We start from the raw sequence: 56,453 nt of genomic DNA, 5'->3' as shown, positions 1-56,453 counted from the left end.
ACCTCTAATAACAGGCGTTATTTGCACGGCTGCAGTTATGGGGTTTAGCTCTCGGTATACCTTGTTGCCGCCAGTTAGTGATTATCCATGTATACCAGGTCGACTATTTATCATGGATAGAGCTGATCAGAATGTTGGTGTAGGTGACCTTGTTACCTTTAAATCCAAAGATACAGTGTTATTCCCTGATGGAACCCTCTTCACCAAAATCACCGTAGGCGCGCCGGGCGATACTGTCATTGTTAATCGCAATGAAGTTTTTAACGGACGTCACAATTACCACTCAGATGTTAGTGTCACAGCTGATTATCTAAAAGTTACCCTCGACTCATTATCCCGAGAAGAACATCTCACAAGTGGAAAACTCTTCGCGCTCGGAACCCTACCTGGATCACTTGATTCAAGATTTTGGGGAACCGTGGATATAGCTAGTCAGGTGGTTGGAAAATCATATGTCATTTTTTAGAAAGAAACTGGGCGCGGGAATACTCTTGGGCCTTACCGCTAGTTCGTCATTCGCTGCGCCGACGCTGACAACAGAAGACATGGCCACATTTGAGCAAAATAAAAAGCTCATTCAACAGTCGAAAAAGATGGACGCACCGAGTTGGCTGCGTCAATACGATGCGAGTGCTCCCGTAGAGAGTGCACCGGAAGGTGTAAAACGATGGATACCTGCAGCGCAACAGATTGGTGATGATAGTCATTCATTTATCGAGAAAACTATCCAAGATACCTATAAGGTAGTGGATAAAAGTAAGATCCGAACTATCGATATGAAGCCTCGCCCAGATAGCCCTTTGAAAGAAGGTGAAGAGCTGTATTACTTCGTATCTTTCTCCCAACCGGTATCTGAAATTAAAGACATCCTGAAAACCGCTTCGGAAGTTGATGCTCGCGTGATTCTTCGCGGCATGCGTCCAGAAGACAAGATGGTTAACCAAACGGCCGCGGCAATGTATGGCATTGCCAAGGAGTTTCGCCCAACGCCTAAAGTATCCATTGACCCTCGACTTCATAAAGTGTTTGGCATTACCCAAGCGCCGGCAATGGTGTACCGCAATAGTAAAGACAATCATATCGTTTCAGTTAACGGCGTTGCTTCGTTGGATTGGTTTTTAGAAAAGGCGCGAGATAGTAAAAAGACTGAAAATCTAGGGGTAGTCTCCACTACTTACGACATCACCGAACGCGATGTAATCGAAGAGATTCAAGAGCGTGTTGCAGCCGTAGACTGGGATGCTAAACGTCGCAAAGCAATGAATCGCTATATTCAAAATCTCCCTGACTTCCTCATACCGACAGCTCAAGAAGATGCCATTTATAAGATTGATCCACGAGTCCAGTTCCATAAAGACGTTAAGGCGAAAGATGGCACGTTGTTGGCGACCAAAGGGCAGGTTGTAAACCCAATTGACCATTTCCCCGGTATGAGCCTGACCCTGTATATCTTTGATGGATTAAGTGAGCAGCAGCGCGCACTCGTCCATGAAGAGATTAAAAACGGTTATGGAAAGATCGGCCTGATGACTTCTCGAATCGATAAAGAAGAAGGTTTTAAGTTCATCAGTGATTTGAGTAAAGAATACAAGCAACAAGTTTACATGCTTCAAGAACGCATGATTAATCGATTCCAGATAAAAAAACTGCCGGTACAAATTTATTTAGGTAACGGTGAAATCGTTGTTAGAGAGTATGGCGTTAAGGCTCAGGAAGACGCCCTTATGAAACAACGAATGAAAGCTGGGATAGAGCCAAATACGGTCACTGTGACGGGTACTGAGGTAGTAGAAACACCCTCAGTAGTAACTAAGTAAAAGAATAAATGAGAGATTAGGGAAACGACATGAGATTTTTATTAACAGTAGGTGTGTCTTTTGTAGGTGGTGTTTACTTTACTTTAGCGAACCCAAGTCTTGGCCGAACGATTACCTCATATGCAGACATTGTGATAGCTCAAGCAAGTGCTTTATTAGGTGGCTAATGATGTCCTTAATAAGAAAAGCAAAGCGGTTTCTGGCCCAGTTGGTTCTCGCTACATCCATTTTTTGCACGGTAGCCTCACCAGCACTAGCCGAAGAGGGGGCATCATTTCTTAGTGATGCCGCTTGCCCGGACACAAAATACTTCAATAACTTGATCAATAAGTTCTGTTGGAGCTGTACATTGCCATTTAACTTGATGGGGTTCTCTTCTGAACCGCCAGATGGTGCGAATACTGATGCGATGTGTTATTGCCAAGATGAACTTGGTGTACCAGAGCTGGGATTTAGTGTGGGCTATTGGGCGCCCGAACAGATTATAGAAATCACAACGACGCCTTGGTGTAGTCCTACCCTTGGTGGAACAATGGTACAGGACGACCTAACCAGCATGGGAACGACCGGGGGAGGGAAAAAAGCCGATAGGACAACGATGGCCACGTTCCATTACAATTACTTCGCCAACCCCGTATTTAAAATGCTGTCGATGTTCATGATTCCTGAGTGTGACAAAGACCCTGGCATAGTCGACCTTGATCTTTTATACATGTCGATGCTCGATATTACGTGGTACGACGATATGTTGGCAATGGTATTTAACGCGGATGCAACGGCATTTGCAAATCCCGTAGCTCAGGCAGTTTGTATGAAAGATTGTGCTGTGTTGACGGCTACGTCAGACCCGTCAGATCAAAACTGGTTCTGTGCTGGTTGTGAAGGAAATATGTATCCATTCACTGGTAACGTTACGACAGATAACAACCCAATCCGTACTAGTAGCTTGATTGTTACGAGGGCACTAGCGTCAATGCACCGTAGGGGGCTCGCTCGGACTACCTATGGCGAAGATGCGATGTGTGAAAACGTGTATAGCCCGATGATTCCAAAACCCATGTATAAGGTCAGTATGGCTTGGCCAGTGGCCGAGGTGGACAGTTTGGGGAACCAGATTACAGACTCTTGCTGTCATCCTCTTGGAGATTTTTGGATGAAGTGGGGCTTAGGGCGTATGGCTGCTGGCGGGGGGAAAGATAATACATTTGTGTACAATATCTTCCGCTACAACGATTGTTGTGTACGGTACTACTAACCCTCTAATGAATGCGATGTTTGACATCGCATTTTTTTTAGAAAAATCCTATATGGAATTGTATTTTGTATGCTGCTTACGCATTCAATAAGTCCATCTAGTTAGGGGCACTTAATTGAAATGCGTGACCCCAAAACCTGACAGACTCCATTGATAAAATTTTATCTGGAGTCACCATCCTCGTGTTCAAAAAATCCTTATCAATGGTGCTGGTGGTAACGTACTTAACGAACCTTATGTCTGCAGCGTATGTTGGCATATTGATCGGAATGTTGACGGCTTCCACTCCAAGTTTTGCAGCACTGTCGCTAGATACGCCTATACAAATGGATTACAGCTGTCCATCTGGTTACACGCTGACTGGCGGTAAATGTATCAAGAAAGAAGTCCGTTCTATAAGAGAATCTTGCGCTTCTGGCTACAGTCGCTCTGGAGACAGTTGTATTAGAAACGAGTCGACATCGGCCACAGTTATTTGTGCAACAGGTTTTACTTTTGATACCGCTCAGTTTCCTAACCAATGTTCAATGCTTGCTGGCCGGGATAGTGTGGAAGAAGGCAGTTGCTCAGATCGATTTGAAGGAACTACTCGAGTTGGGACAGCATGTTATTACGTGGAAGCACCGGAAGAAATTAAATGTCCGGCCGATGCTGCGAACGCTACTCCCACAACAGTGAATATGAGCTGTAGTAGTGGAGCTCAAATCATTGGTGAATGTAATAGCAGTGGTACTGCGTACACTACACCAGATATGCGTTGGAAGTTAAACGCACCAGCATTTATGTGTTCTCGTACATTGTATAAAGGTGTAGAAAAAGCATGTGACAGTGGTTTTTCTATGGAAGGCGATGCGTGTACGCGTACTTTGTCCACGGTTCCTAGTGCTTCTTGCAAAGCGGGATACTATCAGAAAGGTAATCAGTGTTTCCCGGGTGAAGCAGAAGAAACCTGCGGGGCAGGTACAACCATGCGTTATGGTGTGTGCGTTTCACCGAGCGGTGAACTATCGTGTCCTAGCGGTCAGTATTTAGAAGCAGGTTCAAACCTATGTGTTAAAAATCGGACTGACTCAAACCCCGCGACATTCGATGACAATGATTTTAGCTATTTCTTCAATCAAGGCTCTGAATTAGGACGAAACACAGCGAGCACCATATCTATGCCATCTATAAGTGGATCCGGTGGTACAAGTGGTATTAACGTAAGTGCTGAATTCATGGATAACGAAACCAAGCTATCTAATGAAGACTTATTTAAAGCTATTTCTAGTGGCGGTGTCGATACAAACAATGGATTCTCAGCGCCAGATGGCACTTATCAAGACGAAGAAGCACAGAGCCAATTCATCCGCGGCCAAATTAGTAGCAATCAAGAATTTTTGGATTCATCTGGCGAAGTAGAAGGTGATTCGAGTGAGGAAGTAGTCGATAACACTAACCACTCAGCATTAGCGTATGGCGCTTTGATGGATGCCCGTAATCAGAATCCTGCACGTAAACTCAGCCGTGACTCGGCAATGTTCCAAGTTAGCCGAAATACGGTAACTGATGCATTTACAGGGCAGGGGGCATATTTCGGTGACTGTAGCGCGGAGAGTACTACATATCAGGAACTAGACCCGACCAAAATTATTACTAACCGTGCAACTTGCATGAAGCCAAACAAAAACAATCAATCAGGTTGTATCGTTGACCGCAAGTTATTGAAGCCGACCTTAAATATTATTGAAGGTGCAGATAATGCCAGTCTATCAATGTGTGGTGAGGATTGTGTAAGGCTTACTCTAGGTAAAGAAGGGGATGACTACCTTCACCAAACAGGTTCGTGTGGTATCTACAAAGAGAAAATAGCGATTTCTCTTGTAAAAGGTAATGCTGTAAAAAAAGCAACCGTGTTGACGGGTAGTTATGACGACCAATTCCGTCTGAAAGCCGATGGTGAGATGTTCTATAACGGTGTTCACATGGGCTTCCCGACGGAAGATGGTTTCCCAACAACAGCTACTGGATGTGAACAAAACACAAGCCGTACCGTACCGAGATTTGATGCGACTAAAGCATTCCAAGATGCATTCGCAGACGATGACCGCATTGAATTCGACTATCAAGTTGGTGTGGGCGGTGATGGTGAAGCCTATGCAGTTGTTGAACTTATCTTCGAAGATCCGGTTCGTACACACTGGGAAGAGCGATTCGACTATTTTCCAGAAGGCTGTAATGAGCGTTTAGAAGAGCCCGATAGCTACTGCACATCTGGCCCATTCCAATGTGATGATGAAGTTGAATGGACAATTATCGATTTAGGTACCTGGGGAACCGAAGATTCAAATGGTAAATGGGAAACCACAAATGATAAAAATACTGTTAAACAAACGATCAATGGTAACCCGACCAGCTATCTCTCTGAATATTCCTATGAGTTGAACTCGTTTAAAGGCTACATCAAAGTAAATACTGACGAAGACGATGACTATATTGGTTTCGTCTTTGGAGTACCTGAAAAGGGAGCGGATCTCACAGATCCTGACAATAGTTATTTTGTTATTTCATGGAAACAAGGGAATCAAGAAGGCGCGGCAAAAGGACTGGTATTGGCCAAAGTTACAGGGCCAATGGGTGTAATACCGAAAAAACATCAATTATCCAAGGATGATGGAACATATGAAGTATTAGCGACTAATTTGGGTACCGGTTGGGCAGACAATAAAGAATACGAGTTTCAACTCGATATTGAGCCTGAGCATTTTACTCTGTCAATCAATGACAAGGTATGGATTGACACTGATGGAGAGTTTCATAGTGGTCGTGTAGGTTTCTACAACAGTTCACAAAGTGATGTTAGCTACTCCCAAGTTAAGCAACTGTATCCTGCAGGCCTTGGTCGTGATGCGAAATACTTGTTTGCTCCACTATGGGACGGCGCGGCAAAATTCCCGGTATGCATGTCAGCACACCGCGAAGACTACGTTTGTGATCCGCTAAAAGGCAAGTCACTTTCTATGAATGGAGGTAGCTTCTCATTTAGTGACATTATCCATCTTGATGACGGTTGCGCTGTATACGACGAAGACGATTCATGTGACGCGGTATCTCAAGAGTGTGTAGAAGGTTGGCTAGATGAAGAATCGGGTACATGCTATGCATGGAATGTTACCTATGAGTGTCAGGATACGAGCAACGCAGTCATAACTAAAACGCGTTCAAACAATACATGTTTAACAGATCAGAACTGTATTGATGGTTCCTGTACAGTAAGGGCCGATGAAACCAACCAAGACTTTACTAATGCATTAACCACTTACGCGACCATGAATGAGATTGGTTCGACAAAAGAATGTTCGGACCCAAGTGATGTGACATCATGTGAAGTGTTTAGCGGTGAAGCACGTTGGTGTGGATGGGATCAGTTAAAAGTGAATGACTGTTGTGAACAGCCAGCTGGAGTCAATACATTGAACGTTTTCAAGCTTGGTCAGAATATATACACGGTGACCGGATATGCAGCATCTGCAGAAGGTGCGTTCGGTGGAACAGCGATTCAAACTGGTCTTGAAGCTGCCGGCCAAGCAGTTGAAGGCGCATGGGATACTCTATCAAGTAAGGCAGTAGATGTAGGTAAAAGTGTTTGGAATACAGTTTCTAGTAAGTTAACTGGCGCTGTCGGTAATACTGCTGGAAATACTTCTGCTAACCTGGTCTCAAATAGTGGTAGCGTTATTGGTAACTTTTCTAGTTCGGTAACAACCGCGTTATCAAACTTTAAAAATACCCTAATGCAGAAAATCTACGACATGCTTCCAGAGACATTGCAGAACGCTATTAACTCTGCAGCCACGTCTATCGGTGGTAGTGGTGCCGCTGCAACAGGGGCAACAGCAATGAACACAATTGCCACGTCAGTAATGAACGTGATCAGCTTCATTGGTTGGGTATATGCAGTTTATCAATTGGCAAAACTGGCATACACAATGTTGACGGCGTGTACCGAAGAAGAAGAAGACATGGGAGTTCAATTACTCAGTAAGAAATGTTTTAAAACACACCATGAAGACTGCGACAAAGTATTCGGTGTTTGTACTAATCGTGCAAAAGATTTCCATTGTTGTTATGAAAGCGTAATTAGTCGAATCATCATGGAACAAGCGATTGTACAGCTTGGATGGAGCGCTAAATCGTTTAGAAACGAAATGGGTTGTCGAGGGCTAAAGATCTCCGAGCTCAGCAAAGTGAACTTTTCAAAAATTGACTTTACTGAATGGGTAGAAATGATGGCCGAGTCAGATGAGTTGCCGATCGATAAATCAATGGAAGATATAACCGGCGGGAACATTTCTAACGGATTTGGCCGATCAGATGCTCTCGAACGTAACCAAGAACGTTCAGTCGATAATGCCTGGGTTCAACGTCGAGAAGAGATGGAAGAGGCTGATGTAGGAAATAATGTCGATTGTACAACGCGACCAAGACCGAAGAGTTGTGAGCAAGGTGCGTTCACTCCGAATCAGTAAATAGAAAAACAAGGCGGCCCTCGGGTCGCCTTTTTAATACGTAACTGAAAGTAATGTAAGTTAACAACTAAGAGTAATTTGAATGCATAAGTGAAAGTAACCCATGCGCGTAACTGAAAGGAAAATAAATGCGTAAGTGAAAGTAATGCATTTGCGTAACTAAGAGTAATTTAAATGCATAACTGGGAGTGATATACTTTTAGCACTCACTGATAATTTAAAAGATGGACACAGTTATGGCTAAAACCGGTAATGAAAAACTTGCAGAGGCGTTAAGAGAGGCGTCTGCAGTTCGAGCGGGGAACATCGTTAATAGTAGTAATCTTAAGCCTACAACGCGAACCTTATTGGTGTCCGAAGGCTATCTAAAACAAATAGTTCGAGGTTGGTACCTGTTCGATGCAGACATTACAGTAGAGAAAGCTGGTGAGTCAGCTCTCTGGTACCAATCCATTTGGCAGTTCGTTGGCCAATACCTGCAAGAAGCATACGGTGACGATTACTGGCTAAACCCGGAAGCATCCATCGATATTCATACGGCAAACAACTCTTTGCCAAAACAGCTAGTTGTATTTACCAGTGAGGGGGCAACAAAAAATATAGTATTGCCAAACGACATGAGTCTTATGGTGATAAAGAAATCTGGTAAGCCTACTCACATCACTGAATACCAAGGTGTTCAGGTACTTACACTTGAGTTCGCATTGGCCGGGTTAGCTCCCACAATTTACAGGTCTAATCCTTTGGCTGTGCAAATCGCACTTGGACAATCTGACGTTAATGCAGTTGCAGACAGTTTACTCGTTACTAAGAACGTTCAATCGGCCAATAGATTGATTGGTGCGTATCTCGAGATTGGTCGTAAAGCTGACTCTCGAAACCTTACAAACATTATTACTGCTGCTGGGCTATCACCAATTAAGGGTGAGAACCCTTTTGAAGTGCCGGTCATTAAAATTGGTAATAAACGTCAAGAATCTGCGGCGGCTGTGCGCGTTCGTTTGCTATGGCAAAAGCTGCGTGAAGATGTAGAGCAGGTGTTTACCGATAAGGCATCTACTGACTTCTTTAAGAGCACTCTTAATGAACTGCTAGATTCAATGGATAAGGTATACGTATCGGATGCTTATCACTCGCTGTCCATCGAAGGATATGTTGTTACCGAAGAACTGATTAACCGTGTAGCAAATGGCGAGTGGGATTCAGAACACATAGCCGCAGACAAGCAACAAAGAGATGCACTGGCAGCGCGAGGTTATTATGAAGCATTCCAAGCATTACGAGGGTTGATTCAAGAGGCGCACGAGGAAGGATCAGAGGACTTGGATCTGGAGTACCTTATCGATGTTAGCATAACTCAAATCTATACCTCTTTGTTTAAGCCTTGTGTTACGGCTGGCATCATTAATGAGCGTGATCTTGCTGGCTACAGAAAGGGGCCGATCATGATTCGGACATCACGCCATATGCCACCACAAAGTGAACATCTCATGGACTGTATGGACGCGCTAAAAGAGCTTATTGTGGGTGAGCCTAATTTTGCTGTAAAAGCTGTTTTAGGACATTTCTTCTTGGGATACGTACACCCATTTCCAGATGGGAATGGACGTACTAGCCGATTTCTAATGAATTTCATGTTTCTTCTTGGTGGTTATCGTTGGACGGTGGTGCCAGTAACGGAAAGAACTGCATATCTTGACGCATTAGAAAGCGCATCGATCGATTGTGATGTGGTGCCATTTGCTAAATTTCTACACAATGTGATGCCTGACTGATCAAAAAAGGCGACCAATGTCGCCTTTTATCAATGTGTTTAGAGTTCTATTTCTGAACTTTCACAAAGAAGTTAGGAACACCTTTGCGAATTACAAATGGAGTATCTTGGCTTACTAAAGGCTTATCCGATGGAGAAAAACGGTTAAGGTGTTCTGCTTTGTAGCTCATTGCTGGTACGTAAGCTGAAACCATGTTTGTTTCGATAAATGGTAGGAATGTAGCCGTGTTCAGTAGTCCATCTGTCAAACGCACAATAATGTATCGATCAGCTTTTACGTCAGGGTTAAATGGAATACCTGATTCTTTAGTCGCATAGCGAACTACATCAACTGAATATTTAGGGAATAGGTTGCATTCACCATATTTAGCATCGCCGTGCATTACAGGCCAGCATGCACCACCTTTAACACGGTATGAGCCATCTTTGTAGCTAACAAACTCTGTTGGGTGTTCCATTTGCTTATTGAAATCAGAAGCAATGAACGTATCCGCAGCAGGCTTTAAATAGTTAGTCTTTAAGTAATCATCAAGAGCCGCTTTGTTGGTAATATCAATGTTATCGGCAGGGATCCAAGCAATAATTTGAATAAAATCGGCTTGTACGTTACCACCAGCGTTGATGATCGCAGCCATACCAAGACCGCCCAAGGCGCCTATGCCACCACCAGCAAGAAAACCTAATCCAGCACTTGCACCATAGCCTACTTTGTTATCATAAACATCTTTCGCTACTACTGCGTCCTTAATATCAAACGGAACATAATCGTAACCAGATTTCAGAGTTTGCATTGCTACTGAGTCTGACGTGTTTAATTGCAAAGGTGTTGGGTCGATAGCTTTGTTACTCGCACAACCAGAAAGAGCCAAAGTTAGTGCAGCCATTGCAGGTACAAATAGTTTCTTCATTGGTAAATCCTTTAACGTGTGTTTTATGTCGTTGATATTTAAATGCTATAGCCTATTGCAGAACGTGCAATACTGCTCGGTGAAGAAAATTAAGGGCACTGGAAATATTCAACCGACGAATGATACGTAACTACGGTTGCACATCAACAAGTAATTTCAGTTTTTGGGGTAAATTTAAATCAATTCTGTACGTTGTTGCCAAACCAGATAAAAACGCTAACCATTGAACTCGTAAGATAATTCAATCTTGTTTATCATAAGCCAAACATTTAGAAGTACATGTGAGGTAATAGTGTCAGGATTAACAGAAGACCAACAGCTGGTGGCTGATAGTGACGGCCATACTATGTGTTGTGCACTGCCTGGTAGTGGTAAAAGCCATACAATGGTGGCCTTAGCGGATAATCTGGTAAATAAAGACCCGTCATACAAATTGCTACTCATTACATTCACCAAAGCTGCTGCAGAGGAACTCAATGAGCGTCTTGCTCAGAAGATTCAAGGTAGTGGTAAATATCGCGCTAAAGCTGCAACGTTTGACTCTGTATTTGGTCAACAGCTAAGAAATGGTGGCCGAAATACTAAGAGAACCCTAGTGGGTGGTGAGCAATATAACTTCCTTGAAAGGGCAATGCGTCACGCAGGCCTGTCAATGGATATTGAAGAAGCAATGAATGCCATTGATACCTATGGACGGATGCTTAAGCCTGAACCAATAAGTGGGAAGGGGAGCAATCCGGGATGGTTAATTTATTTAGCATATTCGGACCTACTTAAGAAAAACAATTGCCAAGACTTTAACCTGATAGCGCGCTCAGCATACCTGGGTGTGCAAAACGGCACGTTGCCGCCGTGGGATGCAACCCATATCCTCGTTGATGAATTTCAGGATACGAGTGACATGCAGTATGCCTGGATACAGATACATGGAGAAATGGGTGCAAAAATAGTGGTGGTAGGCGATGACGACCAATCTATCTACTCGTGGCGCGGGGCGGCAGGTTACCAGAATATGGTCAACTTTCAGGGTGACTTTAATGCGGTTGGTTACGTTTTGAAGATGTGCTTTCGCTGTCGGCCAGAAATACTCGCAGCCGCGAAAAGAGTTATAGAGTACAACGAGGACCGGGTATACAAAGATATGGTGTCCGGCAGGGAAGAGGGCGGCATAGTTAAACTCAAAGGATACTTAACAGCTGCGGATGAATTTCAGGGCATGGTACAAGCCATTACATCGGACAATCGCCAATGGGCTGTCCTTGGCCGTACTAACCGTATATTGGATGAAGCCGAAGGTTACCTAAAAATGCACGACATTCCATATCGTCGTTTAGGCGGTAAGAAGCTTTGGGATGATAATGTTGCGAATATTGTCCTCAAGTTGCTATGGAGTTTAGTACGTCCGAAAGACACTCGCTTCATTGGTGAGATCCTTGGTTGGTTAGGGGAAGACGAAGAAGCGATTCAAATGGTGACTCAAGGGTTAGCTCAAAAACGTACTTCTTTTGGAGACTTTATGCCACCAGCTTGGTTGGATTGGCGCCACAGCTCTGAACAATTGCACCTCCATTGGAAAGACTGGGGGAGTGATACAACTACCAAGTCTGATTTGAATGTGCGGGTTAAAGCGATAGTTGATTTCCTTAAGACGCATCGCGGTGGGAAAAGTCGAGAAGCTAGGCTTATTGAACTGGTTGGAGACATCCTAATCAACCTGAAAGTTGAAGGTGGTTTTGTCGACCGGGTTGAATTGCTTTCAAAGAACTTAGCACCAAGCCAAAAGGGTGGCGATGAAGACACTGAACGTGGAGTGGTAACACTGTCGAGTCTTCATTCATCGAAAGGGTTGCAGTGGGAGCAGGTTTGGATTTGTGGATCAAATCAAGGCGTATGTCCATCTAACAACTCGCTGGAGGAAGAATCAACGGGCGGTGTCCCGGAAGAGCGTAGGCTGTTCTATGTTGGAATGACTCGAGCAGTTGACGAACTTTATCTATCTTTTAACAGCGATCCTGATTCATCGGGAACGGCGAAGAAGAAAGAGCCATCTCAATTCTTAGCAGAAGGATTCCCCGAAGAATTGGCCTTAGCTGAGGAAAAACTACAGTTATTGGCCAAACAACGAAAAGATGAAGAACAGGAAGAGGCAGCATAAAATCCGTGGCGATTAAGTGGGTCTACAAAGTCGTATTTAATCGCCGCTGGTAAGGGTATTTATAGGTGCTTACGCTTTCAACGTGGGTTACTATTACAAGGTAAATTTCTTCTTTGGCATTAGCCCTTTCCCACAACTTTCCTCTCTTTTGAGAGACTTTGTTGGATTGTTTCAAGAAGAGCTGTGTTTTTTACTCACAACTGAATCCAAAGTAAGCTCGTTTGATAACTTTCAATCGTGATAAATACATAAATCTTATGTTCGCATAAGTAACTAAATATACTGCCGATTAGCTTGCCAGCTTCTCTGTAGTCATTAACAAAATTTGTTCTCATAAGGAGACTATGACTCTCCTTACGGGAAAAACTCATAGTATTCCTTTGTGCAAATTTTATTCATTTAAAATTTTCGGAGGAAATATTATGGCGTTTTTAGGATTGTTCGTTCTTGGTGTTTGTGTAATTGCTTTGCTTTACACCGGTGGTTCTGCTATCGAAAACAAGATTATTGAACACAAAAAGAAACTAGAAGAAGAAGCGATTATTGTACCAGAAATTGGTGGCTTCCTAGTTCATACCCACTCTGATGCTGAACGTGTTCACAACTTAGAAAAACTAACTGTGAGATTTGGTAAGCATGAGGGTAAGACATGGGCACAAGTTCCAACTGAGTATTTAACTTGGATGGTTCATGAAGATCACAAATACGTGCAACTTGCTCGTGTGATTCTTGCCGCTCGTCGTTCTGACTATACGTTCGTCTAACACCTAGTAGGTAACCACATTGCCTTTTAGGTGACGTGGTTTTGATTTATTCAATTAAAGGAAAATACCATGTTACTTTTAGACATTATCGAAGCTATTACTGACGTCATCCTTTTGTTGTCATAGTAAAGCTCGTACTGTAAGGGTCGTACCTTATAGTGTTATGCACATTTTCACTTAGTGATTTTGTCATAACCGTTATGGAGCATATCTAGCTAGATGTAAGTTGAAGTTAACGCCTTTTGGCATTGGCTTTGGCTTACACTTGCTAGGTTTCTCTTTCAGGTCTACCACCTCAAGCGTTTTTACGCGAGAGCGTTTGAGGGTAGATCTGAATACAAAGAGAGGCATTCCATGACGACTGAAACCACACCTGAAACTCTAAACAGCACACTCGATACTGAATCAAACGTTTCATTGCATTACCGCGATAACGTAGTGAGCTTCCGAAAGAAAAGACCATCAACCACTATAAATTCTATGGCTAGAAAAAGTCATTTGCACCGCTGGGCTCGATACACAGAGCAGCCAGTAAAGTGCGCGGTTGTTGCAATTTCTAGATAGGTCGCAGGGTTTCAGTTCGTCCTAGCTCGTTATCTTTATAACAAGCCTGGCAAGCTGCTTGGGGGAGGTTACTCTCCCCAGCAGTTCATTAATAAAACCAATTCAATCAAGCTGTTGGTCACACACCGACAGTTTAGGCGTTAGGCAGCAACTGTAAGACCTGACTAGCCTCCGAATTTATACCTGCACCTTAGTTGATTCATTTGCCTTTTGGCCTTTCCTCCCCATATTTTGGGATCGGGAATGTTGATGATCTAAGTGCTATCGTGACTTGTCTAATTGGATACTTTTCCTAACTGACACTATTACCTGTAATAGCATAAGTCACACCCCAAGTAGCTAATCTCACTACTCTAAAAAGAGATGTTTACTAGTCATTGACCAGCTATATAAATGGTCTTCAACCTGTCTTCAAGCTAACCACTTGTTGATAGATTTTACTTCCCGAACGGGTGGAGCTTTGTCCTTTACCTTTTTGGGTAAGATACTATATGCTCCGCTTACACGTTCAATAACAAGCGTTTTAGCTTGTTTATAAACAAATCTGTGGAGCAACAAAATGATTAAAACGAACGAAAACACTGTTGGATTTGGTGGTACATGTGGTCGTGACTTGAAGATACTTGGTGGTAATAATGGACCTCGCTTTGGCGTTGTGTCTGTTTGTCAAACTACTTCATGGCGCAAAAAAGATGGACCCGGATTCAATGAGCGTAAAGTTTGGATGAATTTAAAATTTAACGATTATCAAATTCAGAAACTTGAACGCAATGGCGGTCTTTTTTCTGGTGATGATATTTGTGTAAAAGGTTTTCTCGTTCAGCGCGCTATAGGTGAAGAAGGTCATATGATTACTGAGATTCAAGTTGAATCTATAGTGTCTCATCTTCCTAAAGCACTTAAAGAGTTAGCTAAAGAGGCTGGTTTGAATTATTCATCTCAACCTCAACAAGCACCTCAACAAGCTGGTGGCCAAGGTCATTATGATCGTCAACCGCAGCAACATGCACCGCAGCAGCAAGCACCTCAACGTGCTCCGCAGCAGCAACAGCATTACAGCGCACCTCAGAGCCCTGCACCGCAACATGCACCGCAGTACACTGATGACCAAATTCCACAACAAGGTGGAGATTGGGACGAAGAAGATTTCTATGGTAGCCGTCAACAGTAATAACTGACTGTTTGGCATTGCCATTGAAATTTAAACCTAAACCTAACCAACTTAAAAACCCATTTGGGAGATTTACTACTCCCTAATGGGGCAGTGATCTCCCTTTTTAAACCGACTGTGGAGGTCACCATGTCTACTAACAACTCTTGTAACTCAACCGATCCTAAACAAACAGCAGCTTACCTGAAACGTCGTTCGACGCGTCTACGTAAGAAAGCTCGTTTTGCTCGTGATGCTTCTACATGTGACCGCCTTATACATATGGCCGATCGTGCAGTAACTCGCGCAAACGAAATTTACTTTGCTGCTTGTTAAGGTGATGTCATGGCTAGTTTGATGTTTCAACTTGCGTCGTCCTGCAAAGGTCGAATCGAGCGGCACCGAACGGTAGGGGATAAGAATGCTCCTAAACGGATGCATATCTACTTTTCTCTTGATAGCCGGCAACGGTTTGTCATGACAGAAGAGAAAACAAAACAAGGCCGAGAATTTACAGAACTCAGAGAAGAGCAATTAGGCAAAAGTCTATGCGCTATCGAAGGGGAATGTATGCAAGAACTTGGCCTCGAGTAAATTTAGTAACTAAACCAATCTTTAATTAAACCAATCTGCCTAAGCAGGAATAACTCCTGCCAAAGCAGAAGTGTATTCCTCGTTTAAGCAGAACCAAAATTCTGTGGAGGAATTACACATGCAATACGACATCTTTGGTTCTATCGAAACTGCTTCTCAACCTAAACCACGTCAAGTTAAACCTAAAGCGAAGAAGAGCACCGCGCCTAAGAAACGCGTCACTGCACCTCGAGCTATGGTTGAAGACAAAGACGGTATCACAATGCGCCATGCCAATGCGTCACAGTCTATGCCTGATCACATGCTCTTGCTTTGCCCTGAGTACGATCCTGCAACTGATGAACTGTTACTTGATTGGGATGAAAACACATTGCTTGAACTATGGGATGGGATGTTACACGAACACCTTAAACAGCTACGTCAAACTAAACCTGGCTCAGCGACTCGTGAGGAAATCGTATCGTGGCAAGAAAGCGAATCCTTTAAGGATTTGTGTGCTGCGATTGGTTACCAACCTGACGATATTCGTGATGGTGTTCTTGAAGCGCTTCAAAACTACGACAGTGCCGCCCAGACTCGCAAAGTAATTAACATGCTTGTGAAGCTGGACCACAAAGTTGTAGATGAAGTAAATGAAATTGGCCTTTCACCGCGTGAATGTAATTCTCGTCGTTTTAAAGACCAATTAGCTGACTGGTTCTTGTCTGAGTTTCGCAAATGCAAAACCAGCAAAGCTAAGTGGGCAAAGGTAGCAACATTGATGCACTGTGACGAACTACGTGAACTAACCAGTAAAATCGGTATGGACATGGCAGGCGTTATCAACCGTATCAAACCAAAAATGTACTTTATTCAGAATCCAGAAGATTCTGAGTTCGACGTTTAATTAAACAACCAAAAACCAAACCAACCATGCCCAAAGGGGACGGCATAACTTCCCCTACGGGATAGTTGTGTTTGTCCTCTGCGGGTTTCTAAATCCTGTGGAGGAATTTTAAAATGACTAATACTGCAACTATTACTGCTCAACCAACTCAAGTTATCAACCGTGAAACAGCTAGCCAAATGTCTAATGAGCAATTGGTTAAGTTATTGGAGCTTAAAAACCCAATGATTGAGGACATTGTTTACAGTGACCCTCGCTGGAGCGAATTGGAACTGGTTGATGCCGGCGAAGTATTTGCACCACACATTCCGAAAGGCATGTTCAAGATCCAACGCCCTAAACACCGTCATCCAAAATGCATCGATTCGAATCCGACTTACATCCCTCAACGTGATGTACTTCGAGCAATCCTTGCTTGGTGGTGTGCTCCAACACGTAAGCTATCGCTTTTCATGTTTGGTGAAACAGGTACTGGTAAAACTGAAATGCTTTTATGGTTTGCTGACCGTATGAACTGGCCAGTGTCTTTAACCGCGGTGAATGAGAGTATGCGACCTGAAAAGGCTCAAGGCTCTTACATCTTGTTTAATGGCAAAACACCTTACCGTTACGGTAGTGTGGCAAGCGCTATGAAATATGGTTGGTGTCAGATTATGGATGAATGTGATAAAGGTTCAGGAGATTTCCTGAGCAAGCTTCACACTCCTGCTGAATACAAACCTTGGCAATTAGACGATACAGGCGAAATCATTACCCCACATAAAAACTTCCGTTTTTGCGCAACCGCGAATACGAATGGTGGTGGTGACATGACAGGTAGATACCATACCTCTCAACGTCTTGATGAAGCTTTCCGTCGTCGTTTTGCTTTCGTTGAATGTGATTATCCATCAGCTGCTGTGGAAGATAGTATCTTGTCTGCAAGTTACCCTGACATCAGCAAAGGCACTCGACACAAGATGATTAAGTTGGCTGGCCAAATGAGACTTGCACTTCGTGCACCTCAGCTGGAAGCCAAAGCGACCACACCGGAAGCACTTAAGAAACTGGCTCTGCCAGATGAACGTCTGTCTTGTGCATTCTCTACTCGTGTTCTAGTGGCATGGGCAGATTACATGACAATCTTTGGTGTTAAAAATGTTCCGTTGAGAGAGTCTTTCGACTTTGTATTCGGTAACAGCCTTGATGAAGCGGATGAACCTGCAGTTTATGCAATCGTTCATCGTATCTTCGGAGAGTCTTTCGACCATCCTGATGGTTGGAACGAGGCTAATGCATCGGGAAAGTAAGTAAGGGAACTGATCAGGAGAAGGACTATTGTTCTTCCCCTGAACAGGATGTTTCTAGCGTCAAATTTGAATGCTATGGAGCAATCCGACCGGATGGCAAGCAAAAGACTTGGGCAATAGGCCAAGATCAACGCGGTGTCCATACCTGGTTCACTGAGCCGGGCGGTTCCCAACTTGTTTATTACTTTAAGCCTTTAGTCACTGACTTTAATGGGTCAAACATTGAAGGTGAATTTTATGTTCGCAAGAAGATCACTGAAAAAGAAGGGAAAGGTTATGTCTCAATTGGGCAAAAAACCTTTAACTCTTTGACTCGAACTTTTGTGTAACAAACCTAAAAATTAATCCTATGGGGATGCTTTTTACAATCTCCCCATAGGGGTTGATCTGTGACTGGTATTCCCTGGGTTGATTTGAATAACCAAACCAAACCAATATTCTGTGGAGGAATAACCATGTCACTATCAACTACTACTAACTCGTCTGTTATCGATCATGCAACGGCTGCTACTCAAGAGCTGTTGGATAACCACAAACAACTCAAAGAGGGGTGTGTGATTATCGGTTACGAAATGCGTAACTGGAGCGGTAAGAAGACATTTAGTGAAGGTAAAGTAACAGCGCTTGATTCAGGCGGTAAATCTGTTGAACTACCTGACGATCTAGTTTCACCGGGTCGTAAGTCACTTCTGGATACAAGAACACACCTTAGTTTCTGTAATAAGTTCGCTTCTCGATTTGGCCGCTTGTTCAATAAGTTTGGCGTTAGATTTATGGGTAACCATTTACTATCTGACTCTGCTCTTATCGAGCTGCTAAAAGAAGCTGAACCATTGGTTGAAGAGTATGAGCAAGAAGTTGATAACTTCTGTAGCAAGTATGAACAGCTGATCACAGATTGGTGTCAGTCACATCCGGGATTGGAATCTGTCATTCGTGATGGGTACATGACTGTTGAGGAAGTTCGCGCTCGTTTCCGTCTGCGCATTTACAAACCTGTTCGTTTCACACCACGCGTTGAAGAAGATCTGGCAGATATTGTCGGTGAAGCTGCAGCACAGTTGTTCGAAGACATCGCTAAGGAAGCACAAGCACTCCTTAAAGACTCTTTAACAATCAAAGATGGTAAAGCGAAAGGTTCACGTAAAGAAGAATGTACTCAAGATATTAAACGTCCACTGCGTCGCCTACGTGACAAAGTGTTCTCTCTGTACATGCTTGACCCGGTATTTGAAGGCGTTGTCGATATGTTTGACGATTTGCTGGATAAGGCTCTACCGAACACAGGCAAAATCAGAGGATCGCATTTCAGTAATCTTATGGCTCACGTCATGATGATGACTGACTCACACAAGCTTAAGCTACATGCATCGGGTATTAACCAGATTGCAGCTAAGGTAGCCGAAGTTGAAAGTGAGGAAGAGGAAGAAGAGCAATCAACAACGGCTGCAGATAACGCGCCTCAAGTTGATACCGGCATCGATGATGTTGAAGCGGAATTACTGCGTCAGCTAGAAATAGTTCGTCGTAATAAAGCTGCTAAAGCTCAAGCTCCAGTTGTTGAAACACCTGTTGTTGAAAAACCACAGGCAGTTCAATCTCAGCCAGTTGTTGAAAAACAACCAGTTGTAGATACACAACCTGTTGTTGCAGAACAGCCAGTTGTCGAACAGCAACCTACTGTTGACCAAGCACCTGTAGAAATGCCGGCGCCAATGGTTGAAGTACCTGTCGCTATGGAAGAACCGCTTCAAGTTGAACAAGCTGATGCTTCGTTTGACGATGTGGTTGTTGCAGAAGATGGTATTACAGTAGACCTTGATGCACTTGATACATTTAAAACTGTTACACCTGAGATTCCAGTAGCTGAGCCACAAAACGTGACTACATCTGGTTTCTTCTTTTAAAAAAACCTAACCCACGAGGGGAGTTATACTTCCCTTTGGGTTGTATTTCTCCCTGTGGGTTGACCAAAAACCAAACCACAGTGGAGGAATATCCTATGTCAATCAATACTGCAGATACTGCAATCGCTAAACCAGAAAACCCTGCGTTAGTAATGCGTCGTAAACAGGCACTTATACGTAAGTTTACTTTGCTTCAAACGATGAATACTGGCCGCAGCGTTGGTGTAAAAATTCAAGGTACTAAAGCTTGTACTTCGGGAAATACGACCACTTTGCCGCTAGGTAATATGGAAGACCCTGAGTACTTAGACATGCTTGAAGGCATGATTGATCATGAAAATGGTCACTGTAAGCACACTGATTTTTCAGAGTGGTACAGCATCAACAATAAGATGGTCAGACGCCTTACGAATATCTTTGAAGATGTTCGAATCGAGAAACTTGTCGGGCATGAGTACCCTGGCTCTAAAACTAACTTGTTAAAGCTGGTTCAGATTGCAATTAAACGCGGTTTATTTAGTGCACCATCTCATGAGGATGACCTTGTACGATTGGTTCAGAAGTACATCTTGTACACTGGCCGCTACAAGCACCTCGACCAATACCCACTCAAAGACTTCTCTCAAGATGCTGCTTTTTACCTAAGTCGCGCATTACCAAATGCGTTTCCTAAGTTAGAAGCCATTCTTACTGATTCTGCCAATGACCATTCAACTGCTGACGCTCGTCGTCGTGCGGAAGATGTACTAAAGGTTTTGCAGGAAGAGTTTGAAGACCAACAGCAACAGGAAGAAGAACAGGATCAAGATGAAAACCAAGATGATAAATCTGGTGACTCTGGTTCTAACTCTGAAAATGATGAAGAACAGTCCGAGTCTGATGACTCTGATAACTCAGAAAGTTCAGATGATAAGGGTGAAGGTGATCAGTCTGGTGACCAAGATTCTGAATCTGATGATAAAGGTGATGATAACCAATCTGGTAAATCTGAAACTGAATCTGATGATGAAGAAGGTGACGATAACCAATCTGGCGATTCAAAGTCTGACTCTGAGGACGAAGGTGATGATGAACAGAATGGTGGTTCTGACGCTGAATCTGACGATGAAGGTGACGATAGCCAATCTGGTGATTCAAAGTCTGATTCTGATGACGAAGGTGATGATGAACAGAATGGTGGTTCAGATGCTGAATCTGACGACGAAGGTGATGATAACCAATCTGGTGATTCAAAATCTGACTCTGATGACCAAGGCAATGATGAACAATCTGGTCAATCAAACACTGATTCAAATGATGATGCAGACGGCGATGATTCTGAAAGTCAGTCAGAAACTGACAGCTTTTCAAATCAGGTAAGCTCTCAAGAAATTGAGAAAGCTATCAATGCCGACGACGACGACCTATTGGAAGACATGCATGATGGTATTCGCCGCATGATGGAAGATAAGGCCGAAGAAAACTTGGAAGAATTCCAAGAGGAATACGGTAACGAGTATTCGGCGCCTACAATGGCCTACCGATGCGATAAGTCACCAGATGCCGCAGGCATTCCATTATGGATGTCACAGGCTAGACAGCAATCACAGCGAGTAAAATTGGTGCTTAACAGCATTCTAAATGATCGCAACCGTGTAAAGCGTAGCTATGAAAACTCAGGTACTGAAATCTGTGCTGGCACTCTTTGGGGTGTTTCTGCAGGTAACAACCGCGTTTTCAAAACAGAAACTATCTCTAAGTCGCCTAATACTGCTTTTTCAATCTTGATTGATAGAAGCGGTTCAATGCAAGGCCCAAACATGGAGATGGCCAATGTAGCAGCTTTCGCAATCGGTCAAGCTATTGAGTTCATCAAAGGCGCTGAGTGTGAAGTGCTTTACTACCCATTTTACGACGCAGTTCGTCAAGATGGATATGTTCACATTGCTAAGTCATTTACTGAGCGAATGAACTCTGTTGCCCAAAGAAGCTTCAACGTCCATGCCGACCACGGCACACCGACTGCCGAAGCTCTTCAAGGTGCAACTGCTCGTTTAGGTTTACGCAAAGAACCTAAAAAGGTGCTTTTCCTAATTACAGACGGACAAACCAGCGGTGCTACGGTACAAGCTGCTTTGCGAGAATGTGATGTTATGGGAATCACCGTTATTGGTATCGGTATCGGAACAGGTCAACTGGCCGGCTTCGAACATCGACCTTACTTTGCGATTAATAGTGCGAATGAATTAGCAAATTCATTATTCGCCTACCTAAGAACATACTACCGCGGATAGGCCTCAACCAAGGTCACCGCAAAAACAACCAAACCCAGAGGGGCGACATACCTGACCCCTTTGGGGATCAGTGTGTGTCAATCCTCTACAACCAACAATTCTGTGGAGGAATTATTATGCAAGTGACTATCATTGAGACATTTAAATACGGCGTGTATATGAAAGCTGCAACTACTGTCATTGACGGTCGTGAACAATTCTTAACTGGAAGAATGATTTCGGGTCCTGGCTTTGCCAAGTTCTTAAGTCAATTCGAAGACGGTATGGATCGTGTAACGATTGTTGAAATGTCTAGTTCGGCATTCAAGATGAAGGGCGTAATGAAGCTTGAGAAATCAGCTGTTGCACCGAGTAATCAACGTGAAGAAGTAGTGGCGTAAGCCACTTACTTTTTTCATATCAACTGTTGCCGTGGGGACTACCAAAACTTCCGGTAACAGGAGTTTTGGAGTCCCTACGGGAATTCAATTGTACGATTATTCGGAGGCAACCAATGTACGCACAACGCCAATCAAAAATAGAAAAAGTTCGCGCAATCGCGGATGGTAAGTGGGACGTAGTATTTGGGGCTTTCCCTCAACTATCCACTGCTATCAAGAAGGCGCCGCAACAAGTTCCATGTCCAGTTTCACCAAATGCTAAAAAATCCTCAACACAGTTCCGATTCTTTAAAGATTGGGTTCAAACTGGGGGCGCATACCACAATAAAGATGGCGCTATGCCTGATGGTATTGAGGTGGTTAGCTGGATTGAAGGATGCAGTAAGTCAGAAGCAATGGATACGATCGTCAGCATTTTAGGTGGCGATATTTCCACAGTGTCTGATGAACAAATCCGATGGAAACAACAACAAATGCAGCAAGCTCGTGAGCAGTACTGTGATGAAGAAGAAAAGCTAAAACGCATGAACAGAGTTCGTGGCGTGGCGCAAACTTCTATTCCCGCAGCACAAGCTCCAGAGCTACATGCATATCTACGTAGCCGTGGTTTAAAAGGTGATTTTTCAAAATTGCCTAACACTATTCGCTATCACAACCGATTACGTTACCCAACTTCGTTCCGCGAAGAAGGTGATAACCGTAATCCTTGGTACTCCGCAATGCTTGGTACATTCAGAGATAAAGATGGAAAGAACTGTTCTTTACATCGTACTTTTCTTTCGAATGGCAAAAAGGCGCCGGAAAAGAAAACCAAGCTTCTTATGTCTCCACCGTGGGATATTCGAGGTGGTTACATTGCTATGGATGATCCAATCGTTTACGAAGCAGAAGACGGCCTTGATTTGGCTATCATCGGCTACTGTGAAGGGATGGAAACTGCTTTGGCAATTCGTGAAGCAACCGGCATTCCAATGCGTCCTCACTACTCGAGCTCATTACTGAAACTTGCCAGTGGCGTAGTTGTTCAGGGAGTTCCTAAGCACCGTACTCTTATTACTCTTTGGGGTGATAACGATCGTTCTGGTGATGGTCAAACGACAGTTCAAGAATTGGCTGAAAGATTGAGAGAAGAGGGCTATTTGGTTGAAGTATTCGTACCTGACTATGAAATCCCAGAAGGTAAAACTTCTGTGGACTGGCTGGACGTATACGTAGAAGAAGGTGCGGTAGGTTTTCCTATCGAACTGAGTCAAAGCGTAGGTATCAACGCGTTTTAAATTAACTGCGATGCTCTGTCATCGCCTTTACCCACAGGGGAACACTTTCCCCTGCGGGATAAGTGTTTCCTTGTTATGAGGAAATACACAATGCAAGCTTCAAAACATGTTTCAGATTACTACTTCAATATCTACTCTGCTGGCCAACAGGCTCATGCAGATAAGAAAGGACGTAATGCTAATCCATACCCGGTTTTAAGTAACCAAAGAGCGGTATGGGAAAGCGGTTATGCAGATTCAATGGCACTGGCTCGGGAGGCTGTTATTTAACAACAAATAACACTCACTGTTGTTCATCAACATAGAAAACCAACTTAAGCAAAGACAAGGAATCAAGATATGACTGTACAACGCGCTCCAATTGAAATGACATTTGAAGAATGGTTCGAAAAATTCAAACCAGTAGCAAACCCAACCGGTGACGGCTTCGTGCAAGTTGACGATGTTTGTTATGTGTTTGGTCTGCATGGCGCGGATTTATCGAAAGTTCAGGCAGCTGACCCAAACTGTGTTTGGACCCTTATAGAAAGCGATGATGTTGACTGCGATGAAGATGATGAAGACTACGATACAGTTCTTCTCATCTCTGACGGTTACCACAGAGTGAATCGAATGGGGCATTTCATCACAGAGGTTCCTGCAGACCCTGAGAGCTTCTATGAAATTAGCTACGATTAACCGTGGCTTCGTCCTGACCCTTTTTCCTTATTGGATTAAGGGTTTGGCACCACCATTTATGTAGGACGCATTAGCGTCCTGCTGGTGGCTTATTCGAGAGTATTGAATTCAGTACTGCCGAATGTGTCATCATATGACTCCACCGCGTGTCATGCGCGCTGAAAGAAAAACCATACCCTATAAACTTTTTCATATCGTAGCTTTGCTGCCTTCCACTTCCTTCTTGGATGCCTGGATGATGATTAGTTCTTAGGTTCGCTAGCCAGTAAGATTCAAAAACTCTTTGAAACTGACCGGGCAGCATCAAGTAGAAGATAAGCACTACTCTAAAATCGCTTTCAAATAGGTCACAACGTAACGTTATGACACCCTCAAACTGTCTGTTTGCCAACCACACTCAGATAGAAACCTAGTAATAAAGCCAACTGGCCACAAACGCCATTGGCGCATGTGGTCTATCCCTTATGTTCTCGGAGGAACACATGTATAAATTAATACGAAAACAACCAATCATTGCATTAGTTCTACTGATCGCCCTTATCTGGTTTTGCTGGTCGAAAATCTTTGACGTCTATTCGGACAACGGTTTTTTACCCGCTTTTGGTCTTTTTATCTGTTTCGTGTGCTTTTTTAGAGCATTGACAGAAATGGTTAAACGTTCAAAAGCAAAAGTAGAGTCAGAAGGAGTCGAACATGAATAATGCACAAATTATCCGTTCAATTATTTTTGCTTGGGCAGATATAGAAACAGGTGGTCTGGATGATAAGTTAAAGAATGGCGAACTCGGTATGCAGGTTTATCCAATACTCGAAATAGCAATTCACCTAACGGATGCTGATCTGAATATCATCGATGGCGATGGTTTCAGAGTTGTTATCCACCACCCAGAAGAAGTTCTACAGTCAATGGATCAGTGGAGCATCGACCAACATACTAAAACCGGTTTGTTGGATGAAGTTCGTCAATCGACAATAACACTGGCCGAAGCGGAACAGATGGCACTTGCTCATCTTAAGAAGCATAACGCTGAACCTTATAACATGAAGGAAAAGCGCGGGACAGTCATGGCAGGCAATTCAATTAAATTGGATCGCAATTACCTGTGCTGTCAAATGCCAGCTCTTCACGAGTACTTTCACTATCGACAAGCTGATGTATCTGCCATCGCACTCTTCGTAAGAGAGTGGCGCCCAGATATTGAAGCATCCGTTCAGAAGAAATATCAACACCTGGCTATGGAAGACCTACGAGAGTCCATCATGGAAGCGAAAGTCTATAAAGACCGACTCTTCAATAAGGACGCTGTAGTTTCTAAGTCAGGTAGCACTGATGTTTTGGGTTCCATTTTGTTTTTGGCCGAGGATATGACTCGCGCATTACAGCGATTTGATTTTGATGCTCCTGAGTATCTGAATGATCCTGCTATCCAAAACTTAAAAAGGGACTTAAAGAATTTGCACGATAGACAAGTTGGCCTTGCCAATGATGTTACTCAAGGTTAAGGAAAGCTTTATGTTCAAGATCGCTGACTATGGAAATGACACTGAATGTGCCAATGGCGAAGAGCTAATGGCCTCTCTCAGAGAAAAGTATGCTGGTAAATCTGTCAGTATTCATTATCGCCGCAAATCCGGGATTACCCGGACTGAGTTTGTTGACGTAAGTACGGAAGGTCATGTGACTGATTCATACAACGGCAACGACTTTAACTTGGCTGATGTACTGGAAAAAGCCGCCGGCTAACAAAACCACCAATAATAAACCACCCATAAGGGACACGATTCTCCCTTAATTGGGCGAGTTGTGTCACTTCAACCATTCTGTGGAGGAATGACACAATGAAAAAATTACCATCAAAACTGTTTAACTTAGTCAAACGTATTACGACTTACCTATACCTAGCGGTTACCTTTTATGTGAAGACCCGCGACGTAAACCTTTCCTTGGAGTTAGTCGGTATTAACCGAGCAATTGCAGGTGTTAAGGTTGTTAGATTGATTCGTGATTATCGTGTAGCTGGAGTATTTATGGATTTCATAAATACGAGCTCCGAACGTGACCGAAAGTTAAAACGTAGATACTTGCTTTCTCTTTTACCTAAAGACGAAAGTGTATTGGATAGTTATGATCTGCATGCTCGATATAGAAAGGAATACGATCGGCTAACAGTTCGACCGTTAAAAAAAGCTTCAACCTTTCTTAAACGTCTAATCCGTGATCTGCCTACTTTACCATTTGCTGTCCTAATAATTGTCCTTGCTGTTCCTGCAAACAAAGCCATACAACGCTACCTTGGTTTGACCAAGAATGAGGGGTATGAGCTTATGGGGACAGTTTTTGACATGTTGCATGGATACCTTACGCAAGGTCACTCATTTGAGTATATTTGGCCGTTCTATTTCGGAGATTCAACGAAACTAAGTAGTTGGACCAAGTTAGTGCGTTACTCGATGGTTGCTGTGCCATTTGCGTGCCGCCAAAAAGTGATATCTGACTTTCGCAATCAGCGCAACGCATACCGCGTAAAGTCAAAAGAGTACACATTGGCACGTAAGGCATTAGCGTAATCCATCCTACCCATTGAGGGCGACCTCATTGGGGGAGCTCTCGCTACTTAAAGGCGTCAACATGAAGTTCTATTACTACCCAACCATTAACTCCGCTAAAAACAGCCTAGAGCTTGCGGAAACCCCTGAAATTCTCACTTATGACCAACATACAAACTCTTGGAAACATGAGGATGGCACCTGTTATCAAACAGCAGGTTCTACATTGGTACCGATCAGCAATGACGAAGAGAAATTCGAATGCCTAACAGGTCACTTCCTTATTGAAGTAACAGACCCTTATGGCAAAAAAGGACGTTTCAAATTGCAAGCTGCTAATGACATCGTTGATTACTGCAGCGCTCCTGGCGTTGTATGCGACGATGAAGTAGAAGGGCAGGCACTCGCTGACTGTGGAATTGCTAAACCAGAAATGGAACATAGCTTCATTCCCCATATCGTTTCTTATGGCTTTAATGAAGTGTCTGAAACCAAAGGCACTATGGAATTAGAATTATATGTAAGTGAAGGCGAGCCAACCGGTGAAGAGGAAATATTTCACTGGGAAGTTCTCTGAGTTAATAAACCAATAAACCAACCCATGCGGGACACACCGCTGGGTGTTGTTCCGCTTTTTTCTGTGGAGGAACAACGATGGACATTGAAACACAAGTTTTAGTCGAACTGATAAAAGCTGGTGGTCATATCCTAACGGCAACAATCCCAAGCCTGACAACTTTTGTTGTTGGTAAAAAGATTATTAAGAATGCCAAACTCAAGGAAAATTACCTTATCGCGCTAAATGACATCCGTTATTTGCTGGGTGTTGAAGCTCTCCATTGCAGAGAACACACTGAGCGCGACGGTAAACCATTAAAGCAAACCATTCGTAACGCGGTCACCGCTGAGCGAAACTTAGAGTGGAGTGGTAAAAACACTCAATCTCAAGTAATTCGACGTATTGAAAAACTTAAATAAACCAACTAACCCAGAGGGTAACTAATGCCCTCTGGGTAATTAGTCCCTCTGAAATTTATGTTCGGAGGAACAACAGATGAAATACCAACTTAAATCAGGCCTATCAATCTTTCTAGTCACTGTAATTTTCGAAGACACTGTTCACGTAAATTGCGGTCAAGGTTTTACTGATACAGTGCATCGTTATGCGATCGCTGATTCAAAATCTGTGGCTGAAAAACTTGCTACTGAGCATTTTGAGCGTCAGGGACTAGCTGTGAGAATAAGTGATGGCTTTGAATCAACGCGAACCACAGTAAACAGTCTTATACGCAAAGACGTTCTTGGTTTTGATGCGGGAGTAACTGAAAGTGCTTAATTTAGTTCCGATCGCCAAATCAAGTCTCGTCACTACCAAAAGTCGCGTTTGCCGTGGAAGTTGGCTTAAGCCAACGTTCATTGCTGCACTCAAATGGCAGTGGGCATCAAGTACCTGTAAAACACATAGTGAGCAATTAAACAAGCAGCTGGATGACTTCGATTGGAGTATCCACTGTGACCTTTACAGCTTATCAAGCATGCTTAAACAGCATGTTGGATTAGAGGGTAGGGATTTCTATTCTCGTGTTGTGTTTACTGAAAAGCCGCATGATGGCCATTATAAATACTGGAAGTTAATTGGTTCGAGTTGTGCAACCGGGGAAGATAAACTCCTTTCGTTTCGCCTTTACGAGTCACCGACTAATCCAGACAAAATGGCAATTGTATTTGACACAGTAAGTGGGTTATTTGGGAAAGCTGCTTGGGACTTCGATAAGCTGGAAATCTTCTCGGAAGAGATGTTTTCAGAATTGACCTGGGCGCCTGACTTTTGACCTGACTTCGTGTTCAAAAACAAGCGTTAATTTATGATCGACCTCGACCAGTTATCGTAGTAAGATACTTTTACTGGCAACACAAACTATGAGTGCATTAGCACTCATGGCTTGTGTCTAACCGGTAAAGCCATTCTAAAGTGAATAGGGTACTGTTCGTTTTACAATTGCTTTATTTAAGAATTACCAAACCCCTAAACTCTTTACATATCGAAGCTTTTGCTTCCTCTCACATCCTGTCTTGGATTGCTGAGTGATGTACTGAATTTTGGGTCAACAACCGACGTTTTGACAGATACTTTTCTGCTTTAACTTAGGTTGTTCATAGTAGCCCAGAACACTACTCAAAAAAGTTCTGTATTACGTTCGATCTCGTATTGAACAACTAAACTGTTTGCTCGTTAACCACGACCAGATAGGCTATAAACCAAAAACCATTACCATTAGGGAATGCATTATTTCATTCCTTGATGGACTGAATAATTGTCTTTCCTTCTCGGTGATTCTGTGGAGGAAACACTATGACTATCAATACTCAACCTAACACCCCGGTTGCCTTTTTCTATTATGGAAATCGTTTTCTGGGAGCTGCTAAGGTCGAAACTTCAATCAAAGCTGCATTTGACGTTAATCGTGAATATTGTATTTCTCTCGATCGTGAAAGCTTGCCTTACCTTCCTTACTGTACTCATGCTGAAATAGTGTGTGTCGAACTGGATAAAGAATTGAAGATTGAACCCAGTAATCCAATTTGGAATGCTGAGAACGGTCATAAGGCGTGTCTTAATGCTTCGGCTTAAGATTCGATTATTCATTAAACCAAACCAACTAAACCATAGGGTTGCATCAACCTTATGGGGTTGTGCTCCCTGTCTTCGGAGGACACAACCATGCAACTATCATCTATCTTACCTAAATTCTTTTCTCCAAAAGCTCAACAACCTGTTAAGCCACAGAGAACCGTTTCTAAAAACGCACCTCAATGGAAAGAACTAGGAAAGTTATCTCGTAGCGGTGTACGCGGTATTTTCTACTCAGTGGACTGTACTGTTTATCTGGATACCGGTGATGTGATTATTCTTGATACCAAGATTCATTCACGCACAAACAACAATCGCCAAAAAATCTCTGCAGAAGTTCACAAATGGGCTTCATACCGTGGTTTTATCAAAGCAGGCGAATGTATCGCTATCCGTTAATTTCATCGCAACAATCCCAATCCGGGCATACTTCCCGGTAGGGAAGCTATGTCCACCAACTCAATAAAGTCTGTGGAGGACATACACATGATCGTAAACAAAACTATTGGTAAATTTGAGACTAACCACTTCTCACTGAATACTCTTGATGATTCTCTTTTTGAGGTTTTCGAGACAGCTGAGCATGAAGATTCTAGCTACACACTGACTAAATCAGTGGCGGTTAAAATCACGGAAGATCAATTACCAAAAAACTTCTTTACCACTCACCGTTATTCTCACAACAAAGTCGAAGGGACTGAGGTGTCTTATGGCGTCAACATCGATTCTCGACGTGGCCTAAGCATCGATATTAACTTCGCGTATTCGCTTCATATAAGCCGCCGTCGAAATGAAAAAGGACAGCAACTTATACGTGATACTGTTACTACTGAGTTTAACAAAGTGAATTTTCTTCAAGCTGCCAAGGACGCTCTTACCGGAATAATGGAAAGAAACATCCAAGAGCTGAACCATGAAGAAGAACAGCAAGTACATCGATTTTTTGAGAATAATGCGGCTAAATCTGCAGAAAATCTTCTCATTGAGTCTGATTGTCAAGAATGGAAGTTTCTTAAAGAGCAAGAAGAGCAGTTAACTGCAACTCTCGCTAAGTTAAAAGACCGCCAAGCTGTTCTGCGTAAAGAAGCCTTAAGGAAAAGTTTGAAAGAAGATGAACGCGAGTTTCCAGAAAATATTCAGAAGTTATTCGATGACTATCTGATGAATGTTCCTGGTATCAAACAGCGTAGAATGTTCTCATACTAATCTTTTTAAATATTTGACCACCCGAGGGTAAACATCACCTTTGGGTGTGGTGTTTTCTCTCATAACCAACCAAACCTGTGGAGAACACACCAATGTCTATTGAATTAATCGTTTTAAATGCTGATAAGTTTGTAAAAGAAATCAATGACTACATTGATGGATCTGGCGTGAAGCTTATATTTCATTCGGATTATACGTTTGAGTTTAAGCACCGAACATGCCTGTTTACAAACGACGCTATGATTCCGTCGAAGATGTTACAGAAGAAAGTGAAAGAGTTATTTAAGCAATTTTTCACTGGCTACTTACCTCATTTCAATAATGTAGGTAACACATTCTGGCCTGAGCTAGAAAGCCGCTTCATAGTCAATGTCTACGACAATAAACGTCACGTACATCGTTATAAAGTTCTATCAACCACTAGCTCATTGGACTCGCCGCTGAGTAAGGAAGTACTTGCCTTATTTGGTTATAAGCATAGTTCAGAGTGTAAGGTCATCCAATTTGAGCGTTGCACTGGTGGTAATGCCACAATGCTCAAGACCATCGAACCATCTATGTTTAATGCTCTTATGGAAGACAGCGAGAATTTCACTGTGGAATATAATCCTCAGATTGATAAATCATTCAAGCTGGTTTCCGAGCGCGACTTAGATGCCGAACTGGATGAAGAACTAAACGCAGCGATCAGCTAATTTAAACTACAAACCAACCTAGAGGGTTACACAATACCCTCATGGGTCAGTGTTTCCCTCTTACTAAATTCCTGTGGAGGAAACACTCATGTCAACAACACGTATTTTTCTAGACCGTAAATCAAAAACTATTGTTCATGCCATTGAAGAAGAACGCCAAAGCTTCCGCGATATGCGAGCTGGCCTTGAACCTGAAAAGCAATTTACTTCCATTAGCCGAGTATTACTCAAGCAAGGAAGTCGCCAACAGGGAAGGGGAAACGACGTTTTTAACGAGCTAATGAATGAGGGCCAGTTTGAAGAGGTAACCGCGGATTCACTCATTGTTAAGAAGCAACTTTCTGACACTGACCTGGATTTCGTTACCGGTAAACTTCTGGCAAAACTTGGTATGACGGGTGCTAAGAAATTTGAATATGCCAGAGCGATTATCGCTGCCTTGGATGTCGGAGAATCACTTATAGAAAATACACAATCATGTACGGCACAGCCACAAAGTGAAGACGAAATGAGCTCAACTATTCGTGAGTTGATTCTTGTTGAAGCTAAAGTGGTAGCAGATGAATTTGATAAAGAAGGCTTAATCGACTGGCGAGTTCGTGACTCACTTATTGCGAGATTTCGCTTAAGTGTACGCCGTCGCCTTAGAAATGTTGAAGGGCATAACTTTGTTACCACTTCGGTCAACAGATGCCTGGATCAATTCTTAACGTCACAACCTGCCTAATCAAACTCTCTGTGGAGCAATAACATGAAAAAATTTAACCATGCATTAAGTACTCACCGCACCGTTCAACTGATGCGCGAGGCTATTGATATTACCAAAGAAGAAAAGGGTTTCTATCGTAAGCTATTTGTGATTTCTGGCTTTAATCAAGGGACAATGTTGATGTTGTTCGTTGTTGCCTACTTTGCGATTAATTTCACAATGATGATCACTGAGAAGCTTATATGGGGAGATTCGTTTTTAAATCCGGTCGACCCTATTATGAACATGATATTTATCGGTACTTACGTTAGGGCAACCAAGCGACTTAGTAACCTGATGATTGAATGTGCCTTACAAGGTAAAGCCCCTGAGCCAGAACCAAGCCAGCCAAAATCGGCCGGATTGGTTTTAGTTCCTTCCGCGAAAATCAAATAATGTAAAACCAACCAACTCCCAAAGGGTAACGCTTCCCTTTGGGAAAGTGTTCCCTTTGGTAACAACCAAATACTGTGGGGAATCACTATGTCTATTAAAACTGTTATTGAAAAGATGAAAGAACACGCTGAATCAGTCAACCTTCCTAAGTTTTACAAGGAAGACTTGGATATTGATTTCAGTAATTTGAAGAAGTATGGCAACCGTGAGTACGTATGGATGCTTCGAGAGTGTGGTTCGTTGCTACTTCCATTACGGATTGGCGCGTCACCGTTCTTACTCGAGTACTACATGCGTCAAGATTCGACTGCACGCTTCTTTCATGTCAAAGGGTATGATGAAGTCACCTTTAAGGAGTTAAAGCACAAAGATGTTGAGTCTTTGATATGTAAGCCACCAATTGAATTTGGCTTGATACTTAACTCTGATGACTTGATCGCTAAGGTGAGGAAAGTACTTAATGATCGCAATGTTGCCTCTAGTGGTCTTGTGACAAAGGAAATCCCTACAACACCCACTCATTGGAGTGAATGGCTGTCATTCTTCAACGGTAATAACGACGTCATGACGCAAGTTATGACTCGCGCTATCAAAATGTTGAATGAATTTTCCAGTCGCCCACGACTTTCACGAGTCGCTTAATCAATAACAACCAATAACCCAGAGGGGCTACCCTCTGTGGGTTAGCTCCCTCGCAATTCTGTGGAGGAATTAACCCATGTCAGATAAGTGCGTATCTATCGCTCGTTTTATCGAAGATCGATTCAAAACCAACTATGCAAATCTTTCAGAACTCGCGTCATTTGTGAAGTTTGAAGCTGATGATATAGGACAAGTCTTTGCTTTTGATTTTGTTCCTAAAAACAAAGTGAAACTTAGCTCTCAAGGTAAGTATTCTTTGATCAGTGAGTTGTTCACCGGTGTAAACCTTTGGACGTTGCTCGATAACATTGATGATTTTGATTTAATCGTTGGTAAGAACTCTGTTGTACCAACAGACGATGAAATTTACTGTCGTCCTGTCGTTACTAACACTCCGATTTCATACTTGATCCCGGAAGTGTCGAGAGTATTGAAAGCGAAAATTGCTAAAGTTCGTAATGAGTTGGAAGCTGCAGCAAAACAGCTGGCCAACAATCTGTATATCCATAATTCAAGACACGGTGAGACACACATGTTACGTACCATCAAGCATGGTCGATGTGAGTTAGAGATCCGTAAAGTTCATTTGGATTATGAGATTGAGGACTACGCGAACTTTGACCGCGAGCTTTTATCACTTCAAAAAATATATCAACGTGATGGTGAGTTATTCACTATGTGCTTTGAGTTGAAGTGGGATGGCGAAACGGTGCAGCACACAGCTCTTGAAGGTTTCATTATGGATTTGGGCAAAAACCCATTAGCTCTCTACAAAAGAGCAGTTCGTATGCAAATCGATAATGTGATGCTTTGTGCCCGCAGCAAACTTATAAGCAGTGGAAAAATTCTAAGCCGAGATGTTAAGCAAGATCGCGCATTCTTTGGCTCTTTGAATATTGGCACCAACGCTTAGTACTTACATTTTAACTACCCCGAAGGGATAACCCCTTTGGGCTATTCCTTCATAAATTCTGTGGAGGAATAACCATGTCTTTATCTACTTTTGTGAAATTGTCTTATGGCCTTAACCCGGCTGAATTAGTACCTGTATCAGTGCAACCAATGAATGAACAACAACGTGAGATTGCTCAGGAAGTTGTTTTACCAAAGCGATGCTTTGATAACAGCATTCAATTGGCCATGCATCTCGATGCGACTTATGTCTTAGGGGTGTATCAAAGCATCATTCCTATTGAACATGCCTGGCTTAAAGTTGGTGACACGTACATTGACCCAACCCTTGAAACGGTAATCGGTGATGTCAGTGGAGAGTATTTGTCTCTTATGGAAGTGAAAGCTTCTGAACTGATGGATCTTGTAGAAGCCATTCAACGGTATTCCGGTGATGATGCCGCGTACCCGCCGATGTTCCATACGATTAGAACTTTCCCGGAGTTTTCTCATTTGTTTATTTCAAACAAAGACAGGCTTCGTTTCTTATCGTGTGAATCGCTCCAAACAGCGTCATAACGACGTTTCTATCTAGTAATTAACCAAACCCATGAGGGATGAATACAACTCCCTCACGGGCTAGTTGTGTTCGCTTTCCCCTCACAAACAATTCTGTGGAGGAATTAAAATGCAAGCAACAAACAACAACACTACTTTTTCAGATACACCTGCATGCGTACTAAACGATGTTTATGACGTACCAATGCCTGGTGATTTTGTTGAAGTAATTGATTCTTTTGATAGCCAAGCTCCTGCCGGTTGCTTTGGTGTCATCTTAGGTTTCAAAAACAATTCTAAAGATGAATACGACATTTGCTTTAACCCGACTCGCGCCCCTTGGGGTGGTAAGTTTACTGATGCTCAGATTACTGCAGCTGGTGGCTCAACTTACCCAATGGTACCGACTGAGTTGCTTAAAGCTACGTCTACGGTAATGGTGAAGGAGTTTCTAACCAAAACACCTTACATTCACCCAGTGAAGAACGTTGTTAAGGTATGGACTATCAACCTGTGCGATTACGATCGTGCCGGCATCCGTAGTTCATACATTCAGCGTTACGCTCACTAAACCGATTCAACTTTAAACCATCAACCTAAAAGGGAGTGTGATTATCCCTTTTGGGGATAGTCCCTCCTGAATAACAATTCTGTGGAGGAATTATGACTACAAAAACACTAACTGCTTATTTCAACTCTCAACTCAAAAGCTTAGGTTACGACGATATTGCTCGAGAAAATAACACCACTTGGTCACTTAATTATTGCCAAGGCGATGGTGTGTTTTTCCCGGAAGCAAAACTTCACTCTGATGATGCGAAAACATTATGTGATCGCCTTATGACGGGTAAACATCGCGCAGCCGTGAAACGAGCTATTGATAAAGACATCGAATTTTCCGCTGGTGGTAAATACGATGCCGAGTATGAAGATTGGAGAATGTCATCAGATCCTACGCCACTCGAAAGAGAGGCATGTGATTTGTTTGTCAAAGCTATTAAGCAAGACCTTACAGATTTGGCCGCTAGGTTCGAGTCTGAGGGTTATGCGTTTCTTGAAGCTACACCAACCGAAGATGAACCTGAAATCGTGTCTACACGTCACCTGGGGCGCCTTCGTGTGGTTGTTAGCAAGTGCAATGAAGATTGGTTTGACCTTTTTGGCTGTGATGCCGAAGAGGACATCCAAAACGATACCGAAGTAATGCAATCCATCATTAAAGGTGAACTCAAGTTTTTCAGTTTGAAGGTAGAAGTTTTTGACCTGACAACTTTAGATGAATTTGAGGACTACGATGCTCTGGATAGCTTAGCTACAAATTACTTAGGCGGTTGCGTATTGGGAATAAATGAAGATTTTAACGCTTCTTTTCGCTGCGAAGTACGTGGGCAAATTCATGAATTGGTAAGTGAATGTCGAGTTTTACTCGATATGGAACGACCAGAGCGTGAGGCCTTCTTTGCAGCAGTTCGTGAGCAAAAGCGATTAGCACTTTTAGCTGAACGAGATCGCCAAGAAAGCGAACGTCGTGCAGCTGAGTTAAAAGCAATTGCAGAAGCCGAAGAAGCTAAAGAGCAACTTGAGATGGCTAAATGGAGCGGAATGGTCTTAGACAATTCAGTATCTGTTCACTCAAGTGCAAGTATCTAAATTTTCAATTAATAGCAGGAAAACAATTATGAAATTCTCTACATACAACGAGTTTAAAAAAGAAGTAGTAAACCTATTGAAATCACGCCTTGGCGTGAACGATGGTGACATCGATGAAGTCTCTTTGCGAGATTCCTTCGAGTCAGGTTGGTTGCCCTCTGATCATGTTGATTTAGTAGCGGCGAATATCTAACACCACATTTCAATCACACTAATGCCCGTTCGGGGAGTTTCCCGGATGGGATACTCCTTTGTTCAGGCTGGGGAGAAAATATGACTATAGCGAACAAGCCTCAAAGTGATTTTTTTCACAAGGTTGAGGAACTGTTACAGCAACAATTTGGGATAGGTATCGATGATGTTGGACCTGAAATGGTTGAGTCGTGCTTCGCGGGGAATGAAACACCTGCAGAGTGCGTTGGCCAACTGGCATCAAAGTACGAGTTAGACGAAATCTAATTCAACTTAACTATCTATTTCAATAACTAGTCAGTTTCAGTTCTACGGACCTGAAATAAAACACACAACCTCTTTCAAAATGGAGCAGTAACTTAAAGAAGTGCGAAGTTTAGGGCAGGGGAAAAGGACAATAAAAATATGAAAAGCAATAACAATACTAATTCAGCTAAAAAACTAATTTTGGTTTCTGCAGTGGCATGTGTCATTTCAGCAGCTGACGGTTCTGAATTTACGAATGTCTTTGAGGCAAACGTAAAAACTCTATCGTTTTTGGTCATTGTAATGGGGTTAAGTGCTCTGGCACTTATTAAACCTCAGTTTGTTAAGGAGTGGTGTTCTAAGGCATCAGTTACGCTTGCTGTGCCACTAGTGGTACTAAGTGTTCTGAAGGTATTTATTGCCTACGCAGTAGAGCCTATGTGGTCTGTTATAGCAGTGTCTATCTTCATTAGTCTGAGTGTTCAGATCATTGCTGATATACGCATCGTAACACCACAGCTTCGAGAAGTATTTGTTGTAAAAAAGAAAGTAAATTAAATCAAAATATCCCCATTTGGGAGCATAGCCTCCCATATGGGTTCGCTGTGTCTCTCACCTGGGTTTCAATAACGTATAGGTGAATATTATGGCGAAACATAAAAACAGAAAAAACAGAAATACACGTCGCCAAAACGCTCTTCAAAAGAACGATAAACGACGTCAACAGAAAAACAAACAGCTGAGAAAGTCGCAGCAAGCAGATTTGGGTAATTTCCTATCTGCTACTGCAGCTAACGCAGCGGCAGCTGGACTTATAGGTATAGCGGTTACGAGTGGAGACAATATCGGCTTAACTGTCGGATTGATTCTTATCGCAATCAGCCTTGGTCTATTTTGGCTATCTCTGATAGTTAAAAGGCTGTAGTAAATAAAAAACCCGTAGGTTGTCCTCTAATGAGGCGCCTACGGGTTTTTTTTTGGTTCAAATATATGGGGAGTTACACGTTTGTTTGCGGCATATGCTTGTCCGGGCTTCCATTATTATCTGGCCATATCTCGATAGCATACTGTGTTCGACCCTTATGACGATTTTTCTGATGCAGGAATAAAACGATGCCTGAGTCATAGAATGCGTCAACGAGCTCTTGAACGTTGTTGCTAACGACTAAAAGCGTGATTGGAGCTGTCAAACGGCCAAGGTTATCAAAGGATTCAAAATGCTCGCGCATAATGAAAGCAGTATTCTCGGCTGTAGCTTCGTATGTGCCTTCTGTTTCCCAATCTCGGTCCAAACCCCATGTAATTTCCCAACCAGCTTCTTTTAGCTTATCGCCGGCATTATTGATACGGCGTTTGTAGCTGCCTGGGAATCGTTTTGCGTGCTCAACTTTCTTCTGATAAGCCTCAATAACTGACTCAAGACTTTTCTCCATGTTACTCAGCATTCCGTTCTTTATGCCGTTTGAAGCCCAGATGTCCAGTTCGTCTTTGAAGGCGTTTCCAAATCGACCAGATTTAGCCGCTTGAATCGCCCATTGGCCAATGAATTTATTCGCTGCTACACGGTTTTTAGGTGGGTTAGGGTACTTACGCGCAATTCCAAGAGCGACAAGGGCGCACCACGCGACGTGCGCAAGCTTTGCTGGATTATCGTGTCTTAAACTTAAACTCATAATACTGTCTTTCTGGTTAGGTTTTTATCCATTATACAACGAATATTGAACATGCAAGACCTTGGTTGTTTAAAAATCTAGTGTTATAGTGAAAGGCAGGTATTGGTAGGAGAGCAGAATGATTGTCATCCTAAGTGTTGTAGTAGTAACCTTGATTATCATTACCCTTTGTATTCGTTATAGAAATATCCGTTTCCTTTCTAACTTTGGTAACGGTTGCTTTATCGGTTCGATAGCAGCATTTTTTTTCGAATGGACAAACAATAATAATCAAGAGGTTCTGGTATACCTCGCCCTTATCTTTGTGGCAGGGATTATATCAAAATTGGTCGCTTTATACCTTGGGCGACGCGAAATGAAAAAAGGCTAGAGAGCAAATGCAATCTAGCCTTTTTCTGATCAGTAACTTAGTAAAATTCTTTCGTCTCACCATCAGTGTCATTAAGCATATCTAGCATTTGTTTAACGACTATATCCGCCTTATAGTAGTCTTGCTTCGGCATCGATAAAGTATGGATGTTGAGACTACTAAGCAAATCGAGCGCTTCAAGCGTCTTTGATTCAGACTCGTTATACCAGTCTCGGCCACCAGCAGTCACAAAGAATGCCAATTGTGGTTTCAATGTTCTTGGGTCCAGAAGCAGTATATCAATTGCCACATCAGGCACATCTTGCTCAATCTTGCTAACTATTGTCTTTAAGCTCGTACCGAACTGGACTAGGTAACAATCACCAAGTTGCTCATTCACATCCAAGTACAGCCGCATTTCGGACTCTGTTTCACCGATCGTTCTAGTGAGATACTTTGCATCCGATTTAGATTTTTTTGGCTTATTCTTTCCCATACTTCTTTTTACTATGTGGTATATCGATATTAAAGCGACCGCCACGAGAAGTAGGACAGCTGGGTAGTTTGATACTATATTCATATTTAAACGCTCAATTTAGAACGTGTAGTTTATATCAGTCTTTACATTGTTCCAATTTATCTAAGAACCCAATCTCTTCGCTTGAATACAATTCACGCACAGTAATGCTTTTTGGGTGAAGATTGAATCCAAGTTTTCGAGCTAAGACTGGATCTAATAACGCGGGTTCATCACCTTCAAGTTTTGAGATAATCTCAATGTTTTTGATTTCTCCTGTCGCCGCAGAACTAAATTTTACCCTTACATTATCTAGTTCTTCGACGTCGAGCTCTAGCGAGTTGTTCGCTTTACCCAACTCAATAGGAATACCATCGACATAAGCGCAGAGTGTTACTGTGTTCGTGACCTTGCAAACTGTCATGACCTGGAGCGTAGTTTCGTTTTTCAAATCCATCTTGTGCTTCACTCTTGTTAGTTGATTTGAGTCTCTTACTGCTTCTTTGTGTACCAGCACAATCTCTTTACCGGTTATCTCACAAGATTTATAAGCAATATGCTTTTCCTCTGTTGAATAAAGAGGGTTTACAACGTAGGTGTATGGTATTGCTCGGTTAAATGTCTCGTTCAACAGCTTAATTCGCTCTTCGAGACTACATGTGGTTCTGTCGCAACCGTCGTAATAAATGTCCTTGATATACACGGAACCATCGGCAGCCAGTTGTACATCTACAATCAGTTTACGACCTCTCAAGTACTGGTTGATTTTGCAAAGTACCGCCATGTTGCGCTGGTTTACGCAAATGGGGATACCTGCTGGGCTCATTACTGAAATTGCATATTGAGCGTCCGAATCAAAACTCACTAAGGCGTCGACACCATATGCGGGAACTACTTGTACCGCGTAATTGTCGCTACTGAACTTGTCCTTTAGTTCATGCTCTTTAACTTCATCCAATCCAGTAACTAGAGGGTAATTCGTTTTGTCCCCGTTGTTTTCAAACTTGAACGGCATTGTCGAGTCAATGATGATCGACCCCTCTTTGATGTAGTTATTCACCACTGACTTAAACATCTCAAAGATGATGTTTGATGGTATTGGTTTTGGTGTGGATGGGTGAAAACTTTTCTTTAGTTGGCCACCGGCAGTAACTTCCGTGAGCTCAATAATATGTCCTTGGCTACCGCGTTTTGTTTCAAGTTCAAACGTTTTTCCGTCTTTAGTGGCCAATGCAACAGTTAATGCTTCGTTGTTTACCATTGGGTGCCTCAGATCATTGAATGCCAGGCGCGCACGCCATAATGTTCAAGTGCCGTGGAGCGCAGACAGCAAGAGCATTACTGGTATGCTTGAATGTACAGTTAACTTTAACTCCATCGAGCATGTCGATTGCAGCTTCATGACCCACAACTGTTTCAACTGCCTGCGAAGCAACGACTACCAGTTTATTCAGCGCTTTTTGAGCATCTGCCGCGGTCGCTGCCCCAGATGATTTAAGGAACAGGGCGATGGCTTTTTCAGCCAGGATTTGTGTTTGAGAGCTAGAATGCATAGTTGATATATCTCATTTTGTTGGCCCCGGCTAACCGGGGCAGATAAATTAGTATTGTGGCTGGTGGTAAGGCATTTCTTCGTAATACGGTAAATGTTCATCATGCCCATTTACTAACGGCTGCGTGTCATGCATTGGAACGTTGTCCGTATTTGCATCTATACCTTTCAAATAATCCTGCATAGCACTTAATCGCATTGCGATTGGGCCAGTGCTGTTTATCGGCCAATCTTTGAAGCCTTGTCGAATGATGCTTTTAGCGACCATCTGTTCAAACCAGTCGTTCCATACTGCACCAAATGACAAATTCCGCACCTTGTTGATCAGGTCCATGCTTACTGGAGTGCAAATAAAACTTCCGTCAGGGCGGCGAGCAAGACAATAGCCACCAACAAGTTCGCCACGAGCTTTAGTATCGAACGGGTTATATTCGTGAATAGGTTTTGTGAATCGGTCTACCCACTTGAAGTCATCATTTTTATACACCAGTTCGGCAACAGCACTATCGATTGCGCCGCTGTCTATACCAAGGCGGCGAAGACCTTTGTACGAAGGTTCTAAGTGACACTCAACGCGCTTAAGGTTTTTGTTCCACCGTGGGACCAAGTATGCAAGACCAAGCTGAGGGTTAAGAGTCAGGCCGCTATTGGCAACGAGAATTAGTGATTTTTTAATAGACTCGTGTGTCGCATAGGCGAGGCTGTAATCTTTGTTGTTTGAATTGTTGAAATTCACTTCGATTAATTGCTTTGCATAAATAGCCTCTTCGTAGAAGCGAATGTCTAACCCTGAACTTTTAGCAATTTTGTCGAAGGATTCCTTGGCGCCATCGAGCACATTAGAAATTTCAGTAAAGTTTGCTGCCGGCAAATTGGATTTTACTTGCTGGGGGCGTTGATCTTGAGCCTGCCACTGCGCAGGAGCTTGACCGGCACCTCTGACTTGTTGACTCCCTTGCACACGAGCCGGTGGCTTATTAGCTGTGCGTGTTTGTTGATGGGGAAATGTTTGAGCAACAGGATGTGCTACTCGAGATTGAGCAGTACGCGCATGTTGACGATTCTCTTCCATAACTGGACGTGTGTTGTTATATCGACCTTGCTCCATTCCTGTATAGCCAGAATGGTGTTGCGATGTATTACTCATTACAAAAATCCTTAATTTATACCTGTAATCAGAATTCTCTGATGCTTTCAAAATCCCGCAAGTGGCCGCTATGTGAAATAGAGCCCTTGAGTAGTGGCGGTTTCTTGGTGGTCGGTCAAAGGTGTCTCAACGATTTCTGGTTTTGGTGTGCGCTTGAAGTAAGCCTCTGCTCGAGTGCGATGGCCATTGTTTGGTTCTGATTGACGTGACGAATTGACGATTGCTCGACGCTCCGTTCTTTCATAAAGGTCTAAGTCATCATCTGACAAATATTTTGCTGCTTTTGATAGTCGGCCGTGCTGAGCGCTAGCCAGAGAATGCAATGAACGCTTTAGGACTTGTTTCTTACGGAATTCATCAGCAAAGACTCCAAACCAAGCTTCATTTCCACTAAGCAAAGCTATTTGGTTGAGCTCGTCAGCTTTCATTAGCGTGGTGAGATAATCACCATTAGGAGTGCATATTGTGCATAAAGAACCAACAACAGGCCCACGGTCACCAAAGAGATTGGGTATCTCAATTTGTGGCTTACTGGTTAAATCATTGCTAAGTCGCACTTTGTCCTTTTCATGAATAACCCAAGTGGTCACATGCGACAAAGCGCCAGCTTCGGCACATAGATGAAGTAGACCTTTGTAAGTCACGTGCAATTTAGCAATAGCTTGCCCGGTTGCACTCATTTCACCCACTACCATTGCATGGTCAAGTGACGGTGATAAAGACAAACCAAGTGCACCTGCATTAAACAGTGCATGCGCGATGCTTTCAGGCCTTGTTTTTGACAATGGAACACGGCCACTTTGAGAGTTGGAAATTAATCGCAAGGCGATTCGGGATTCAACATTAAAATCCAAATGTTTGAAGTCGTTTTCACTTACGATATTGAGATAGTCATGTTTTATCTGATTAATGGCGAACTGGTATTGTTTCATTGCAAATTCCTCTCTTTACGAAAATTAGAACCCAAGTTTCAAATCGCGCTAGTCATTATTTTTTTCTAGCGCACCAAACGTTACTGTTTGCTAAACAAGGCTAAATCGATAGATTTTGTGGCTTTTTGCAATTCTGAAAGAACCGAGCAGGGCGGGGCTATTAAACTCTTGAGTGCTCTTTTAAATACATGTCGTTTTGCGAAGTCAGGCGTCAACGCCTTTAGGTCACCTGTACTCAGTCGAGAAAGCTCTTTTAGTTCATTAATAGTGATCGTCGTAAGCAGTTGATCGCCACACGGTACTTCAATGATACAGATAGCACCTTTTATCATTTCACTCTTTACGGGCGGTCTTACAGCTGTGTTTGTACCGAGTACGTTACCATTCCAACTGATTCCTTCATCACCAGTTACAACATCAAGGGTAGTAATCTTGTACTCATTCACGCGTGACATCGTTGCTTCTATGCCGGCCAGTGAGACATCGATGTAATACTCTTGGGAATTATTTGTCGCGTTATAGGCAGTTAAAGAAGCGAGTCTTTTTTCTGGGCTTAGAGTTAAGCCTAAACGAGCTACATGAGTAATTGCAGTAATAAGGCTCTCAATAGTATCTGAACCCATTACATGGCTACGTTCAAGGTTAGGTACCAATTGATGTATAAACTCAACTTCGACCTTAGTGTTTAATAAGCAATTAATGGAATTTTCGTTGTACACGTTTTTAATGTCTTCTATGAGATTCTGATAGTGGCTTTTCATGTCTACATCCGTATTTGAAATATGTAATAACTAAAATATTATAGATTTCAAAACGCGCCATAATGAAAGCGTGATAATGTAACTATATTAGCGTATTCAAGATTGATACAATGTTTCAAACTTAAACCACGGAAGTCCTCAGTCCTGGGCAGTTGATCTGCGGGATATGCTGGCAATACACGGTATAAATTTTTTTAAAAAAATTGGTTTTTGGGGGGTTGCGGGATCTGACATTGAGTTGATGATTGTCCGGTAATCCAACGAAAAGGAAATGGTTATGACATTCGTAAAAACAAACGTATCGGCTATCTCTCTACTTGCAGCAATCATTATGGCTGGTTGTTCGAGTACTCCTACAGAGCAGTATCAAGAGAAGCTACAACAAGAAAAACAGGTGAAATACAGCAAAGAAGAGCAGAAGTTTAATTCTGTTCCAAGCTGGTTCCTAAATGCACCACAGAACGATGATCAAGGCATTTATGCTGTTGGTACTGCCACCAGCAATAACCTACAGTTCTCAATGAATCATGCAAAATTGAATGCTGAATTCACTCTAGCTAAAAACCTAAGCCAAGAGGTTTCTGGTCGTGAACGTGCATTTATGCGCGCAGGATCTAACGGTAATGTAGAGTCAGATTCAGAGTCAGTAGTGACGAAGTTTGTTGATTCTGCAGATATTGTTGGTGTTTCAACCGTCAAAAATGAAGTTGTACTGATCGACGGCCAATACACCGTTTACACACTTCTGCACTTGTCATACGAGAACCAAGCAAAGATCCTCGCTCGTAAGGCTGGCGATACGACTCAAGCTACAGCAGCCAAAGCCTATGAGGAAGTTGAAGCCGAAGTGCGCCGCCGTGCTGCAGAACGCCACCAATTGGAAGTAGATAAAGCTGCCGCAGCTGCAAAGGCAAAAGCAGAGGTTGAGGCAGAAGTACAGGCCAAGGCTGAGGCAGCAGCTAGTAAGCAAGCGAAAGCAGAGAATGACACTCGAAATAACGAGTTAACAGCATCTGCTACATCGCTAATTCAAACTGTTGAAAGCAAGATTTAACCGTGATCGGACGTAATCATGTCATAAGCGCTGGTGCGGCTTGGTTATTGGCTGAGCCGTACCTATTGAATTACCAACCGCAACCGTTTGAATCAGCTGTAATGTTCGTAGCGGTGCTTTTCGGCTCATTGCTTCCTGACATCGATTGCCCTGAGAGCATTATGGGACGGCGAGTGAAGTTTATCTCTGTACCATTAAGCTGGTTGCAAGGAGATCGTGCTTTGCTTCCTTGGAGTGAAGATACGCACAGTCGCGGTATAACACATTCAATTTGGGCACTTGCCGCTTGCTTCTATTTTCTAGCAGGCCAGTTAGGTATAGCAGCTGCGGTATGTTTTGGATTTGTCGCCCACTTAATAGGAGATGCATTAACACCTGCGGGAGTTCGTCTATTTTGGCCACTGACAATTAAAATTAGAAGCCCAATATGTTTTAGGACTGGAGGGTTCATTGAGTACTTATTTACGACAGTTCTAGCAACGGTTGCAATAGCCGTTTGGCTCGGATACGACGTATTGAACATGTTATACGGGTTAATTGAAACCTATTGATTGAGAAGGTGATAATGCATGATCAATGAAAGCATTACGGGTGTAATAAACATCAAGGGAATCATTCCTCAGTTCGCTTTGAAGGAATTTGATGCTGATGGTCAATTAGAAGAAGCTTCACCCGAAGATATGATAAGCCTTATTTCAAGCGTGACGTCTGAATTCGGTGAGGGTGGGTTACGCTATTCCTTTAATCCCAGTGGTCGAGACTTACAGATAAAAGTTGTTGACCTAGATGTTGAAATTCAGGTGTCTAATTTGAGTCAGCATATCGACTGGGATCTGGAAACAAAGTCGGACTTTTTACTACTACGCTCGGTTATGCCAAAGCACCTGATGTTTGACAGTGAAACGGTAATGGCCATGAATGAGGCTCACCCAAACATTAAGCTGTACCTAAAAAATGAAAGGCTAGTGATCGAAGAAGCCTACTATCTTTCATATGGCGTTTCCATATTGAATTTAATGGACCGATTAAGTGCCTATTTGAACACTTTAAGCACTGTCGAATAATTGAAAAACGCTATATTTATTGAATTCATTGACACGATTCAATGAATAGCGTTTTAATACAAGAACTGAATTTAGACCCTGATAATCAAGGAACATAAATGAATAAGACGCAATTAGTAGAAGTTATCTCTGAAAAAGCAGACATCTCTAAAGCAGCAGCAGCTCGCGCACTGGATGCAATGCTAGAAGGCATTACCGAATCGCTGGCAGCTAAAGAACCAGTGCAGTTTGTGGGTTTTGGTACTTTCAAAGTAAATGAGCGCGCTGCCCGTACAGGCCGTAATCCAAAGACTGGTGAAGCTATTGAGATCAAGGCTGCGAGTGTACCTGCATTCACAGCTGGAAAAGCATTGAAGGATAGTTTAAATAAGTGATTGAAATTCAATAAAAATGCTCGCTATTTGGCGAGCTTTTTTATACCTGAAAAATGAGGGTTTTACAAGGAGTCGGCTAAATCAACATACAAATTTTTGGTATGAACAAGCTGGTGGACAGACGGGGTAATATCTTCGCTAATGTCGATGTCGCGGAATCTTTTCTCACGAACAATTGAGCTGCTAATGTTGCTGATCTCAGGGTTTACCAGCAAAGATATGCGGCCGACTAGGTGCGATGTATCACTCGATGTAGAAAACTTGGCAATGAGTTCGGGTTTTACAACGAGAGTTACATCTGCAGAAGGGTACTCAGATTCAATGTATTCAATCACCTGACTTGTTTTTACGTAGGTGCCATCAGAGTGAATTAAATGCTCTATAGCGTGCACTGAGGCGTTGTGAGCTGATATGTCACATAGGAAAGCTTCAAGCATATCAATTCGGATTCTGTAATCTGTCAGTCGTTCATTACGAGCGTAAGCCTGAATTGGCACTAGAAACACCCGATCGTAATTGTTCAAGCTCTCTATCAATTGCGAATGGCCAATAGTGGGCGGGTTGAATGCACCAGGCACGACGGCGATTTTCTCTTTCATATTTCCTCTAGCGGTTGCATTACTAATCATACTCTCAACGCTAAATGTTGAACGTGAAGTATTATAGAGGTATTTCAGAATAAGTCATGTGCGGTAAGTGTTATGTTTCGCAATAAAACTGGATTCAAACCTTTGAAATCATGCGAAAGGTAACAAAACAGTATTTCACACAATATTAAAGTTTATTCATATCTACATGCATATTAGAATTTCCATCAACAAGTTGTGCGATTTGAACAACTGAATAAATTAGTGGAAATATTGAGTTTAAGAAGGAACGAACCATTCATGCCACAGATGAAACCAATAACCGATTTAGAGCTGAGTTACCTGATTTCGTCAGAAGTTGGTGATCTGTATGGCAAGGCGATTGAATTCGCAAAAAGCATACCCGATTACTCTCTGATCCAGTACCGCCACATTATAGATGCGATGCTCACTCAATTAGCTGACCGGCATGAAGTTGAGTTTGACCGAACTGACTTAATCACTCGGATTGATACACTATTTGACTCACAACTGATCAATAAGACGACCAAAGACAGCTTTCATCAAGTGCGTATCCTGGGCAACAAAGGTGCTCATATTGAACGTGATGTGCCAAAAGATGGTAACGCTGTTCGTGATACATCTGAACAGAAAGAAATGATGGTTCAGTTGGTCGAACAGGGGCGTAAACACCTAATCTCTTTGTTTGAGGATGTAATACGTCTCGAAGACAGCAGCATCCGTTTGGGTGAGGTTGTAATGCTCGAGCTTTCTATCCAAGAGTTTCAAAAGGTAGTTGCTCAAGGGATTCTTACTTGCGACTTTGAAGCAAAAATGAAAGCAGCTTTGTTGGTCGATAATGCCGCCAATGAGCAAAGTGAGCGGGGCAGCTTACTTGTTTCAGCAAATGACTCAGCTCACTCTGAATCAATGAGAGCTGTGGCAATGAGCCTCTTTGATGCTTGTTGTACTTTAAGTGCCAACATAACGGTTGAGAAGGAAATCTATGGCCAATTAGATGAAACCAACCGTGAGTCTTATATTACGAAACACGCAGACCTTGAAGCGCTGTTCAACTATGCGTTAACTGCAGAGTTAGTCACTGATGCAAACATCAAAAAGAAGGTTGGGAGGCTTAAAGCAGCTGCGGAGCGCGGATTTGAACCGGCACAGTTATTTTACGCAGAAGAACTCTATTTTAATCAGGGGAAGTATGACGAAGCGTTGAAGTACTTTGAAATGTGTATTGATGGTGTAGAACCTGGCGTATACCTATCCCTTTATCAGTTCTTTAAAGATAAATCTAACCCTCATTTTGATCAAAAGCGTGCCTATGAATATTTAAATAGAGCAGTTGAAGAGGGCGCCCGGAGTGCAAAATCCACATTGGCTATGGAATATCTAAGTGGGGATTATTTGCCGCAAAATGATGCTTTAGCTCACACGCTGATAGAGGAAGCGGCACAAGAGGGTTGTAGAAGAGGGATGATGTTGCATGGGATGTTTGAAATCCAGAAGTTTGCAAAGCAGTTTGTGGCAATGGAACCGGAGAAAAAACAGAATCCTCACATCAAACAAGACAAGCTGGGCCCAAATGAACCTTGCTACTGTGGATCTGGTAAGAAATACAAAAAATGCTGCAAGGGAAAAATCCCAAAATTGCCGCATGATTTTTTCTATTAATTTGCCTACTTAGAATTTTCATTAACACTCTAAAAGAGCCAGCCTCGCAATTTGCGAGGCTGGTTGTAAATCCTTATTCGCTAAAATTCACTGCCGGCATCCATTCCGGGATAGTAGCGCGGCCAAAGAATGGCATTAAATCTTCTTTTCTCAATACCTTCTTCTCCTTAAGCAACTCAGACAGTTCAACTAATAGGATCTTGTTACTATCCATGAATTCCACCAGCTTTGTTGTATAGGCATCTTTTAATTCATTGATAGACTGGTTGTTCACTTCCGTTTCCAACAGTGTTTGTGGCTCATTGAAGTAGGGTAGATTTGAAAAACCTGAATTCAGGTAATGTCGAGCAACACTTTGATACCTCTCAATGTCACTGCCACCGCCATCTGCGTGTTCACCAAATACAGTACGTTCTGCGCATAGCCCTCCAAGTTTCAAGAGAATTTCAAATTCGAGTTCAGGACCAGTATTAAGGAGGTGTCCTGGGCGTGCGAAGGATACTTGGCCAAGAGTGCTGTCCAATCTGCTTTTATCGTTAATTGTCACTTTGAAGCTGTCAGGTATCCCCTCAGCTGCAGCGAACACTAGGGCGTGGCCTGCTTCATGAATGGACGCGGTATTAATGTCACGCTTCGTTGGGAATGGTGAAGATTGAGTTTTCACTAACTTTGCTTCTGCCATTCGACATTCACCAAGATTCGAGTACATGACACGAATAGGCATCAAATAGTTGATAGCATATGCGAGAATAACCCCGGCAAAAATCATTATCGACAATGACTGATTAGATAAGATCGCGTCAATGATAGAAGTCCAATCATTCTCGATAACATTAAGAATCAAAAATGTAGCTAGGAACTGCAGAATCATACTGTGATTTGAGAGCTTACTGCCAAGCAACATTGAAGTGACTGGGCGCATAGTGAAATTGAAACTCATAAAGCACACTAGCGTAAGGTAAAGGGGTGAAGATAGCTCAGTTAAATCCTTGGCAATGTACCAGCTGTTAAACAGGTATATAGTGAAACCAATACCCATGAAAAGTGAAAAAATAGCGCTGGCTACGTCACTGCTATTTTCTATTGGAACGGTAATAGATTTTACGAGGTTTGCTAATTTGCCTTGTAACTCTTGATGACGCTTTAGTTTCATTGGTACTCCGGGTTCTATTCACAGGTCTTTGCACAGAAAAAGTGGATAACTATTTAAGTGAGCGAAATGGTTGTTTGTCACTGTCACGTGTAATGATTTGCCCAGCACTAAAACTCTGATTTTGTGTGACAATCGGTTGGCTAAGTACGCCACTTTTGATTTGCCCGCTAGGAAACAATGTAATTTCCTGATTTGCAGCAAATACTAGTTGTCCATACTGAACTGGTGTTTGGTTTGGTACATATGAGCGGATTGCACCACCCTCATACCAACTGAGTTGGCCAATGATAGGGATGTTCATGTATCGGCTAGGGCGCGATAGATTCACACCTAGACTCTTGTCCACAGGATCAACAAAGTATGTGCTGCCGGCCGGAATTAAGATGTCGTGGCGCCATTCATCAGCAAGGGATGGTTGAGCTCTATTGTTGTCAGAAATAACTCTGCTGCATTGCTTCGATACACGTTCTTTCTGTTTGATCAGGCATTTTAGTAAGTGTTGAGTGTCTCCATCACTCGATGAACAAAAGCTACTAATTTCAAATTGGCAGTAGCGTTGAACTTGGTGTAATTGGAATTCACCTTTGACGGTTGCAATCTCTTTCACTTGTCCAATTATCTGGTCCATTCTTTCCTGGCTCATTGTACTTTTAGATTGCTGAGTTTGATTCTCTTGAACAGCTTTAGATTGGCGTTGTACTTGTGCCAGTATTTCCTTTTGCCAGTCATCTGTTTGCTCAGTTGAAAATGAATAACTGTACGTAGATACCAAGCTAAGGGAAACGCTCAGTAAAACGAATGAACGTCGATAGAGCACTTGAGGTTTTGTTTTATAAAGATCCAATATCACACCATACTACGCATTCAATAAGTGTAGTTATTATTGCATGGTTGATAGACGGTCATAAAGAAAAGTAGTGTAAAGAATTGGAAATAGTGGACATAAAAAGGCCTCCATCTGGAGGCCAATTCGACTTATTCTTCGTCTTCTGGTTCTAAGTTTCTAGCCAGGCAATCTTTATCGATATTTACACCTTTCTCGATAAGATCAGCAAAGTACTTAGGCGTTCTACCTTTACCATTCCAGCGATGTTCTTCGCCTTCACCGTCAATATGCAAGTATTTCGGTTTGCGAGGCTTCTTAGCTTCTTTCTTAGCTGCAACTTCTTGTGGCTTAGAACTAGTTAGATCAGATTCAGACAAACCACGCGCTTTCATAATCTCTTTAATTTCTTCGATATTGCGCTGTCTTTCGTCTTGAGCCTTGCGTTCTTCTTCTTCTTCAATCTGACGTTCTAGGATTAGTTCTTCTAAGCGCTCCTTCATAGCTATCATGCTTGTAGAGTCGACCGGCTTGAGATACTTACGCATACGTCGGATTCTACTCATGACACTTAGGAATTCAGCTTGAAAGTCTTCTACTGCTTCTTTTGGATTAGCCACCTTGCTCACCTCTATTCAAATAATTACTTATATCCGAATGAGAGTATATAGCAGTAGGTAAGGTAATTAAAATATTGGGGATTACTTACTTCTAACTTTTGCGTAATCGTTTAAAGAATTGTTACTTGGTTGCTTTGAATTAGTCATTTGAGCAGACAGCTCTGAGACTGGGCGGTAACCATCGATAGGGAGGAGTCTTACATTTTTTGGTATTTCATAACTGGCAGAACGACCGTCTGCCAGTTCGATAGAAGCGCTTTGAAATCGACCAAAGTATTTAGCAAACAATGATAAGTCATCGATCATGCCGGCTTCTGTTGCCAATTGAAAAAATTGCTTTCGTTCATCACCAAGTGACATTTTTAAGCACTAACTTGTTGTGATGCAATTAAGCTTTGCAACACGTCTGATGGAAGCTTACTTAGCTCTAGCATTTGGTTAGCACGAATTCTCGACTCTTCTTTTTTTGATTCATTTTCTTCAATTAGGTCGGCACACCATTCCTTAACGTCAGCTATAGATACCTTCTCCAAAATTCTGTTGATGATCGCAGGCTGAGTTAGACCAGTAGTTTTGCGAAATTGGTTAACGTTAGATTTAGCTTCCTTAGTAAATTGAAAGCTTGTTGAAGTAGATGACTCTGTAGACATATTGAAAACGCTAATTATTGAATGTGTGGTTAAGGATACATTTGATACAGGGGTGATTTCAAGTTGTAGATCTCATACGAAGAGTTTTGTCTTTGCAAACTGTCCGTTTGGCAATTACAGGCTTCTTAAAACGGATGTTGTGTTGATTATTATGAGTTTTTTCCGTAGCACGTCCGTGAACCAGAAAGTATTGAATTCTATGATACCTTTTCATTGATTGAATGCATACGCTAAGTGTAGAATTTGTAGTAGTGATTGAATGGAGAGGAAGTTGTATGTTTCAAACTGAAAAAATTTCTACAAAAAACTTAGCTCTAAAACTAGCGGAAAAAAATAATCATCTATCTGTCGATGAATGTGAGATGGCAATTAAAGTGGTACTTAATCAAATCGCTGGTGGTATTGAGCGTGGCGAAAGAACAGAGATAAGAGGCTTTGGTACCTTTTCCCCAGTCATCTACAAACCAGGCACTAAACGTAATCCGCGAACCGGTGAGACAGTTTCCACAGGTTATCGTGGAAGAGTTCATTTTAAACCTTCCAAAGACCTTAAAGATTCCGTCTTGTCGTTAACGTGAGGATAAGATTTTGGTAATTAACCGTAAATTTCATGATGCGATGTCTATCTTAATTGTACTGTGTTATATCGACTTAAAGCATACTCACATTTTTGTCGGCCAAACACTGGCAGCAGATTTCATGGGATCACTATTTACCTTTGCTCTAATAGTTCCAGTGCTTTCGATCTTTCTTCGTATTACTAACCGCTTGAATAAGAATGCTAAAAATTCCCCATTGGTCTTGAGCATCTATGATTCGAAAATCTTCATGAAGTGGAGAGGACAGGAGCATTCCATTTCGCTAGAAGATACCGTACTTGAACTTCTACATAACGATAGGTACGCCTTAGAGAAAATTATTCGGGAAGGTATCGCGGCTACTGACAAGGAACTACCTAAACTACTACCTAGCCCACTTGTAGTGGTTGTCACCGAGCTTAAGTTTAGCAATCTCGAAAGGGAGGCACTTGGTGGCGTGATTTGTAATGCTGGCGCTATCGAGATCACTTTTAGTGAAAGTAACGATAGCAGTGACATCGAACTGGCTGCGATGAATGCAAAAATTAATGTCTAGCTCGATACATAATTGAATTGGTACAGGTAAAAAACAAAAAGAGAGTGCGATTTGCGCCACTCTCTTTTTTTTTTCGAACCTACAATGGTCGGCATCAATATATTATTCACGTACTATATTAAAACCAGCACCTTCTTTCTCAGCTCGGATGCGGTATGCTTTCATTACTTTCTGCAGGTAAATCAGTTTATATGTCTTCGTCTTAGAATGGTAATGCCCAACAGCATTCCATACACTTTGACCATCTTTTAGCTCATTCAACCGTTGTTTCAACACGCGGCCAGCGACCTCAAGATTAAGACAAACATCATCTTTGAGCCTTTGCCAAGTAACGGTCGGGTACTCATGCTTGAACCAGTATTCTTCAAACTGGATTGTGTTCACTTGCCCGGGTCCAAGGTCAAATGAACCATTCGACTCGTTATAAGAAACGGTGCCTTTCTTTCCCCGTTCGACATCTAATATTGCCATCATCAATGTAGAGTCGAAGTCGAGCTTATCAGCTGCTTTCTCAACACACTGCTCAATAACCATTGGGGCAACCGTTGTGCCGCGTGCAACGTCATCGATCGATATATCAATGACCATTCTTGGTTAATCCTAAGTAATGGTTGAAGCCACGGTGTATGAAAGCAGGGCCGATGCCGCAAGCGAACCAGATTGTTAAGTCAATGTCTTTCATTAATTCAAATGCATTACCGGTTACGTTGGAGTTCAACAAGAAGAACGCCACAAATCCACTAGCTAACTGAGGAAGGAGTAGGTACATGATGTCGACACCGAATAATTTCTTTCGATCCATCATCATGTAAAGCGCAGCGAAATGGAAAAGGAAAAGGCTTGAAAAAAGCAAGCCGTAGATCGACTGAGAAAAAATAGATAGGCAATACAAACCGATAACAGCACCTGTAGCAAGTCGGTCACGTTTAACTTTTAGCTTTTTGATTTCATCCGAAGTTAATTCTGTCATTTTTGAATACGCTGTTCTTTGAAGTTGCAAGAAGTTTACCAACAACTTAGTATCTACACAAATAAACAGCAGCTGGAGCGTATTAAATGGGTTCTGAATTGAATGCAGGCCGTAGTTTGCGAAGTCAGACGAATAGTATTGAGGAAAATGACCACTTACTAAAGCAAATTGAGAGTGCAATACCAACTACGAAAAGTGACCAGGTACGTCAGTTTGTAAAAGAGCACAAAGTTGCCCTTAGTGCTGCGCTGATCATTTCTGCAGGTGTTGCCCTGAACACATCGTCAGTCGAAAACATCTGGAGATGGATTAAATTGCAAGCTCAGGAAGCGATGGCCACCGGGCAACTCTTGTCTGAAAACCCAATTGGTGTTTTCCGCTCTACGTTCATCGGATATACCGGTGACATCAAAGACTATGACCAAAGCAAGCTAATTCCTCTTAAGTTTGATTCCATCACTCTCTACAAAAATGATGCTGTTCGTTTTAAATCGGAATTTGTAGTTGAGCCAAACGATTATCGATTTAGTGACTGTCCTTTGACAATCGAAGGGATGCTAGATGGTGCTGATGGTGGGATTACAGATGGAAACTATCTGACGGTTCTTGCTTGTAATGGTCAACAATCTCGCTTGCTTGATAACTACCGCCTTGTTGCGTTTCCACCGGAGAAAAACGAGCTTCTAGCCCCAGCAAGTTACTTCTTATACGAAACAACTAAGGAAAAATGATGCTCGATACATTTGACAGTATATCGGTAATTCCGAGCAATGATGTGACTCTACCGTGCAGGGAATGTGGAGGGCTTGTAAAGGGGGTAGATGGTGATTGGCTTAACCTTGATGTTGGTAAACCAGCGAAGGGGATAGGTTGGTCATATTCAGTGATGGATTGCGAACACTGTGGAACAACCTACATGTTCAATCTTGCCGTAGTAGAGCAACCGTTAGATGAAGAAATTGCCATAGATAACTGCCACGATTTTGAATCTGAACGATTTGTCCAGTTCAAGAAAGGCGACATTACGATTCTTGGCCGCGAATGGTTCGGAGTGGTCTTTAGCAATCCTTTAGGAAATTTTGAACCACAATCTCAACCCGTTATGGCTGAATACAGCTTTGGCCCACTCAAATCACAAGCTCGGTTAAAAGACCTCGCTCAGCAGTTCACTGATGCGCTTATTTGCCGTGTTCAAGTCGAAAAGCTTAACTCAAAGGATTAAACATGAAGTTAAAATCATTGTACGTTGCCCTACTAGCCACCAGCACGATTATGGGGTGCTCAACTCATGCCGGTAGTACTTCTGAGGAACAACCCGGAGAAAAAGAAGCAACTGTTATTTCAGCTGCAGTAGAAGCAAAACTTGAAGAAGTGGACAAGATTAGCCCAACAATTTCACGCACCATTAAGATGGTTGGCCTTAAAAGAGAAAATGAATGTGGTGTTCCATTCACAGAAGCTGAAATTATGAACATTGGACAAACAAACTCCTATTTTGGCTTCTTCACGGCACTAACACATATTGTATCCACTTCTGATCTGGATGCCTTGTATAACACTGCAGAACAGTCATTTGACTGTGATAATGCTGAATGGATTAAGAACACGAAAACCAGCATGGAAAGCTTTTTCCTAGATCGTCAAAAAGAAAAGCAAAGCTGATAACTATTAATTATAAAGGCACCTTCGGTGCCTTTTGTCTATATCATTTAACAGGCGCATGTATTTATATACGCCTGTTAATCGTTTTTCTAAACAGCTTTTATTTACAGTCGTGTTTTCTCACGTAATAACCAGGAAAACCCACTGGTCCATAAACACCAGAGGCTGTATATTTCTTGAGTCCAATTGGACTACATGTTGCACCAGCTTTAACCTCAGTATTTGTACTGGTAGCCTGGTAACCTTGATTTCGTACTTGTTGAGCTATATCCATCATCACATACTGAGGTACATTTTCGATCACAGTGGTGGTTACCCACTTGCCTGAAACAATCTTAGTCCCAGTAGCAGTGCGGGTAGGACTAGCATTCGATACAAGGTTTTCATTTCTGGTCGTTACAATCGTACTACCATCTTTATATGACCATGTTCGTACTAACATTTGAGAACAATTCCGAGTTTGAGTAAAAGCTGTGCCCTTGGCCACCGTTCCTGTATCTGGTGACCAAGCCGAACAGCTGTATACATCGCCAGAGTTCGACCAACCTGATACTGATACAGCTATTGTTCGTTGTTCATCAACAGTTTTAATCCGAGAGTTGTCCTGCAGAGCACCAACGTTTCTAATTTCACCGGTTACTGCGTTTTTCTGTTGCTTCTGTTCAGTACGAGTTTGATTCTGCTTGTAGCTGCGTGACTGGGTGAAATTGGACGTTTGGTTGAAAATCGCTGGATCCCAAGAGGTATAGGAATATGGATCGTCAACATTTGTCCATTCACCAAAAACAGATGCCGTACTTAGCCACGGATATTTAGAGCCTGGTACAGTCTGATATTTGATGTCATCAATACTCTGTAGTTGAGGGTGAGTGCCGATCACTTCGCTTCCAACTTTGTAAGTCCACGTTCTGGTTTGGTCTTGTTGGCAGGTGTATGTCTGGTCAACGGTCAACCCTTCATAGGTTTCAGCGGCTGGTGGCACCCAGTCACCACAGTCATGTAGATCACCGGTATTCACATATGCGTCAACGGATGCTTTCACATCTCTTGATTCAGACGCAGCGCGGTAATCGTATTCAGTTACCGGTTCACCGTTATTACGGATCTCCCCAACGTTGGTGTCTTTGTCGCGGTCTTGACGTTCCCGCGTATACACGTCCTTGTAT

The 56,453-nt window shown here is 42.5% G+C and carries 69 protein-coding genes (1 of these 69 running past the window's edge); 52 read left to right on the top strand and 17 right to left on the bottom strand.

Annotated elements, in window-relative coordinates; genetic code table 11:
• The 6 genes from AACR11_RS14515 to AACR11_RS14490 all read left to right on the top strand — a co-directional run.
• Window positions 1-466, top strand: partial view of a S26 family signal peptidase gene (locus AACR11_RS14515; RefSeq protein WP_169780639.1) — the 3' portion only. Its footprint begins 71 nt before the window's first position; only the last 466 of its 537 coding nucleotides appear in the window; the start codon falls outside the window, past its left edge; the stop codon is at window positions 464-466.
• Window positions 453-1,817 (top strand): TrbC family F-type conjugative pilus assembly protein, encoded by a 1,365-nt coding sequence (locus AACR11_RS14510; RefSeq protein ID WP_053409873.1) that lies wholly within the window; start codon window positions 453-455, stop codon window positions 1,815-1,817. The genes AACR11_RS14515 and AACR11_RS14510 overlap by 14 nt, the downstream gene beginning before the upstream one ends.
• A gap of 29 nt (window positions 1,818-1,846) precedes the next feature.
• The gene (locus AACR11_RS14505) at window positions 1,847-1,984 is read left to right on the top strand and encodes a hypothetical protein (RefSeq protein WP_157052370.1); all 138 of its coding nucleotides are present in this window, start codon (window positions 1,847-1,849) and stop codon (window positions 1,982-1,984) included.
• Entirely contained in the window at window positions 1,984-3,072 is a 1,089-nt protein-coding gene (locus AACR11_RS14500; protein ID WP_053409874.1) for a TraU family protein, read from the top strand. The genes AACR11_RS14505 and AACR11_RS14500 overlap by 1 nt, the downstream gene beginning before the upstream one ends.
• 182 nt (window positions 3,073-3,254) lie before the next feature.
• On the top strand, window positions 3,255-7,580 hold the full coding sequence (gene traN, locus AACR11_RS14495) for a conjugal transfer protein TraN (RefSeq protein ID WP_139374575.1): 4,326 nt from the start codon (window positions 3,255-3,257) through the stop codon (window positions 7,578-7,580).
• Between the two features lie 236 nt (window positions 7,581-7,816).
• A complete protein-coding gene (locus tag AACR11_RS14490; protein WP_053409876.1) occupies window positions 7,817-9,355 on the top strand; it encodes a Fic family protein in 1,539 nt (512 codons plus the stop codon).
• 46 nt (window positions 9,356-9,401) lie between these two features.
• Here the strand turns inward: AACR11_RS14490 and AACR11_RS14485 are convergent, their stop codons facing one another.
• Window positions 9,402-10,262 carry a hypothetical protein gene (locus tag AACR11_RS14485; protein WP_053409877.1) on the bottom strand — a complete coding sequence of 287 codons (861 nt, stop codon included), beginning with the start codon at window positions 10,260-10,262 and terminating at the stop codon, window positions 9,402-9,404.
• A 292-nt stretch (window positions 10,263-10,554) separates the two neighbouring features.
• On the opposite strand from AACR11_RS14485, the gene AACR11_RS14480 reads away from it, so the two are divergent.
• The 35 genes from AACR11_RS14480 to AACR11_RS14310 all read left to right on the top strand — a co-directional run bounded on the left by AACR11_RS14480 (window position 10,555) and on the right by AACR11_RS14310 (window position 37,507).
• The gene (locus tag AACR11_RS14480) at window positions 10,555-12,417 is read left to right on the top strand and encodes an ATP-dependent helicase (RefSeq protein WP_053409878.1); all 1,863 of its coding nucleotides are present in this window, start codon (window positions 10,555-10,557) and stop codon (window positions 12,415-12,417) included.
• Between the two features lie 422 nt (window positions 12,418-12,839).
• On the top strand, window positions 12,840-13,181 hold the full coding sequence (locus tag AACR11_RS14475) for a putative quorum-sensing-regulated virulence factor (protein WP_053409879.1): 342 nt from the start codon (window positions 12,840-12,842) through the stop codon (window positions 13,179-13,181).
• Between the two features lie 1,123 nt (window positions 13,182-14,304).
• A complete protein-coding gene (locus tag AACR11_RS14470) occupies window positions 14,305-14,916 on the top strand; it encodes a hypothetical protein (RefSeq protein WP_053409880.1) in 612 nt (203 codons plus the stop codon).
• A 129-nt stretch (window positions 14,917-15,045) separates the two neighbouring features.
• The gene (locus AACR11_RS14465) at window positions 15,046-15,231 is read left to right on the top strand and encodes a hypothetical protein (RefSeq protein WP_053409881.1); all 186 of its coding nucleotides are present in this window, start codon (window positions 15,046-15,048) and stop codon (window positions 15,229-15,231) included.
• A 9-nt stretch (window positions 15,232-15,240) separates the two neighbouring features.
• Complete coding sequence (locus AACR11_RS14460) at window positions 15,241-15,489, top strand: hypothetical protein (RefSeq protein WP_053409882.1); 249 nt, start codon at window positions 15,241-15,243, stop codon at window positions 15,487-15,489.
• Between the two features lie 118 nt (window positions 15,490-15,607).
• Complete coding sequence (locus tag AACR11_RS14455; RefSeq protein WP_053409883.1) at window positions 15,608-16,375, top strand: hypothetical protein; 768 nt, start codon at window positions 15,608-15,610, stop codon at window positions 16,373-16,375.
• A 113-nt stretch (window positions 16,376-16,488) separates the two neighbouring features.
• Complete coding sequence (locus tag AACR11_RS14450) at window positions 16,489-17,664, top strand: AAA family ATPase (protein ID WP_079324386.1); 1,176 nt, start codon at window positions 16,489-16,491, stop codon at window positions 17,662-17,664.
• Between the two features lie 455 nt (window positions 17,665-18,119).
• Window positions 18,120-19,571 (top strand): DUF3150 domain-containing protein, encoded by a 1,452-nt coding sequence (locus AACR11_RS14445; protein ID WP_079324384.1) that lies wholly within the window; start codon window positions 18,120-18,122, stop codon window positions 19,569-19,571.
• Between the two features lie 95 nt (window positions 19,572-19,666).
• The gene (locus tag AACR11_RS14440) at window positions 19,667-21,844 is read left to right on the top strand and encodes a VWA domain-containing protein (protein WP_079324382.1); all 2,178 of its coding nucleotides are present in this window, start codon (window positions 19,667-19,669) and stop codon (window positions 21,842-21,844) included.
• A 116-nt stretch (window positions 21,845-21,960) separates the two neighbouring features.
• Window positions 21,961-22,224 carry a hypothetical protein gene (locus AACR11_RS14435; RefSeq protein ID WP_053409887.1) on the top strand — a complete coding sequence of 88 codons (264 nt, stop codon included), beginning with the start codon at window positions 21,961-21,963 and terminating at the stop codon, window positions 22,222-22,224.
• A gap of 113 nt (window positions 22,225-22,337) precedes the next feature.
• Complete coding sequence (locus AACR11_RS14430; protein WP_053409888.1) at window positions 22,338-23,501, top strand: DUF7146 domain-containing protein; 1,164 nt, start codon at window positions 22,338-22,340, stop codon at window positions 23,499-23,501.
• A gap of 90 nt (window positions 23,502-23,591) precedes the next feature.
• On the top strand, window positions 23,592-23,771 hold the full coding sequence (locus AACR11_RS14425) for a hypothetical protein (protein ID WP_053409889.1): 180 nt from the start codon (window positions 23,592-23,594) through the stop codon (window positions 23,769-23,771).
• A 69-nt stretch (window positions 23,772-23,840) separates the two neighbouring features.
• A complete protein-coding gene (locus AACR11_RS14420) occupies window positions 23,841-24,179 on the top strand; it encodes a hypothetical protein (protein WP_017190431.1) in 339 nt (112 codons plus the stop codon).
• A 693-nt stretch (window positions 24,180-24,872) separates the two neighbouring features.
• On the top strand, window positions 24,873-25,682 hold the full coding sequence (gene orn, locus AACR11_RS14415; protein ID WP_053409890.1) for an oligoribonuclease: 810 nt from the start codon (window positions 24,873-24,875) through the stop codon (window positions 25,680-25,682).
• A gap of 10 nt (window positions 25,683-25,692) precedes the next feature.
• Window positions 25,693-25,923, top strand: a complete 231-nt coding sequence (locus AACR11_RS14410) for a hypothetical protein (protein WP_053409891.1) — start codon at window positions 25,693-25,695, stop codon at window positions 25,921-25,923.
• Between the two features lie 95 nt (window positions 25,924-26,018).
• Window positions 26,019-26,747 carry a hypothetical protein gene (locus tag AACR11_RS14405; RefSeq protein WP_053409892.1) on the top strand — a complete coding sequence of 243 codons (729 nt, stop codon included), beginning with the start codon at window positions 26,019-26,021 and terminating at the stop codon, window positions 26,745-26,747.
• 61 nt (window positions 26,748-26,808) lie between these two features.
• Window positions 26,809-27,303 (top strand): hypothetical protein, encoded by a 495-nt coding sequence (locus AACR11_RS14400; protein ID WP_053409893.1) that lies wholly within the window; start codon window positions 26,809-26,811, stop codon window positions 27,301-27,303.
• Between the two features lie 77 nt (window positions 27,304-27,380).
• Entirely contained in the window at window positions 27,381-27,704 is a 324-nt protein-coding gene (locus AACR11_RS14395; protein ID WP_053409894.1) for a hypothetical protein, read from the top strand.
• A gap of 76 nt (window positions 27,705-27,780) precedes the next feature.
• Window positions 27,781-28,062 (top strand): hypothetical protein, encoded by a 282-nt coding sequence (locus AACR11_RS14390; RefSeq protein ID WP_053409895.1) that lies wholly within the window; start codon window positions 27,781-27,783, stop codon window positions 28,060-28,062.
• Window positions 28,055-28,558 carry a hypothetical protein gene (locus tag AACR11_RS14385; protein WP_053409896.1) on the top strand — a complete coding sequence of 168 codons (504 nt, stop codon included), beginning with the start codon at window positions 28,055-28,057 and terminating at the stop codon, window positions 28,556-28,558. The genes AACR11_RS14390 and AACR11_RS14385 overlap by 8 nt, the downstream gene beginning before the upstream one ends.
• A gap of 521 nt (window positions 28,559-29,079) precedes the next feature.
• On the top strand, window positions 29,080-29,358 hold the full coding sequence (locus tag AACR11_RS14380; RefSeq protein WP_053409897.1) for a hypothetical protein: 279 nt from the start codon (window positions 29,080-29,082) through the stop codon (window positions 29,356-29,358).
• Between the two features lie 90 nt (window positions 29,359-29,448).
• Window positions 29,449-29,757 carry a hypothetical protein gene (locus tag AACR11_RS14375; protein ID WP_053409898.1) on the top strand — a complete coding sequence of 103 codons (309 nt, stop codon included), beginning with the start codon at window positions 29,449-29,451 and terminating at the stop codon, window positions 29,755-29,757.
• 87 nt (window positions 29,758-29,844) lie between these two features.
• The gene (locus tag AACR11_RS14370; protein WP_053409899.1) at window positions 29,845-30,564 is read left to right on the top strand and encodes a hypothetical protein; all 720 of its coding nucleotides are present in this window, start codon (window positions 29,845-29,847) and stop codon (window positions 30,562-30,564) included.
• Between the two features lie 92 nt (window positions 30,565-30,656).
• Entirely contained in the window at window positions 30,657-31,259 is a 603-nt protein-coding gene (locus AACR11_RS14365; RefSeq protein WP_053409900.1) for a hypothetical protein, read from the top strand.
• 88 nt (window positions 31,260-31,347) lie between these two features.
• Window positions 31,348-31,986, top strand: coding sequence for a hypothetical protein (locus AACR11_RS14360; protein WP_079324380.1), 639 nt, complete (start codon window positions 31,348-31,350; stop codon window positions 31,984-31,986).
• A 24-nt stretch (window positions 31,987-32,010) separates the two neighbouring features.
• Window positions 32,011-32,403, top strand: a complete 393-nt coding sequence (locus AACR11_RS14355) for a hypothetical protein (RefSeq protein WP_053409902.1) — start codon at window positions 32,011-32,013, stop codon at window positions 32,401-32,403.
• A gap of 87 nt (window positions 32,404-32,490) precedes the next feature.
• Window positions 32,491-33,045, top strand: a complete 555-nt coding sequence (locus AACR11_RS14350; protein ID WP_053409903.1) for a hypothetical protein — start codon at window positions 32,491-32,493, stop codon at window positions 33,043-33,045.
• Between the two features lie 76 nt (window positions 33,046-33,121).
• Window positions 33,122-33,958, top strand: a complete 837-nt coding sequence (locus tag AACR11_RS14345; RefSeq protein WP_053409904.1) for a hypothetical protein — start codon at window positions 33,122-33,124, stop codon at window positions 33,956-33,958.
• A 74-nt stretch (window positions 33,959-34,032) separates the two neighbouring features.
• Window positions 34,033-34,515 carry a hypothetical protein gene (locus tag AACR11_RS14340; protein WP_053409905.1) on the top strand — a complete coding sequence of 161 codons (483 nt, stop codon included), beginning with the start codon at window positions 34,033-34,035 and terminating at the stop codon, window positions 34,513-34,515.
• 109 nt (window positions 34,516-34,624) lie between these two features.
• Entirely contained in the window at window positions 34,625-35,065 is a 441-nt protein-coding gene (locus AACR11_RS14335) for a hypothetical protein (protein ID WP_053409906.1), read from the top strand.
• 92 nt (window positions 35,066-35,157) lie between these two features.
• Window positions 35,158-36,144, top strand: coding sequence for a hypothetical protein (locus tag AACR11_RS14330; RefSeq protein ID WP_053409907.1), 987 nt, complete (start codon window positions 35,158-35,160; stop codon window positions 36,142-36,144).
• Between the two features lie 28 nt (window positions 36,145-36,172).
• Complete coding sequence (locus tag AACR11_RS14325; protein ID WP_157052371.1) at window positions 36,173-36,337, top strand: hypothetical protein; 165 nt, start codon at window positions 36,173-36,175, stop codon at window positions 36,335-36,337.
• 80 nt (window positions 36,338-36,417) lie between these two features.
• Entirely contained in the window at window positions 36,418-36,603 is a 186-nt protein-coding gene (locus AACR11_RS14320) for a hypothetical protein (protein WP_053409908.1), read from the top strand.
• A 138-nt stretch (window positions 36,604-36,741) separates the two neighbouring features.
• Window positions 36,742-37,140, top strand: a complete 399-nt coding sequence (locus AACR11_RS14315) for a hypothetical protein (protein WP_053409909.1) — start codon at window positions 36,742-36,744, stop codon at window positions 37,138-37,140.
• An 88-nt stretch (window positions 37,141-37,228) separates the two neighbouring features.
• Window positions 37,229-37,507: a hypothetical protein gene (locus AACR11_RS14310; protein ID WP_053409910.1), complete on the top strand. Its 279-nt coding sequence runs from the start codon at window positions 37,229-37,231 to the stop codon at window positions 37,505-37,507.
• A 73-nt stretch (window positions 37,508-37,580) separates the two neighbouring features.
• On the opposite strand, the gene AACR11_RS14305 is transcribed toward AACR11_RS14310, so the two are convergent.
• A complete protein-coding gene (locus tag AACR11_RS14305; RefSeq protein ID WP_079324378.1) occupies window positions 37,581-38,255 on the bottom strand; it encodes a DUF2913 family protein in 675 nt (224 codons plus the stop codon).
• A gap of 118 nt (window positions 38,256-38,373) precedes the next feature.
• On the opposite strand from AACR11_RS14305, the gene AACR11_RS14300 reads away from it, so the two are divergent.
• Complete coding sequence (locus AACR11_RS14300) at window positions 38,374-38,625, top strand: hypothetical protein (protein ID WP_053409912.1); 252 nt, start codon at window positions 38,374-38,376, stop codon at window positions 38,623-38,625.
• Window positions 38,626-38,662: 37 nt separating this feature from the next.
• Here the strand turns inward: AACR11_RS14300 and AACR11_RS14295 are convergent, their stop codons facing one another.
• From AACR11_RS14295 to AACR11_RS14270, 6 genes are all read right to left on the bottom strand, one after another.
• On the bottom strand, window positions 38,663-39,022 hold the full coding sequence (locus tag AACR11_RS14295) for a hypothetical protein (protein ID WP_264923201.1): 360 nt from the start codon (window positions 39,020-39,022) through the stop codon (window positions 38,663-38,665).
• A 196-nt stretch (window positions 39,023-39,218) separates the two neighbouring features.
• Window positions 39,219-40,382: a hypothetical protein gene (locus AACR11_RS14290; RefSeq protein WP_079324376.1), complete on the bottom strand. Its 1,164-nt coding sequence runs from the start codon at window positions 40,380-40,382 to the stop codon at window positions 39,219-39,221.
• Window positions 40,383-40,395: 13 nt separating this feature from the next.
• Entirely contained in the window at window positions 40,396-40,674 is a 279-nt protein-coding gene (locus AACR11_RS14285) for a hypothetical protein (protein WP_079324374.1), read from the bottom strand.
• Window positions 40,675-40,722: 48 nt separating this feature from the next.
• Window positions 40,723-41,820 (bottom strand): RecT family recombinase, encoded by a 1,098-nt coding sequence (locus AACR11_RS14280; protein WP_026000351.1) that lies wholly within the window; start codon window positions 41,818-41,820, stop codon window positions 40,723-40,725.
• Window positions 41,821-41,888: 68 nt separating this feature from the next.
• Entirely contained in the window at window positions 41,889-42,752 is an 864-nt protein-coding gene (locus tag AACR11_RS14275) for a recombinase RecT (protein WP_079324372.1), read from the bottom strand.
• Between the two features lie 80 nt (window positions 42,753-42,832).
• Entirely contained in the window at window positions 42,833-43,513 is a 681-nt protein-coding gene (locus tag AACR11_RS14270) for a hypothetical protein (RefSeq protein ID WP_017190399.1), read from the bottom strand.
• Between the two features lie 277 nt (window positions 43,514-43,790).
• Here AACR11_RS14270 and AACR11_RS14265 point away from each other — a divergent pair, with 277 nt between their 5' ends.
• The 4 genes from AACR11_RS14265 (at window position 43,791) to AACR11_RS14250 (ending at window position 46,005) form a co-directional block, all read left to right on the top strand.
• On the top strand, window positions 43,791-44,567 hold the full coding sequence (locus tag AACR11_RS14265; RefSeq protein ID WP_017190398.1) for a hypothetical protein: 777 nt from the start codon (window positions 43,791-43,793) through the stop codon (window positions 44,565-44,567).
• Window positions 44,568-44,569: 2 nt separating this feature from the next.
• Window positions 44,570-45,118 carry a metal-dependent hydrolase gene (locus AACR11_RS14260; RefSeq protein WP_017190397.1) on the top strand — a complete coding sequence of 183 codons (549 nt, stop codon included), beginning with the start codon at window positions 44,570-44,572 and terminating at the stop codon, window positions 45,116-45,118.
• 18 nt (window positions 45,119-45,136) lie between these two features.
• Window positions 45,137-45,631: a hypothetical protein gene (locus AACR11_RS14255; protein ID WP_017190396.1), complete on the top strand. Its 495-nt coding sequence runs from the start codon at window positions 45,137-45,139 to the stop codon at window positions 45,629-45,631.
• 98 nt (window positions 45,632-45,729) lie between these two features.
• Window positions 45,730-46,005 carry an HU family DNA-binding protein gene (locus tag AACR11_RS14250; RefSeq protein ID WP_017190395.1) on the top strand — a complete coding sequence of 92 codons (276 nt, stop codon included), beginning with the start codon at window positions 45,730-45,732 and terminating at the stop codon, window positions 46,003-46,005.
• Window positions 46,006-46,067: 62 nt separating this feature from the next.
• On the opposite strand, the gene AACR11_RS14245 is transcribed toward AACR11_RS14250, so the two are convergent.
• Window positions 46,068-46,604, bottom strand: a complete 537-nt coding sequence (locus AACR11_RS14245) for a hypothetical protein (protein WP_017190394.1) — start codon at window positions 46,602-46,604, stop codon at window positions 46,068-46,070.
• A gap of 288 nt (window positions 46,605-46,892) precedes the next feature.
• Here AACR11_RS14245 and AACR11_RS14240 point away from each other — a divergent pair, with 288 nt between their 5' ends.
• Entirely contained in the window at window positions 46,893-48,275 is a 1,383-nt protein-coding gene (locus tag AACR11_RS14240; protein WP_017190393.1) for a DUF4145 domain-containing protein, read from the top strand.
• A gap of 73 nt (window positions 48,276-48,348) precedes the next feature.
• Here AACR11_RS14240 and AACR11_RS14235 read toward each other — a convergent pair whose 3' ends face one another.
• The 5 genes from AACR11_RS14235 to AACR11_RS14215 form a co-directional block, all read right to left on the bottom strand.
• Window positions 48,349-49,428, bottom strand: coding sequence for a hypothetical protein (locus AACR11_RS14235; RefSeq protein WP_017190392.1), 1,080 nt, complete (start codon window positions 49,426-49,428; stop codon window positions 48,349-48,351).
• Between the two features lie 49 nt (window positions 49,429-49,477).
• On the bottom strand, window positions 49,478-50,056 hold the full coding sequence (locus AACR11_RS14230; protein ID WP_139374573.1) for a hypothetical protein: 579 nt from the start codon (window positions 50,054-50,056) through the stop codon (window positions 49,478-49,480).
• A 347-nt stretch (window positions 50,057-50,403) separates the two neighbouring features.
• Window positions 50,404-50,871 carry an H-NS histone family protein gene (locus AACR11_RS14225; protein WP_017190390.1) on the bottom strand — a complete coding sequence of 156 codons (468 nt, stop codon included), beginning with the start codon at window positions 50,869-50,871 and terminating at the stop codon, window positions 50,404-50,406.
• An 81-nt stretch (window positions 50,872-50,952) separates the two neighbouring features.
• Window positions 50,953-51,177 carry a hypothetical protein gene (locus AACR11_RS14220; RefSeq protein WP_339367387.1) on the bottom strand — a complete coding sequence of 75 codons (225 nt, stop codon included), beginning with the start codon at window positions 51,175-51,177 and terminating at the stop codon, window positions 50,953-50,955.
• Between the two features lie 56 nt (window positions 51,178-51,233).
• Window positions 51,234-51,521 (bottom strand): hypothetical protein, encoded by a 288-nt coding sequence (locus AACR11_RS14215; protein WP_017190388.1) that lies wholly within the window; start codon window positions 51,519-51,521, stop codon window positions 51,234-51,236.
• 275 nt (window positions 51,522-51,796) lie between these two features.
• Here AACR11_RS14215 and AACR11_RS14210 point away from each other — a divergent pair, with 275 nt between their 5' ends.
• Entirely contained in the window at window positions 51,797-52,099 is a 303-nt protein-coding gene (locus AACR11_RS14210; protein WP_017190387.1) for an HU family DNA-binding protein, read from the top strand.
• A gap of 250 nt (window positions 52,100-52,349) precedes the next feature.
• Entirely contained in the window at window positions 52,350-52,655 is a 306-nt protein-coding gene (locus AACR11_RS14205) for a hypothetical protein (RefSeq protein ID WP_139374572.1), read from the top strand.
• A gap of 102 nt (window positions 52,656-52,757) precedes the next feature.
• Here AACR11_RS14205 and AACR11_RS14200 read toward each other — a convergent pair whose 3' ends face one another.
• Both AACR11_RS14200 and AACR11_RS14195 read right to left on the bottom strand, forming a co-directional pair.
• Complete coding sequence (locus AACR11_RS14200; RefSeq protein ID WP_017190385.1) at window positions 52,758-53,243, bottom strand: lytic transglycosylase domain-containing protein; 486 nt, start codon at window positions 53,241-53,243, stop codon at window positions 52,758-52,760.
• Window positions 53,233-53,625, bottom strand: a complete 393-nt coding sequence (locus AACR11_RS14195; RefSeq protein WP_017190384.1) for a hypothetical protein — start codon at window positions 53,623-53,625, stop codon at window positions 53,233-53,235. Before AACR11_RS14195 ends, AACR11_RS14200 begins: the two co-directional genes overlap by 11 nt.
• An 86-nt stretch (window positions 53,626-53,711) precedes the next feature.
• On the opposite strand from AACR11_RS14195, the gene AACR11_RS14190 reads away from it, so the two are divergent.
• Genes AACR11_RS14190 through AACR11_RS14180 form a run of 3 tightly spaced genes read left to right on the top strand, consistent with a single transcriptional unit; the run spans window position 53,712 to window position 55,287 of the window.
• Entirely contained in the window at window positions 53,712-54,356 is a 645-nt protein-coding gene (locus AACR11_RS14190) for a hypothetical protein (RefSeq protein ID WP_017190383.1), read from the top strand.
• A complete protein-coding gene (locus AACR11_RS14185) occupies window positions 54,353-54,847 on the top strand; it encodes a hypothetical protein (RefSeq protein WP_139374571.1) in 495 nt (164 codons plus the stop codon). Before AACR11_RS14190 ends, AACR11_RS14185 begins: the two co-directional genes overlap by 4 nt.
• A 2-nt stretch (window positions 54,848-54,849) precedes the next feature.
• A complete protein-coding gene (locus AACR11_RS14180; protein ID WP_017190381.1) occupies window positions 54,850-55,287 on the top strand; it encodes a hypothetical protein in 438 nt (145 codons plus the stop codon).
• 100 nt (window positions 55,288-55,387) lie between these two features.
• Here AACR11_RS14180 and AACR11_RS14175 read toward each other — a convergent pair.
• The coding region (locus AACR11_RS14175) for a hypothetical protein (protein WP_223295709.1) at window positions 55,388-56,453 on the bottom strand (1,066 nt) is incomplete at its 5' end.

This window comes from Vibrio sp. L85, assembly GCF_963871815.1.
Classification (GTDB): Bacteria; Pseudomonadota; Gammaproteobacteria; order Enterobacterales; family Vibrionaceae; genus Vibrio; species Vibrio harveyi.
The sequence above is the reverse complement of the archived record's forward strand: the minus strand, read 5'-3'. Positions and strand labels throughout refer to the sequence as shown.

Coding starts and splice junctions, on each gene's coding strand:
- AACR11_RS14240 (WP_017190393.1), top strand. CDS start 46,893: ATGCCACAGATGAAACCAATAACCGATTTAGAGCTGAGTTACCTGATT.
- AACR11_RS14265 (WP_017190398.1), top strand. CDS start 43,791: ATGACATTCGTAAAAACAAACGTATCGGCTATCTCTCTACTTGCAGCA.
- AACR11_RS14300 (WP_053409912.1), top strand. CDS start 38,374: ATGATTGTCATCCTAAGTGTTGTAGTAGTAACCTTGATTATCATTACC.
- AACR11_RS14280 (WP_026000351.1), bottom strand. CDS start 41,820: ATGAGTAATACATCGCAACACCATTCTGGCTATACAGGAATGGAGCAA.
- AACR11_RS14205 (WP_139374572.1), top strand. CDS start 52,350: ATGAAGTGGAGAGGACAGGAGCATTCCATTTCGCTAGAAGATACCGTA.
- AACR11_RS14400 (WP_053409893.1), top strand. CDS start 26,809: ATGAAGTTCTATTACTACCCAACCATTAACTCCGCTAAAAACAGCCTA.
- AACR11_RS14275 (WP_079324372.1), bottom strand. CDS start 42,752: ATGAAACAATACCAGTTCGCCATTAATCAGATAAAACATGACTATCTC.
- AACR11_RS14200 (WP_017190385.1), bottom strand. CDS start 53,243: ATGGTCATTGATATATCGATCGATGACGTTGCACGCGGCACAACGGTT.
- AACR11_RS14355 (WP_053409902.1), top strand. CDS start 32,011: ATGAAAAAATTTAACCATGCATTAAGTACTCACCGCACCGTTCAACTG.
- AACR11_RS14375 (WP_053409898.1), top strand. CDS start 29,449: ATGCAACTATCATCTATCTTACCTAAATTCTTTTCTCCAAAAGCTCAA.
- AACR11_RS14350 (WP_053409903.1), top strand. CDS start 32,491: ATGTCTATTAAAACTGTTATTGAAAAGATGAAAGAACACGCTGAATCA.
- AACR11_RS14195 (WP_017190384.1), bottom strand. CDS start 53,625: ATGACAGAATTAACTTCGGATGAAATCAAAAAGCTAAAAGTTAAACGT.
- AACR11_RS14185 (WP_139374571.1), top strand. CDS start 54,353: ATGATGCTCGATACATTTGACAGTATATCGGTAATTCCGAGCAATGAT.
- AACR11_RS14190 (WP_017190383.1), top strand. CDS start 53,712: ATGGGTTCTGAATTGAATGCAGGCCGTAGTTTGCGAAGTCAGACGAAT.
- AACR11_RS14505 (WP_157052370.1), top strand. CDS start 1,847: ATGAGATTTTTATTAACAGTAGGTGTGTCTTTTGTAGGTGGTGTTTAC.
- AACR11_RS14425 (WP_053409889.1), top strand. CDS start 23,592: ATGCAAGCTTCAAAACATGTTTCAGATTACTACTTCAATATCTACTCT.
- AACR11_RS14320 (WP_053409908.1), top strand. CDS start 36,418: ATGACTATAGCGAACAAGCCTCAAAGTGATTTTTTTCACAAGGTTGAG.
- AACR11_RS14445 (WP_079324384.1), top strand. CDS start 18,120: ATGTCACTATCAACTACTACTAACTCGTCTGTTATCGATCATGCAACG.
- AACR11_RS14305 (WP_079324378.1), bottom strand. CDS start 38,255: ATGAGTTTAAGTTTAAGACACGATAATCCAGCAAAGCTTGCGCACGTC.
- AACR11_RS14340 (WP_053409905.1), top strand. CDS start 34,033: ATGTCTTTATCTACTTTTGTGAAATTGTCTTATGGCCTTAACCCGGCT.
- AACR11_RS14455 (WP_053409883.1), top strand. CDS start 15,608: ATGCAATACGACATCTTTGGTTCTATCGAAACTGCTTCTCAACCTAAA.
- AACR11_RS14255 (WP_017190396.1), top strand. CDS start 45,137: ATGATCAATGAAAGCATTACGGGTGTAATAAACATCAAGGGAATCATT.
- AACR11_RS14470 (WP_053409880.1), top strand. CDS start 14,305: ATGATTAAAACGAACGAAAACACTGTTGGATTTGGTGGTACATGTGGT.
- AACR11_RS14285 (WP_079324374.1), bottom strand. CDS start 40,674: ATGCATTCTAGCTCTCAAACACAAATCCTGGCTGAAAAAGCCATCGCC.
- AACR11_RS14235 (WP_017190392.1), bottom strand. CDS start 49,428: ATGAAACTAAAGCGTCATCAAGAGTTACAAGGCAAATTAGCAAACCTC.
- AACR11_RS14450 (WP_079324386.1), top strand. CDS start 16,489: ATGACTAATACTGCAACTATTACTGCTCAACCAACTCAAGTTATCAAC.
- AACR11_RS14270 (WP_017190399.1), bottom strand. CDS start 43,513: ATGAAAAGCCACTATCAGAATCTCATAGAAGACATTAAAAACGTGTAC.
- AACR11_RS14465 (WP_053409881.1), top strand. CDS start 15,046: ATGTCTACTAACAACTCTTGTAACTCAACCGATCCTAAACAAACAGCA.
- AACR11_RS14180 (WP_017190381.1), top strand. CDS start 54,850: ATGAAGTTAAAATCATTGTACGTTGCCCTACTAGCCACCAGCACGATT.
- AACR11_RS14360 (WP_079324380.1), top strand. CDS start 31,348: ATGTCAACAACACGTATTTTTCTAGACCGTAAATCAAAAACTATTGTT.
- AACR11_RS14310 (WP_053409910.1), top strand. CDS start 37,229: ATGGCGAAACATAAAAACAGAAAAAACAGAAATACACGTCGCCAAAAC.
- AACR11_RS14475 (WP_053409879.1), top strand. CDS start 12,840: ATGGCGTTTTTAGGATTGTTCGTTCTTGGTGTTTGTGTAATTGCTTTG.
- AACR11_RS14220 (WP_339367387.1), bottom strand. CDS start 51,177: ATGATCGATGACTTATCATTGTTTGCTAAATACTTTGGTCGATTTCAA.
- AACR11_RS14365 (WP_053409900.1), top strand. CDS start 30,657: ATGTCTATTGAATTAATCGTTTTAAATGCTGATAAGTTTGTAAAAGAA.
- AACR11_RS14410 (WP_053409891.1), top strand. CDS start 25,693: ATGTTCAAGATCGCTGACTATGGAAATGACACTGAATGTGCCAATGGC.
- AACR11_RS14370 (WP_053409899.1), top strand. CDS start 29,845: ATGATCGTAAACAAAACTATTGGTAAATTTGAGACTAACCACTTCTCA.
- AACR11_RS14390 (WP_053409895.1), top strand. CDS start 27,781: ATGAAATACCAACTTAAATCAGGCCTATCAATCTTTCTAGTCACTGTA.
- AACR11_RS14295 (WP_264923201.1), bottom strand. CDS start 39,022: ATGCGGCTGTACTTGGATGTGAATGAGCAACTTGGTGATTGTTACCTA.
- AACR11_RS14345 (WP_053409904.1), top strand. CDS start 33,122: ATGTCAGATAAGTGCGTATCTATCGCTCGTTTTATCGAAGATCGATTC.
- AACR11_RS14460 (WP_053409882.1), top strand. CDS start 15,241: ATGGCTAGTTTGATGTTTCAACTTGCGTCGTCCTGCAAAGGTCGAATC.
- AACR11_RS14315 (WP_053409909.1), top strand. CDS start 36,742: ATGAAAAGCAATAACAATACTAATTCAGCTAAAAAACTAATTTTGGTT.
- AACR11_RS14420 (WP_017190431.1), top strand. CDS start 23,841: ATGACTGTACAACGCGCTCCAATTGAAATGACATTTGAAGAATGGTTC.
- AACR11_RS14405 (WP_053409892.1), top strand. CDS start 26,019: ATGAAAAAATTACCATCAAAACTGTTTAACTTAGTCAAACGTATTACG.
- AACR11_RS14245 (WP_017190394.1), bottom strand. CDS start 46,604: ATGAAAGAGAAAATCGCCGTCGTGCCTGGTGCATTCAACCCGCCCACT.
- AACR11_RS14325 (WP_157052371.1), top strand. CDS start 36,173: ATGAAATTCTCTACATACAACGAGTTTAAAAAAGAAGTAGTAAACCTA.
- AACR11_RS14335 (WP_053409906.1), top strand. CDS start 34,625: ATGCAAGCAACAAACAACAACACTACTTTTTCAGATACACCTGCATGC.
- AACR11_RS14210 (WP_017190387.1), top strand. CDS start 51,797: ATGTTTCAAACTGAAAAAATTTCTACAAAAAACTTAGCTCTAAAACTA.
- AACR11_RS14290 (WP_079324376.1), bottom strand. CDS start 40,382: ATGGTAAACAACGAAGCATTAACTGTTGCATTGGCCACTAAAGACGGA.
- AACR11_RS14330 (WP_053409907.1), top strand. CDS start 35,158: ATGACTACAAAAACACTAACTGCTTATTTCAACTCTCAACTCAAAAGC.
- AACR11_RS14230 (WP_139374573.1), bottom strand. CDS start 50,056: ATGGACCAGATAATTGGACAAGTGAAAGAGATTGCAACCGTCAAAGGT.
- AACR11_RS14440 (WP_079324382.1), top strand. CDS start 19,667: ATGTCAATCAATACTGCAGATACTGCAATCGCTAAACCAGAAAACCCT.
- AACR11_RS14500 (WP_053409874.1), top strand. CDS start 1,984: ATGATGTCCTTAATAAGAAAAGCAAAGCGGTTTCTGGCCCAGTTGGTT.
- AACR11_RS14215 (WP_017190388.1), bottom strand. CDS start 51,521: ATGTCTACAGAGTCATCTACTTCAACAAGCTTTCAATTTACTAAGGAA.
- AACR11_RS14250 (WP_017190395.1), top strand. CDS start 45,730: ATGAATAAGACGCAATTAGTAGAAGTTATCTCTGAAAAAGCAGACATC.
- AACR11_RS14435 (WP_053409887.1), top strand. CDS start 21,961: ATGCAAGTGACTATCATTGAGACATTTAAATACGGCGTGTATATGAAA.
- orn (WP_053409890.1), top strand. CDS start 24,873: ATGAATAATGCACAAATTATCCGTTCAATTATTTTTGCTTGGGCAGAT.
- AACR11_RS14395 (WP_053409894.1), top strand. CDS start 27,381: ATGGACATTGAAACACAAGTTTTAGTCGAACTGATAAAAGCTGGTGGT.
- AACR11_RS14380 (WP_053409897.1), top strand. CDS start 29,080: ATGACTATCAATACTCAACCTAACACCCCGGTTGCCTTTTTCTATTAT.
- AACR11_RS14430 (WP_053409888.1), top strand. CDS start 22,338: ATGTACGCACAACGCCAATCAAAAATAGAAAAAGTTCGCGCAATCGCG.
- AACR11_RS14510 (WP_053409873.1), top strand. CDS start 453: ATGTCATTTTTTAGAAAGAAACTGGGCGCGGGAATACTCTTGGGCCTT.
- AACR11_RS14490 (WP_053409876.1), top strand. CDS start 7,817: ATGGCTAAAACCGGTAATGAAAAACTTGCAGAGGCGTTAAGAGAGGCG.
- AACR11_RS14485 (WP_053409877.1), bottom strand. CDS start 10,262: ATGAAGAAACTATTTGTACCTGCAATGGCTGCACTAACTTTGGCTCTT.